The following is a 54,714-nucleotide window of genomic DNA, read 5'->3' as shown; positions in this document are numbered from 1 at the left end:
CGTTCGGCTTGAGGACGCCGGTGAGAATCATCGCGACCACGCCGCCGAGCGCCGAGACGACGATTGGGAGGACGTTGAACGCCGGGAGCGCGACGACCCCGGCGATGATGGCGACGGCGAACGGCGTCTTTTCGGTTCGGTAGTCGACGTCGTCGAACTCGTGGGCGACGATGAAGTCCTCGTTTTGGACGAGTCGCGTGAGGCTGTCGGGCGGGGCCTGCACGAGGAGCGTGTCGCCGACGCGGATGTCGATGTCCTCGAACCGGTCGCGGACGACCTTCCCGCGGGTCCGAAAGGCGAGGACGTTCGCGTCGTAGCGCTGCCGGAACGTCGAACTGGCGAGGCTCTCGCCGACGAGAAACGAGCCCGAGGGGATGACGACTTCGACCATGACCGGCTCTTCTTCGCCCGGGTGGAGTTCGCTCTCCGAGCGGGGGCCGCCGACGAACGTCAGCCCCTCCGAGCGCATGATTCGTTCGAGCGTCTCCCGGTTCGTACGGAGCCGGAGCGTGTCGTTCTCGTGAATCTCCTTGCGGGCCAGCGGTTCGAGAAACTGCTCACCGTAGCGGATGAGCTGTAACACGTCGATATCGAGGTCGTCGTCGCCGAGGGCCTCTTGGACGGTCTGGCCGATGAGCGACGAGTCCGCGGGGACGACCACGTCGGCGAGGTACTCCTGAAGCGCGTACTCCTCGACGAGGTCGTCCTCAGCGGGCACCCGCTTGGGGAGTAGGCGGACGCCGACCGTCATGAGGTAGACCGCACCGACCGCGAAGACGATGACGCCGAGCTTAGTGAACTCGAACATCCCGAAGGCGTGGAGACCGAGGCCGGGCGACTCCCGCCCGAGTTGGGCCACGATGTCGCTGGCGAGGATGTTCGTCGACGTACCGATGACTGTCAGGGTGCCGCCGAGCATCGAGGCGAACGAAAGCGGCATCAGGAGCTTCGACGGGGAGGTCTTGCCCTTGTGCGCGAGGTCGGCGACGACCGGGACGAGGATGGCCACGACCGGCGTGTTGTTGATGAATCCCGACACCGGTCCAGTAACACCAATCGTCGCGGCGAGTTGCTTCGGTCGGCTGGTTCCGGCGTAGTCGGCCATCTTCCGCCCGATGAGTTGGACGATACCGGTTCGGTTGACGCCCGTACTCAGGATGAGCATCGCCAGCACGGTGATGGTCGCCGGACTGGCGAACCCCGAAAGCCCCTCCTGCGGGGTGATTTGCGTCCACGGCTCCAACACCATCAGGAGGACCATCACGACGATGGCGGTTACGTCGATGGGGAGCCACTCGGTGGCGAACAAGACGAGAGAGAGGAAGATGAGCGCGAAGACGACGAGCATATCCACCGTGACGGCCGCCGGAACGAGTCCCTCGACTACCGACACGAGTGTGGAGAAGAACACGTCCGTTCGAGGGGACAGCGAAGGAAAAAGGCTGGTATCGCCGGCCGCTCAGAACAGCAGTCCGGTCGGAACCCCGCCGGGGCTCATTTCGGTGAGCTTGAACAGGAGGTACGCAAGCGAGAACAGCGTCGCGTTGTACGCGCCGTGGATGAGCGCCGGGACGGCGATGTTGTCGGTCAGTTCGTACGCCGAGCCGAAGACGACGCTCGGGAAGAACAGGATGCCGATGGTGACGAGTCGGCCGCCCGCGCCGCCGGTGAGCGCGACGTAGTGAATCGCGGCGAAGATGGCGCTGGCGAGGGCGATACCCGGAACCGGGCCGAACGACTCGCGGATGCGGTTCTGGACGACTCCGCGGAACAGCAGTTCCTCGCCGGGGCCGATGAGGAGGAACGACGCCGGGATGAGGAGCAACAGCACCTCGGGGTCCTGCGCGGCGATTTCGGTCACTTGGTTCGACCCCGCTTGGACGCCGAACGTCGAGACGAGAAATGCGCCGACGAACGCCGCGACGAGCGCCGTCACGTAGCCGAGGACGACCGCGACGATGTCGCGGAGCGACGGGACGGAGACGCCGAAGTACGAGCGGTCGAGGCCGCGGTATCGGGTGTAGACGAGGGCGACGCCACCGAAGGCGATGCCCTGCAGGAGGACGAGCGACATGACGACGAGCGCGAGGGGCGTCAGTTCGACGCCCGCGCTCAACGCCGCGAGCTGTGTGATGACGACGAGTATCGTCCCCACCGCGAGACCGCCGCCGCCGAGGGCGATAGCCGCGAGGAAGGACCGAACGGGGTCAGGGAGGCGCGTCGTAGTAGCCACAGGCGACCTCTTAGAGCGCCGGCATCAAAATCCTTCTCGCCTCGGAACGGGGTTCGAGGGGCGAACGCGGGGGGTGCGCGCGGAACCGACCGCGCTACTCGCCGGCGAGTTCGTAGTAGAGTACGCCGAGGACCGTCCGGGCGTCGCGCACCTCGCCCGCGAGGACGGCCCGCTTGAGGTCGTCGTACTCGACCGTCGTCGGGCGGATGCTCTCGTTGAAGTCGAGGTTCTGGTCGGCGCTCGGCTCGCACCCGCGCGCGACGAAGTAGTGGTGGACCGAGTTGGCGATGCCGTTAGCCGGCTCGACGGTCACGAGCGGTTCGACCGCCTCGGCCTCGTGGCCGGTCTCTTCCGCGAGTTCGCGCCGGGCGGCCGCGGCGTAGTCGCCGTCGTCCGGTTCGGTGCCGCCGGCGGGGAGTCCGCGGTTCGTCCGGCCGACGGCCTGTCGCCACTCGTCGATGACGACCACGTCGCCGTCGGGCGTGAAGGGAACGACGACGACCGCCGCCGGCTCGTCGACGTAGTGGAAGTCCGTCTCGGTCCCGTCGGGGAGCCGAACGTCGTCCATGCGGATGTCGAAGCCGGGACACGAGTAGTCGATGCGCGTGTCGGTGGTCTCCCACGCGAGGTCGTCGTCGGTCATGGCATCACGTGACGGCGGTGTTTCCAAAAGCGTCGCGATACCCGTTACCTAGCGTCGTCGAACGAGACGGTGGCGAGGTCGGCTTCGAGGTCGTCGACGTACTCGTTGTACGCCTCCACGAACTCGACGAAGTCGCCGGCGAGTTCGCGCACGTCGGGCGCGGCGGGCGGTTCGTACTGCGACAGCAGGTAGATGCCGCCCTCGCCACCGACGCGCAGGTACGACGCCCGCGGGCCGTCCCACTTCAATTCCCAGCGCGTGCCGCCGACCCGCTGGGTGAACGTTCCGTACTCGCCGTCGAAGCGGTTGAGTTCGCCCGCCATGGTGTCGGCCACCTCGCGGATGGTCGAGACGAGTTGGTCCCGCTGGGCGACGATTTCCTCGGTCGTCGTCACCGCGGGGAACTCCGCCGGCACGTCGTCGAGGACGCCGTCGAGCGACTCGACGTGGTCGTTGTACGCCTCCACGAACGCCGGGTAGTCTTGCATCGCCGTTCCGAGCGCCTTCGGCTCCGGCGGCTGTTTGGTCGAGACGACGTACGTCTCGCCGCCCGACTTCCCCTTGAACCGGAGGTACTGCAGCGCGCCCGCCTCGTACTTGAGCGTCCACGTCCCGCGGCGCGTCTTGAACGTCTCCTGGCCGTAGTCGCCGCCCTGGAGGATGGCGAGTTCGCGCGCGATGGTGCCCGCGTGGGCCTCGACCGCGGCGACGACCTCGTCGCGGTTGGCCGCGACGTCGTCGACGCTCGTGATATCGAACGAGAGGGCGTCAGTCATTGTCGGAGGGACGGCGCTGGAGGGGATAAGTGCGTCCGTCGCCGGTTTTATCATCGATAGTACACGTCTCAAAGGTGATGAGTCAACACAGGGCAACGATTGGTGGGACAATCGGGGGCATGGCACGACGGGCGAACCCGGCTTTTGCGGGCGGCATCGTCGCCGTCTCGGTGGTCGCACTCGCGTACGCGGTCACGGCCGGGTCGCTCCAGCAACACACGTTCGTCCACGTCATGGCGGGCCTGCTCTGGACGGGCACCGACCTGTTCATGGGGGCGATTCTCGGGCCGGTCATCGGCGGCCTGACGGACGAACAGAGCGCCGCGGTGTTCGAGCGCCTCACGCCGAAGACCGCGTTTTTCCTCCCGTCGATGGCGCTCGTCACCATCGCGGGCGGTATCACGCTCGCCCAGCGACTCGGGGTGTTTCCCCACGCCGAACCGTGGCTCGCGCTGTTCACCGCCGCGAACCTGATTCCGATTTGCCTCCTGCTCGGTCGCCGACTGAACGCGTGGCGCGACCGGCGCTGGCAGGTCGTCTTCGCCGTCGCCACGGTCGGGTCGCTCGCGTGGGTCGCGACCACTATCGGCGACTTTCAGATGACCACACCGGCCATCGTCGTCGCGCTCGTCGTCGTCACGATTCTCTCGGTGCAGGGCTTCGGCTTCCTGATGCCCGGCGAGATACGGATGTACTTCGAGATGACCTCCGAGGACCCGGACCCCGGCGTCATCTCCGCCATCGGAAAACAGAACGCCATGCTCGGCGGCGTGCAGGGGCTGTTCCAACTCGTCCTCATCGCCGACATGGTGTACCTCCGCTACGGCGGCTTCTGAGGTGAACGGGGGCGGCGGTCGCGCTTGCGACCTCAGTCGGTCCGACGGAACACGCGGAGGGTGTCGCGGTCGCCGTGCTCGCAGGCGACCTGTTCGAAGCCGAACGGCTCGAACACGGCCGCCCAATCGCGGTAGTACAGCGGGAAGTCGTACTCCTCGTCGTTGACGCCGCGGTCCTCGGGCGGGACCGACCGGTCGCCCTCGTTTTCGACGGTGACGACGTAGTCGCTCGCACTTCGAGCGACCGCCTCGAACACCCACGCGTCGTCGGGGTGGATGTGCTGGAGCGTCTCGATGGAGTAGACGGCGTCGAACTGGCCCGGGGAGAACTCCTCGACGACCTCCTCGATGGCGGCGGCGTGGAACGTCCCGCAGTCGGCGAGGTCTGGGTAGGCGTCGGCCATCACCTCGAAGCAGTCGGGGTTGATGTCGACGCCGTGGAGGTTCTCGAAGCCGTGTTCGCGGAGGTGCGAGAGGTGCCGACCGGGACCACAGCCGAGTTCGAGAATCGACGCGGAGGGGTCGAGCGAGCCCTCGAACACCCGTCGAATCGACTCGCTCGTCTCGTTCGGTCCGTAGTACGCGTAGTACTCCGGCGAGAACTCTCCCGACCGGTCTGCCCACTTCCGACGAACGTCGTTAGCATCCACGGTGTCGGAGACCGTCCGGCCACGCGTAAAGCCTCGTCGGCCGCGACCTGCCGAGCCCGGCGACCAGAACTGCCGATACCACAGATTACAGTAACATCACCGTCGAACCACTAGGCGAGCGCGACCAGAACCGACGTATCAGAACATTCGTCTACAAAGTTCGATGATACAGAAAAAGATTCAATAAAATAAGCCCATGACAGCATGACCCTCACAAGTCTTATCCGTAAAGGGCGTGTGTGTTCAAAAGCAATGGCGAAAGGAAACGTTGATTTCTTCAACGACACTGGCGGCTACGGTTTCATTTCGACGGACGATGCTGACGACGACGTGTTCTTCCACATGGAAGACATCGGCGGCCCGGACCTCGAAGAAGGCACGGATGTTGAGTTCGACATCGAGCAGGCCCCCAAGGGCCCCCGCGCGACGAACCTCACGCGCCTTTAAACTAATTTAGTACGCCGCGTTTCGCGGCAGAACGATAACTCACATTTTGCGTATATTCGACCGGCGAGCGACGCGTTCGCAGTCGGTCGGCTACGCGAACTATCTACGTACCACTCAGAGCGTGTCGGCCGCACGGGCCTGCTCGGAGCGACGGCGCGCCTGTTCGAGTCGCCGGTCGGTCGCCCGCGAGAGCGACCCCGGTAGCTCCCCGCGCGCCTCGGCTAACCGCTCAGCCACGCGTTCGAGCCGCGATGCGACGGTATCGAGGCTCTCGTCCGCTCGGCCGCGCTCGCCGGCCTCTGCACGCTCCGCGGCCCGGCGCGCGGCCTCCGCGACCGATTCGAGCGCCTGCGCCAGCCCGCGGACCGCGTTCGCCTGCCCGCCGCTGGTCGCCGTTCCCGTCGAGTCGTCCGGGGTACCCGTGCCCGCCGAGTCGTCCGAATCGTCCGAATCGTCCGAATCGTCGCTGTCGTCGTCGACCGCCGTGACCGCCGCGGCCGTCTCCGCGGAGATATCCGCGAGGAACGTCGCGAGCGACGCCTTCCCGGTTCGGGGTTCGTCGATGCGGACGCTCGGAATCGACGCGGGCGCGGACCCGGTGTCGGAGTCGGAGTCGGAGTCGGAGTCGGAATCGGCGTCGTCGTCCGCGGCGGTCGCGTTCGGGTCGGGGTTCACGCGGAACGCGCCGAGTTCGTCGTCGCTGTCGCGGACTTCGACCGTGTACGCGCCGCCGCGGTGGACGTAGACGGCGTCCGGCCCGGACAGCGGCGCGTCGTACAGTCGGCCGCCGAAATCGTCTTCGAGCGCGAGCGCCGTCAGGTCGCGGTCGGTCCCGTCGGCGTCAACTTCCACTTTCGTCGCCGACTCCCGCGCGACGAGCGGGATTTCGCCGTCCACCCCGGCCGTGGTGAGGGTACCGCCGTCGTCGCCGCCGGATGACGATTCGGTCTCCGTCGCGGACGCCGAACCGGACCCCGCGTCACCCACCTGAACCGTCTCGCTGTGTGGTGCCGACCCCGCGCCGTTGACCGTGAGTCGGTGCTCGCCCGCGGGCACGTCCTGCAGGACGCCGAGTCCGCCGAACGTCGGCGCGGCCTCGGGGTCGCTCTCCAAGAGAAGCACGGACTCGACGCCCGACTCGCGGGTCGTCACGCCCTCGCCGTCCGGCGCGTCCGCGTCGGTGACGGCCTCTGTCACCCGGACGAAAAGCGTGTTGAGGGCGGAGGGCTCGTCGACGACATCGTATCGCTCGGCGAGTTCGCTCCGGTGGGTCGGGTCGGTGATGTCGGCCGCGGGGTCGGCGTAGCGGGGCTGGCTCCACGGCGTGCTCGTCGTCGTGAGGTGGCTCGCAATCGCGTCTTCGGCGAACGTCGGGACCGCGAACTCGAAGCTCAGTTGCGGTCCGGTGAACTCGGAGATGTGTTCGACCTCGCCCGCGGGGACGAGCGCGTACTCGACGTCGGCGTCGGCTTCAGCGTCCGCGTCGCGGTCAGCGGCCGTCTCGGGGCCGAACACCAGTCCCGTCGACCGCGGCGGGAGGTCCGTCGGCGGCGACGACAGCGCGTCGAACGACCGCACCGTGAGCGCCTCGCTGACGAGGGCGTCGCGCGTGACCGACGGGAGCCGCTCGTCTTCGTACACCGGCGCGCCGTCGAGTTCCGGGACGACGTAGGGCAGCCGCGCGCCCTCGTCTCTCGGGAGGCCGTAGGCGATGGGTATCTCCGCGGCGTCCTCGATGCGGTCGAACGCCCGGTTCGTGATGTCCGCGAACGTCCCGCCCGTCGGGAGCCGCTGGAACCGGTCGGCGCGGTCGTTGAGCGAGAGCGCGCTGGAGTGCGACCCGAGTTCCGACAGCACCCGCGGCGGGCGGTCGGGGTCCGGGTCGAGGAACTCGTTGTTCGGCACCGACCGCGAGTGCGAACTCGCGACGTACAGTTGGGGGACCGGCTCGTCGTCCGCCGTGTCGACGAAGACGTGCAGGACCTCCCAGTCGTGCCAATGGAAGTTCGTCGTGAACTGGTCGAACACCGAGTAGAACCAGTACTGCACCGCCGTCAGCGACGAGTCCTCGTAGCCGACCACGTTGTAGAACACCGTCGGCTCCGGGGCTCGCTCGCCGGTCTCCCGCTGTGTCGCGTGGTAGCCGTCGAAGGCGTCGAAGCCGTCGACGACTGTCTCGCCGTCCCGGTCGCTCGCGTACGACCGCGGGTCCGTCGGGAACCACGTCTCGTCGGCGTCGAAGTAGAGCGTCGGCGCGAACCGGGCGGCGAGGTCGCGGGCGACGTCGTCGTCGACGCTCGTGGGCGGGGCGGCGGTGCTCGTGGTCTCGCTTGAGTCGCCGCCGAGGGCCGAACACCCGGCGAGCGACCCGAGACCGGCGCTCCCGAGCGCGGCGAGGAACGCCCGTCGGTCGAACGCGGGTCGGTCCGTCATCTGTCTATGTGGTGGAGTCGAGGACGGAACAAATCTCTTGTGCCGTCCGGTGACGACGGGTTCGGGGCCGGTCGCTGGCCGACGAAGCGGCGGAGACCGCCGCTCAGAAGTCGCCGTTGATGATGTCGGCGACGTGCTGGCGGTCGAACAACTGTTCTTCCTCCGGGATTTCGGGGTACGGACCGCCGTCCGAGGTCGGCCACTCGCCGAACTCCTCGGGGTAGAACTGCTTGGCGCTCATCTCCAGTTGGAACAGGTTGAGAATCGGGCCCTGATAGCGCGCGCCCTGCGGGTAGACGTGCCCGTTCTGGACCGCCGAAATCTCCGCGGCGACGGGGTCGTCTTCGAGCGTCGCCCGGAGGTCGTTCATGCTGACGTTCGGCTGCATCCCGCTCAGGAAGAGGATGACGTCGGGGTCGGCCTCCAACAGCGCCTCGAAGTCGACGTTCGACCCGGACTCGATGGACCCCTCGAACGCGTCGTGGGGTTCGAGCGGCCGGATGTGCGAGGACATGAAGCCGGGGTTCCCGACCGTGTACGCCCAAATCTGTTCCTCGATGTCGGCCGCGGTGAGAAGCACCACGCTCGGGCGCTCGTCTTCCGGCGGGAGCCCCTCCTCGATGGTGGCGAGCACGTCGTTGCGGACGGCCGTGAGCGCCTCGTAGCGCTCCTCTTCTTTGAGCACCTGCGCGACCTTCTCGAACTGCTCCCACAGCGTGTAGTACTCGTAGTCGCCGGTCCACTCGTCTGTCGGCGACGCGTGACGGCCGCTCAGCGAGTTCCCGAACCACGGCGAGATGTTGTCGGCGACCTCCTCGATGTCGTCCATGTCCCACTGTTCGAGCTGGACGACCCACGCGGGGTCGGCCAGGTGCACGTCGCTGTCGAGTTCGTAGAGCTTCTCCTTGCTCGTCTCCCACGACGGATACAGGTCAGCCCAATCGACCTCGACGCCCGGGAGTCGCGCCGTGAACTGCTTCCACGTCGCGTCGTAGTACTCCGGCCCGTTGACCGCGTTCACGTCGTCGCCGCGGCCGAGCGCGAACGCCATCCCAGCGTGGTGGGTCAGCCGCGTGAAGATGCTCTGCGGCGGCTCGTCGAACTCGACGGTGCCGACCGGCGACATCGTCACCGAGTACGACGTGTCCTCGGGCGTCTCGGTCTCCGTTTCGGTGGCCGTCTCGGTCGCGGTCTGCGTCGTCGATTCGGTCTCGGCGTCCGTAGACTCCGAACCGCTCCCCCCGGTACAGCCGGCGAGCAGGCCGCCGCCGACGGCCGCGCCGCCGTACTTCACGTAGTCGCGCCGCGTCAGTCCCTTCCGTGGCGTCTCGTCGTGCTCCATAGTTTTTTAGGTCCGCCTAAAATAGATAATTGCTTCGGTTCTCGGACGACAGCGGGGCCGTCACGAGCGCGAACAGCATCTCGTCGGTTCGGCCGCGCGTGTCCCCGACAGCAGACTAGCAGACTGCCGAAGACTAGCGTCGGGTCGCCGACTCGTGCGGTCACGACTGCCTGCGGCCGTCCGGCCGATTCCGCGCTCACCTTGGGTTCGTCGGCGACGGGACGGCGGCCGAGCCGTCGATACCGCTCGCCCTCGATTGATTTAGGTTGGCCTAAACTATTGAAGGTTTTCGGTTTGTCGGCGCGGGGAGTGACGCGTTCGACGTATTGATGAGCGGATTACGGACGATGGTGTAAATTCATCGATAGGTCTATGTCACCCAATAAGAGAGAACGTATGGCGTGGTGGCTCAGATTCGAACTTCCCTCGCTGTCGCTCGGGCGTTCGAATCTTCGGTCGCCCAGACAACCGTTTCGGGGGGACTCGCACACGCTACGCGGTGCTCGTTGGCGTTGAAAGGGGTAGAAATGGGCCGCTGTGACTCGCTGGCGCTCGTCACAAGCACCCGCTCACTTCGTTCGCGAGTACGGCTCAGATTCGAATCCAGCGAGACCTCGTCTCGCCTCTTCACGCTCGCTGTGCTCGCGTGAACCACGGTCACTCACTTCGTTCCCTGATTCGAATCTTCACCGGGTGAAATCTCCCACACCGTTCAGACCACTCGCTGTCGCTCGTGGGTCGTGAAAGGTGGGGAGAATATGGGCCGGCTCAGATTCGAACTGAGGTTACGGCCACCCGAAGGCCGAAGGATACCAAGCTACCCCACCGGCCCGCATTTTGAGGCAAGCCACCGTCGCGTTTAACAGTTGTGATTGTGGGTCACCGTCAGACCGCGTGACACACCGCCGACCTCGACTCAGTACCGCGAATAGCCCGCGGTGTCGAGGTAGTTGTGCGCGACCGTAATCGAGTGGTCAGCGTGGAGAATCTCGGGACCGAGGCGGACCCGCTCGTCGGCGGCGGCCGCCAGCAACTCGGCCTCCTCGTCGGTGAAGTCGTGGTGGTCCGAGAGGACGAAAAGCGGGTTCTCGGGCGGTTCGACCTGAACCACGGGGTCGCCGTCTTCGTGGAGTTCGACCACGGTCGCGTCGCGGGCGGCCTCCTCCAGCGTCGTCTCGAAGCCCATCCGGCGGATAGAAACCCCCGGCGACGACTCGGCGGGCATGTGGCCGATTGCCTCCTCGCGCTTCTCCAGCGCCTTGCGAATCAGGGCGGCGGTGGAGCGTTCGTCGGGGTTGAGTCGGCGGAGTTCGGACCCCTCGAAGCGGACGGTGTACTCGTCACCGAGGATGAGGTGAACCCGAACGTCCTCGCGGATGTCGTGCGAGAGGAAGAACGCGGAGTTCACACAGCGACAGAGCACGTCGAGGCGGCCGGCCCCGCCCGCGATGTCGTCGAGCGAGAAGTCGGGCGTCGTCGGCGCGTCGTGGCCGATGACGATGAATTGGCGCATGCGTCCGACTCGGCGCGTGGGGGCCTTATCGGTGTCCACTCGCGGGCGGCAGGGGGCGACGACGACACCGCGGGCCACCCGTAGCGACGACACGAATCTCCCTGACCGCGCACGTCATATCCGCCGGACGCTTACCTCGGGTAAGTGAGCCACCAAGCCGGGCGCGACCCGATGGTCCGCCTGTTCGCCGAATACGGGCGCGAGAACCTCGCGTGGTTCGTCGTCGGGCTACTGGCGAGCGTCCTCGGGCGACTCATCGCGGTCGTGCCGGCGCTCGTCCTCGGGGTCGCCATCGACGCGGTGTTCTTCCGGAACACGGCGTACGCCCTCCCGTTGGTCCCGTCGTCGTGGCTGCCGACGACCGTCTCCGGGCAGTTCTGGTTGAGTTTCTGGCTCGTCATCGGGGCGTTCGTCGGCGGAGTCGCGCTCTCGTGGGTGCAGGGACTCGGCCTCGCCGTCTACTCGAACCGCGTCCAACACGCCGTCCGCGTGGACACCTACGACGCGCTCCAACGCCTCGATATGGCCTTCTTCGACGACAAACAGACCGGGCAGGTGCTGTCGATTCTCGACGGCGACGTTCGAAATCTCCGGACGTTCCTCGACAGCACGCTCTCGGGCGGCCTCCAGTTGGTCGTCGCCGTCGTCGGCATCGCGGGCGTGCTGTTCTACCTGAACGCCCAACTCGCGGTCGTCACGCTCGTGGCCGTCCCGCTTCTGGCCGTCTTCACCATTTGGTTCATGCGGACGATTCGGCCGCTGTACCGCGCCCTCCGCGAGAGCGTCGGCGCGCTCAACACCCGCATCGAGAACAACGTCTCGGGGATGGAGGTCATCAAAGCCTCCGCGACCGAGGACTACGAGACCGACCGCGTCGCCGACGCCTCCATGGACTACTACCGGCGCGCCCTCGCGGTCGTCAGACTCGACTACCTCTACCAGCCGTCGATGGAACTCCTCGCGGGCGTCGCGTTCGCCGCCACGTTCGCCATCGGCGGCGTCTGGCTCATCTTCGGCCCGCCAGCGCCCTTCACGGGCGACCTGCTCGTCGGCGAGTTCGTCACGTTCCTGTTCATGACCCAGCGGTTCATCGACCCGCTGTCCGGTGCGGGCCGCATCGTCAACTCCTACGAGAACGCCCGCGCCTCGGGCGAGCGCATCTTCGGGCTGGCCGACCGCGAGGCCGTCGTCCGCGACGCGTCCGACGCCGAGTCCCTCGACGCAATCGACGGCCGAATCGAATTCGACGGGGTCTCCTTCGCCTACGCGACCGGCCGCGAGGTGCTCCGCGACGTCTCGTTCACGGCCGAACCGGGCGAAACCGTCGCGCTCGTCGGCCCAACGGGCGCGGGGAAATCCACCGTCGCGAAGCTCCTCCTCAGGCTCTACGAACCCACGAACGGGGCAGTCCGCGTGGACGGCCGCGACGTGCGCGGCGTCGAACTCAGGAGCCTCCGCGAGGCCATCGGCTACGTGAGTCAGGACGTGTACCTCTTCGACGGGACGGTCAGGGAGAACCTCCTGTACGGGGCGTTCGACGCGACCGAGGCGGAGATGGTCGCGGCCGCCGAGGCCGCCGAGGCACACGAGTTCGTCTCGCGACTCCCCGAGGGCTACGACACCCGCATCGGCGAGCGCGGCGTGAAGCTCTCGGGCGGCCAGCGCCAGCGGCTCTCCATCGCCCGCGCGATGCTCCAAGACCCGCGGATTCTCGTCCTCGACGAGGCGACCAGCGCCGTCGACACCGAGACGGAACTGCTCATCCAGCGCGCGCTCGACCGGCTCTCGGCGGGTCGGACGACGCTCGTCATCGCCCACCGGCTCTCGACGGTTCGCCGCGCCGACGCCATCGTCGTCCTCGACGAGGGCGAAGTCGTCGAGTCGGGCACCCACGACGAACTCGTCGAACTCGGGGGGCTGTACGCGACGCTCTGGGGGATTCAGGCAGGCGACGTGTCCGGCGTCTCGACGGATATCCTCGCGCGACTGGTCGAGCGAAGCCGCGCGGCCGACGAGGCCGACGCGGACCGCATCGCCGACGGGGTCACCGCCGACGGCGGCGAAGACGCCTGAGGAAGTCGCCAGCCGCAGCCGACGCTGAGCGAACGAGTGACGAAAGAAACGAGTTGGGGCAGCGAAGCCGGGGCCGGCTTCGGCCGCGTCGTTGATTGTTGATGGCTGGGTGTCGGCGTCGAGCGACCGGCCACCCGCGATGGCTGAGACGGGGAGCCCGGTCGCGTCGATACGCGTTGATGCGGTTCGGTTACGCCGGAGTCGGGGCAGTTCCCTGTCCGGGTGCCGAACCGGGCTCGCCGCCTGATTCGGGCGTGGCCGAAGCGGGCGCGCCGGCCTCCTTGTCGCCGGAGACGAGGAAGTCGGCGAGGTTGCCGACGAGCACCTCGTTGTCGGCCTCGTAGGCCGATTCGGGCGCGAGGAAGTCGGCGTCGCCGATGGCGACGACCGTCTCGCTCTGGGCGGCGACCGTGTACGGGCCGGTCTTTCGAATCGACTCGACGCGGGTCTCGCCGCCGGAGACGAGCGCCGGCGAGACGCTGTCGGCCGAGACCGAAAGCGGCGCGGCGTCGCGGAACACGACCTCGTCGACGCCCTCGGTCAGGGCGGTTTCGCCCTCGGGCGTGGCGTAGACGTTCTCGTAGTTGAGGTAGTAGTCGTGCATGTTGTACAGCGACGAGGAACCGAACGAGACCCCGTAGTCGGAGGTCAACCCGGCGTCGCCGCCGGTGGTCCCGGACGACACCGAGACGGTGATGAGACCGAGGACGCTCGTCGTGCCCGCGGACTGCGGGTCCCCGAGGAGGGCGACGCGGCCGCCGGCGTCCTCGAACGACCGCAGGCCGGCGAGCTGGTCGCCGGTGTACGGCTGTTCGGGGTTGACGACGACGAAGGCGTCGGCCCCGCGGAGCGAGCCGTTGAAGTCTCGCTGGGCGTCCTCGCGGGTGAGGTACTTCACCTGATGGCCGTTGGCGACGAGCGCGTCGACGAGCGGTTGCATGTCGGATTCGCTCACGTCGTTCTCGTGGCCTACGTCGATGAGGACGGTCTTCGGCTCCGCGTTCGAGTCCATCGTCACGTCGCCCGATTCGGGGCCGGGCGTGGCGACGAGTTCGTCCGCGTCGAACGCCTGTTTCGCGGCGTTCTCCGTGTCTGCCGGGGCGCTACCGCCGAGTTGGAAGGCGTAGGGTGCCACCGCGGCTCCGACCAAGATGAGGCCGAGCGCGACCGCGAAGACGACCGTCCCGCCGAGTAAGTTACGCTGAGACATTACCGATCACCTCATCTTCGTACTGCACTTGCCCGTACACCATCAGGAACTGCGGCGCGCGAACGCCGTCGTAGCCGATGGGACTCTCTTCGATGACGACCGTCGAGTTGCCGTTCTGCGAGCTGAGAAGGATGATTCCCGAGCGGGTCGGCGGTTCCTTCTCGACGACCTCGTAGTCTTCGAGGCCGGCCTCGGAGGCGGCGCGGTCGATGGCCGTCTGGAGCGTACCGATGTCGTCGGCGTAGCCGTTCTGCGTGGCGCGAGCGCCGGTGTAGACCTTCGCGTAGGCGACCTCCTCGCGCGACAGCGAGAGTTCGTCGCCGCGGTGGTCCATGACGCTACCGACGAAGGCGTGCTTCAGCGTCTCAATCTGCGCTTCGCGGTGGTCGAGGGTCATCGACGCCTTGTCGGGACCGGTGCGGATTTCGCTCGACGTGCCCCCGATGGGAGCCGAGCCGCGGACGCCGACGCTCCCGATGACCGACGAGGGCGTCACGTAGATGTTCTCCGAGGGAAGCATCGCGTAATATGCGCCCGACGCGCCCGTTCCTTGGACGCTCGAAACGACGGGCATCTCTTGGGCGGTCCGATTGACCGCCAAGTACATCCGCTCGGAGGCGGCGGCAGAGCCGCCGGGGCTGTCGACCTGCAGGACGACGGCCTTTATCGATTCGTTCTCTCGCGCTTCGTGGAGGTCCTCTTCCAGCTGGTCAGCTGTGTAGGAGGTGATGGTCCCGTCGACCGAGATGACCGCGACCCTGTCGGGGGTGGGCGCGGCCGCGTCGTAGACGACGGGGGCGAGGAATGCTCCAACCAGGACGGCCGCGACGAGGGCGAGGACCGAGACGGTCCGCGCCGACGCCGCGGAGGAGGGTTTTGATACCATACTGCGGACGTGACTTCTAGAGCGTCTGTCAAAACACTTGTCATTGGAAAAGACAGTCATTCAGACAAGAACGGGGGCGACGAGGCGAAATAAGCAGACTGCGGCGAGTCGCTGTCGCCTGAATGCCTCTCGATTGGCGTCAGTCAGTCAGGCCGTAGCCCCGCCGGAACAGTACAACGTTGAGGCCGACGACCCCGAGCGTGAGCGCCGTCAGCACGCCGAGAGAGAGGTTCGGGTCCACCTCGGTGACGCCGAGGAAGCCGTAGCGGACGCCGTTGACCATGTATATCATCGGGTTGAGGAGCGACGCCTGCTGGAAGGTCGCCGGAATCTCGTTGAGCGAGTAGAAGACGCCGCCGAAGAACACCAGCGGGCGCAGGATGAACTGGTTCATCATCGTCAGGTCGTCGAAGTCGTCGGCCCAGAGGCCGCCGACCACGCCGAGGCCCGCGAACAGCAGGGTGATGATGAGCATGAACGCGACGAGATAGAACGGTTGGGCGACGCCGACGGTGGTAAAGACCATCCCGATGAGGGCGACGAGCGCGCCGACGAGCACCCCGCGGGTCGCGCTGGAGAGGACGTACGCGCCGACCATCGAGGTGTACGACAGCGGCGAGGTGAGCGCCTCCTCGATGTAGCGGTTCCAGCGGCCGTGGAAGATAGAGAAGGAGGCGTTCTCGAAGGCGTTGGAGACGGCCCCGAGGACGATGAGGCCGGGGAGGATAAACAGGATGTACGGGACGCCCGCGATTTCGTTGATGCGCTCGCCGAGGATGACGCCGAACACGGAGAAGTACAGCACGTTCGTGATAAACGGCGGGACGAACGTGTTGCGCGGGCGGCGGACGAACCGGAGGACTTCGCGGCGGAGCAGGGCGTAAAAGCCGGTCACGTCGAGGCTCGTGAGACTCATTGTTCGACCTCCGCGGTGGCGCGGCCCTCACCCTGTCTCGTCATCTCGACGAACACCTCTTCGAGCGACGTGCGAGAGATTTCGAGGTCGACGATTTCGTGGCCCTGTCGGTCGAGCGCCTGCACCACGTCGGGGGCGACGAGACCGCCCTGCTGTGCCGTCACGACGAGGCGAGTACCGTCGAGTTCGACGGCCTCGACGCGGTCGTCGTCGGCCGCGAAGTCGGGCACCGCCGTCGGCGGGTCGCGGAGTTGGACGACGATGTCGTCGGTGCCGCGGTCCATCAGTTCCTCGGGGCTGGCGACCTCGATGACGGACCCGGAGTCGAGGATGGCGACCTCGTCGCAGAGGCGTTCTGCCTCCTCGATGTAGTGAGTCGTGAGCAGGATGGTCGTCCCGCTGTCGTTGAGGTCGACGATGGTCTCCCAGAGTTCGTGGCGCAGTTGCACGTCGACCCCGGCGGTCGGCTCGTCGAGGATGAGCAGGTCGGGGTCGGTGATGAGCGCCCGTGCGAGCATGAAGCGGCGTTTCATCCCGCCGGAGAGCCAGTCGAAGCGGGTGTCACGCTTGTCGTAGATGCCGACGCGCTTGAGCACCTCGTCGGCGCGCTCGCGGGCCTCGTCGTGCGGAATGCCGTGGTAGCCCGCCTTGTGTTCGAGCACCTCCCGGATGGGGAAAAAGCGGTCCACGTTGAACTCCTGGGGCGCAAGGCCGATGCGGTCGCGGGCCTCGCGGTAGTCGTCTTCCACGTCGTAGCCGAAGACGCTCGCCTCGCCGCCGGTCTTGCGGACGAGGCCGACGAGGATGTTGATGAACGTCGTCTTCCCCGCCCCGTTCGGCCCCAACAGCCCGAAGAACGACCCCTCCGGAACGTCGAGGTCGACGCCGTCGAGGGCGCGGACGTCGCCGTAGGACTTCGTCAAGTCGCGTATCTCAATCGCAGATGCCATTCGCTGGTGCGTCGTCGGGCGTGGACGCGATTAAGCGTAGTGTCCGAGGAACGCCCCGTCACGGCGTGGCACGCCCGGTTGCCGGGAAGAACCGACGCGGTCGCATCCGACCCGGGAGAGATTATGGTATGCTATGACGTATCAAATTAGGGCCTAATATCCATCTGTACAGAACTAAGTCATTAACTAATATTATCATTATCAATCATTAACTATTTGTACGACTCGGCAGTCGAACCGGGTGAGGAGACATCCGATGGTAGTATCCGCAGCACACCACGCATCCGACCGCTCGACGACCGCGACTCGAACCGACCGCTACCGACCGCCGACCCCACCGACGTAACCGATGACAAACCGCGACAACACGACCCGAACCGACACGACGACCCGCACGCCGACCACCACTCGCTCGACGACGACTCGTCCCCCCGCCGCGCGGCGCTACCCCAACAACGAGGAGAACATGGACGCGCCGCTCGTCCCCTTCATCCAACAGCCGGGTGCGGACGACGAGATGACGACGATTCGGCGCGAACTCGCCGCGCTCCGCGCCCAACTGAACCGTATCGAGCGAACGATGCAGCCCACCGACACCCAATGAACCCGACCGAACTCGACAGCGACGTCTTCGCACAGGATGTTGACAACCAGAAGGCCCGCGAACTGCGGGAGATGCTGAACACGCAGGACTTCGTGTTCGCCCCCGGCATGTACCACGCGCTCGACGCCCGCCTCGCCGAGATGACGGGCCACGACGCCGCCTACATGTCCGGCTACTCGACGGTCCTCGGGCAGTTCGGCTTCCCCGACCTGGAGATGGTCACGATGACCGAGATGGTCGAGAACGCAAAGCGCATGGTCGAGGCGACGAACCTGCCGGTCATCGCCGACTGCGACACGGGCTACGGCGGCATCCACAACGTCCGCCGCGCCGTCCGCGAGTACGAGAAGGCCGGCGTCGCCGCCGTCCACATCGAAGACCAGACGACGCCCAAGCGCTGCGGCCACATCGCGGGCAAGCAAATCGTCTCCCGCGAGAAGGCCAAGGCTCGCTTCGAGGCCGCCGTCGACGCCAAGCAGTCGGAGGACACGGTCGTCATCGCCCGCACCGACGCCTACGGCTCCTCGAACGGTGACTGGGACGAACACGTCGAGCGCGGCCGCATCTACGCCGACGCCGGCGTCGACATCGTCTGGCCCGAGATGCCGAACCCCTCGCGCGAGGACGCCGTCGCCTACGCCGAGGAGATTCACGAGACGCATCCGGACCTGAAGCTCGCGTTCAACTACTCGTCGTCGTTCGCGTGGTCCGAAGAGGAGGACCCGCTGACGTTCCAAGAGCTGGGCGACCTCGGCTACAAGTACATCTTCATCACGCTGTTCGGCCTCCACTCGGGCGCGCACGCCGTCTACGAGGACTTCAAGAAGCTCGCCGAACAGGACGAGGAAGGCCAGTTCGACCTCGAACAGCGCTACCTCGACCACCCGACCGAGAGCCACCACGAACTGTCGTTCGTCTCGCGGTATCAGGACATCGAGACGCAGTTCGACCCCGAGGCGCGCCGGCGCATCGAGGAGTCCGAAGGGTTCAGCGAGGAGCAGGCCGACCCCATCACGAGCAACGACGATGACTGAGCGCAGACACGACCGCGAGTTCGTGCGGACGTTCTTCACCTCGCCGACGGCCGTCGAGGGCGAAGACGACTCCGCGAAGATGCTCCGACGGGCGGCCGGCCTCCGCGGGATGCAAGCGCCCGACGTGTGGGTCCCCGACAACGAGGACGCCACCGCGCCGTCGATGCGCGACGAGGGAGCCGCGAACATCATCGAAGTCATCTCCGAACACGGCTCGGAGTTCCCCGGGGAGATTCACCCCCGGATGGTCTGGCACCGCGACAGCCCCGAGACCCGGTATCAGGGCTTCCAGCACATGCTCGAAATCACCGACCCCGAAAACGGCGCGGTCGAGCACATCGACGGCTTCGTCATCCCCGAGGTCGGCGGCATCGACGACTGGAAGAAGGCCGACGAGTGGTTCACCATCGTCGAGAACGAGCACGGGCTCGACGAGGGGAGCCTCGCCATGTCGGTCATCATCGAGAGCGGCGAGGCCGAACTCGCCATGGGCGACCTCCGCGACGAGATGGGCAAGCCGACGAACAACCTCGAACGGCTGTTCCTCCTCGTCGACGGCGAGGTCGACTACACGAAGGACATGCGCGCCATGACGCCGACCGGCGAACTCCCGGCGTGGCCGGAGCTTCGACACAACACCTCCCGCGGGGCCAGCGCCGCCGGCTGTATCGCCGTGGACGGCCCCTACGACGACATCCGCGACGTGGAGGGCTACCACGAGCGCATGACCGAGAACCAGGCGAAGGGGATGCTCGGCATCTGGTCGCTCACCCCCGGGCAGGTCGTCGAGGCCAACACCTCGCCGCTCCCGCCGAAGACCGGCAGTTGGCTCCTCGACGCGGACGGCGAGGAGGTCGAACTCGCGTCCGAGGACGGCGTCGAGGTGTACGACGGCGACCGCCTCTCGCTCGAAGCCACCGACGGCGGCTACGAACTCCGCGTCGGCGGCGACACGCGGGAACTCACCGCCGACGAACTCCGCGAGGAACTGCTCGGCCTGACCTCGTACGTCCCGAGCATGGACGACATCGTCGACTCCATGGAGGAGTTCGAGGCGGCCAAGGAGGCCGGCCGCGGCGCGATCGCCATGACCCAGTCGGCGACGCTCCGCATCGGCGGCACCGAAATCGACATCGCCAAGGACCGGATGTGGGACGAGGCGACCTATCAGGCCGCGATGACGCCCATCAGCCTGTTCCAAGACGTGTACGAACACCGCCCGGACCAACACGAGGAGTTGGAAGAACGCTACGGCGCGGGCGTCGTCGAGCGCGCGATGGAGGTGGGCCTCTAAGCTCGGCCACCAGTTCCATCTCGGGGGTTCCGCCGTCGGCCCCGGTTTCCGGCTTGGTCACACGACGGCGTCCGGTTTCGTAGCTCTGAGACGCGCTCGCCCGAACCGTGGGGGCGACGCGTCGCGTTCTTTTTTCGCGGCACGACGCGGTAGACTCCGACTCGGTTCGACCCCGAGCGACGCTATCCTCAAGTTCCGCCCGCGCGACTCGACGCGTGTGAACGATTCCTCGAACACCCCCACGACGCCCGCGGCGGCGAGCGCCGGCGACGGCGATGGCGACGAACCGCTGGAACCCGACGCAGTCGTCGATTTCGAGTCGGCGGGCGTCGCCGACGAGGAGACCCTCGCGCGACTCCGCGCCGTGAGCTTCTACCTCGACGAGGCGTTCGAGATTCCGGGGACGAACTACCGCATCGGCCTCGACCCGATACTGGGACTGGTGCCGGGTATCGGCGACGCGACGGCCTCGGCGCTCTCGGCGTACATCCTCGTCGAGGCCGCGATGCTCGGCGTTCCGCGGGCGACGCTCGCGCGGATGCTCGGCAACGTCGTCCTCGACGCGACCGTCGGGTCGCTCCCGCTCGTGGGCGACGTGTTCGACGCGGCGTGGAAGGCCAACGCCCGAAACGTCCGGCTGTTGGAAGCCCGATACGACGACGTCTCTCCCGAGGCCGCGGCGGCCGACCGGCGCTTCCTCTTGGCCGCGGTGGCCGCCATCACCCTCCTGCTCGTCACGCTCGGCGCGGCCACCGCGCTCGTCGCCCTCTGGGTGCTCGGACAGGTGGGACTATTGTAACTGTCTGAAAAACAAAATAACCAAACCGGGTGTGAGACTGGTTATCCAGCCCCAAACTGTAAACTACAAGACATATATACGAGCTTGCAAATCACCGTGTATGGAACGACGAACTTTCCTGAAGAGCGTCGCCGCGACGGGAGCCCTCCTCACCACCGCCGGTTGTATGGGCGGTGGCTCCGGGTCGCAGCCGACCGCGGGTAACGAGACGGGCAACGAGACCGGCGACGGTACGACGGGCGAGACGACGGCCGACGTCGAACCGGCCGAGGTTCCGGACCCCGAACTCACCTTCCGCACGAACAGCGGTGTCCTCCGCGTCGTTCACATGGGCGGCGAGAAGATCACCGACGAGGGAACAGACGAGGTCTACGTCACCGTCGACGACGAGCGCACCGCGACGTGGGTCGCCGACGGCGAGGAAGGACAGGACTACCCCGTCTCGGTCGGTAACTTCCTCGAAATCGAGTCCGCCGAGAGCGACTCGACGGTCGAGGTCGTCTGGGTCGGCCGCGCGGGTGCCGAAGAAGTCCTCGCAACCCGCGAGGCCGCCGCCGAGGAGACCACGACCACGACGACGAACGAGACGACGACGAACGAAACCGCGACGAACGAGACGGTCACCGAGACGACGGCCGCCAACGAGACGGTCACGACGACGAACGAGACGACCACGTCGTCGGACAACGAGACCAGCAACTGAGGACGACGACCGACGCCAACGGGGACGCCGGCGTCGGACGTGGCGAGCTTTTTTCTACTCGAAGACGGGTCGAGATTCGCGCCGTGACGCTGGAAGCGACGAGCCTCCGACAGACCTGCGACAGCCGCGGGGTCGCCGACGAGAGCGCGTTCAGTCGTCGGCCGGCAGACTGTCCGGGTCGGCCGCCGGTTCGGGCGCGACGAGGCCGACGCGGACGCCGAGACGGCGACCCAGCGGGCCGAGCGCGTCGCGCTTCATGAACGCGAAGCCGAGGAGGATGAGCGCGAAGCCGGAGACGGTGGCGGGGCCGATGTGCTCGCCGAGGAACGCCCAGCCGGTGACGGCGGCGACGACCGGCGTGACGTAGTTGACGAGGCTGATTTCGACCGCGCCGATGCGGTCGAGCAGGACGAAGTAGGCGATGAAGCCGACCGCGCTACACAGCACGGCCAAGAACAGGAGCGCGGCGACGACGACCGGCGTCCACGCCACGCTCGCGAGGCCGGGTTCGCCGAGGACGGGGCTCGTGACGTGGAGCATGCCCGCCCCGAGGAGCATCATCCACGACTGCATGGCGACGACGGGCGGGTTGCCGGGGAGGCGCTTGACGAGCACCGAGCCGAACGCCCACGCCGCGGCGGCGAGGAACAGCAGGACGACCCCGAGGAGTTGGCCGCCGACCGACCCGGACGCGAGGGCGATGACCACCGTTCCGGCCAGTCCCAGAAAGACGCCGAGGAAGCCGAACGCGTCGAGGCGTTCCTCGGGGAGCATCGGCCACGCGAAAAGCGGCGTGAGGACGGGCGCGAGGCTGATGACGATGGCCGAGACGCCGCTCGTCACGTACCGCTGGCCGGAGAACAGAAGCGAGAAGTGCGCGCCGATGAGCAGCGTGCCGCCGACGAAGACGACGACCCACTCGTCGCGGCCGCGGGGTCGCCAGTCCTCCGCCGCGAGCAGACCGTAGCCGAACAGCACGACGCCGGCCACGTCGTACCGGAGGGCGGCGAACAGCACGGGCGGGAGGGCGTCGAGGCCGACCTCGATAGCCATGAACGAGGTCCCCCAGAGGACCGCGATAGTCGCGAACAGTGCGAGCGTCCGATTCGTTTGCGTATTGATAGACACGAGATATCGACCGTAGACCCAGGTGTTGAAGCGGCTACCACGCCGCCGTACATCAAATTTCTCGGAGCCGAGATAGCACTCCACTCGGGTCGTGTTGACAAACGTCTCAGTTCGAGTGGAGGTCGGCGAGGGCGTCAGCGAAGCCGTTGAGAGACCGTTGAGAAAGCATCGCGGTGGCGGGTCACTCGGGAGCGACGCCACGGCTGCGACGACTGCGGCGACGACCGAGCGGTAACGACCGAGCGGCGACGCGCCGAACAAAGTAAGCTAGTTACGCGCGCCCCGATAGAGACCGAACATGAGCATCCTTGAGGACGCGCGAGCGCTCGCCGAGAGCGGGCCGGTCTGCGACGCCTGTCTGGGCCGGGCCTTCGCCGAGCGCAGTTTCGGGCTGACGAACGCCGAGCGGGGCAAGTCGCTCCGGGTCGCCGCCGCCCTCGACGACGACGAGCCCTACGAGGCCGTCGAGACCGAGGACTGCTGGGTCTGCGAGGGGGCCTGCGCCGAGTTCGACGAGTGGGCCGAACGCTGCGCCGAGGCCATCGAAGACGTGGAAGTCGAGACGTACCAGGTCGGCACCCGCGCGCCGCCGCTCGTTGAGGAAAACGAACTGCTCCTCCGCGAGGGCGCGGGACTCCCCGAGGACGCCGGCGAACTGTTCAAATCCGAGTTCAACCGCGAGGTCGGAAAGCGCGTGGGCCGGCTCACCGGCACCGAGGTGGACTTCACCCGCCCGGACGTGCAGTTCCTCCTCGACATCGAAGCCGACACCGTCGAAGCGCAACTCAACTCCGCGTTTGTCTACGGGCGCTACCGGAAACTCGCCCGCGACATCCCGCAGACCGAGTGGCCCTGCCGCGAGTGCGACGGGTCGGGCTACAAAGGCAAAGAGCCCTGCGACTACTGCGGCGGGTCGGGCTACCTCTACGAGGACAGCGTCGAGGGCTTCGTCGCCCCCGTCGTGACGGACGTGATGGACGGCGTCGACGCGAAGTTCCACGGCGCGGGCCGCGAGGACGTGGACGCGCTCATGCTCGGCACGGGCCGGCCGTTCGTGGTCGAAATCATGGAACCGCGTCGCCGGACCATCGACGTCGAACAGCTCGAAGGCGACATCAACGCGATGGCCGACGGCGAAATCGAGGTCGAGGGGCTCCGCCTCGCCACCTACGACATGGTCGAGCGCGTGAAGAAACTCGACGCGAGCAAGGAGTACCGCGCCGCCGTCGAGTTCGACGACGACGTGACCGACGAGGAACTGCAGGCCGCGCTTGACGAACTCACCGGCGCGACCATCGAGCAGTACACCCCCCACCGCGTCGACCACCGCCGCGCGAGCATCACCCGCACCCGCCACGTCTACGACGCCACCGGCGACCTCGAAGACGCGCGCCACGCGACCGTCGAAGTCCACGGCGAGGGCGGCCTCTACATCAAGGAACTCGTCTCCGGCGACGAAGGGCGAACGAACCCGAGTCTCGCCGGCATTCTCGACACGGGCGCGGTCGTCACCGCACTCGACGTGATTGCAGTCGAAGGCGAGGACGAACCGTTCGAGGACGACGAGTTCTTCAAGGACTGAACGGAAACCCGGGGGACCTCTGCGAGCGTCGTCGCGGACCGCAATCTCTAATTCTCGCCCGCGACACCCGACGAGGTATGCACATCGGCGTCGACGAAGCCGGAAAGGGACCCGTGTTGGGTCCGATGGTCGCCGCGGCGGTCCGAGGGGACCCCGACGCCCTCCCGGACGGAATCGCCGACTCGAAGCGACTCGCCCCCGAGCGGCGCGAGGAACTCGCCGCAGAGTTGCGAGAGCGCGACGACATCTCGGTCGGCGTCGCGTTCGTCGAACCCGAGACCATCGACGACCCCGAGACGGACATGAACCTGCTGACCGTCCGGGCGCAGGTCGAAGCGGCCGCCGAAGTCGCCGCCGACGCCGACGAACTCGTCTGCGACGCGGGCGACGTGAGCGAGTCCAGATTCGGCCGTCGCGTCCGCGAGGGACTGGCCGAGACGGGCGTCTCGGTCGAGGTCCACGCCCAGCACCGCGCGGACGACGAACACGCCATCGTCGGCGCGGCGAGCATCGTGGCGAAGGTCGAACGCGACCGCCGGGTCGAGGCCATCGCTGACGAGTACGGCGAGGTGGGGAGCGGCTACCCGAGCGACGGGACGACCCGCGAGTTCCTGCGGGAGTACGTCCGCGAACACGGTATTCTGCCGGACTGCGCGCGGAAGTCGTGGTCGACGTGTGCCGACCTCATGGCCGCACACGAACAGTCGTCGCTGGGAGATTTCTGAGGCGTCGCGGGACCGGCGCTCGAAAAAGGGGAGGGGCGGGGCGGTTCGAAGGCGAGTCGCGGAGACGGCTTACCGCATCTCGGCGAGCGAGACGTACGCGCCTTCCTGCGCGGAGAGCCACGTCGTCAGCAACTCGTCTTCGGAGAGTCCTGCGGGGAAGATGGTGCACTCGTCAGGTGCGTCGTCGTACGGGACGACGATTGCGACGAACTCCTCGTCGTCCGCGGAGGCGGACCGCCGCGTGGCGGCCGGTCGAGTCGTCGTCGCGTCCATGTCGTCGTGTCGAAGTGTCGTATCGTCCATGAGTGGAGTGCGTGCACCGTGATTACCGACGGGCGGCGGTTGCTTGGTTGCCGCTTCACTCAATATTTTATAGACAGTCTATATGATTCTATCGGCGAGTCCGCCCCGATGGGGACGACCGAAATCACCGCTGTCTGTTGATTCTGAAATAGAGAACGCCCGAGAGAGTCAGAGAACTATCAACTGCGAGAATCACGTGGGGAGCAGAAGGGCGAAGCGTAACGGGCGAACGAGAAGAAGCGCGTCGGCCGAAGGCGGCGTCGGCCTCAGCGGTCCTCGGTCAGGAGGATTCGGAGGATGTCACCGTACGCCGGGCGGGTGACGAGCACGCCGACGATGACGCCGAGGATGGTGAAGATGGCGAAGCCCTGGAGGTCGCCGAGCGAGAGCACGGCGAGCGGGCTCATGGCGATGATGGTCGTCGCGGCGGCCGCGCCGATGACCCAGAAGGCCCGACGGAACCGCGACTGGAAGACCTTCCGCGACTTCACGGTGCCCTCAGCCATCACCTCGTCGGCGATGATGATGAGGTCGTCCACCCCGGTCCCGATGACGGCGATGAAGCCGGCGATGACCGAGAGGTCGAGCGGGTAGCCGATGGCCGCGGCGAACCCGAGGAGGACGTACACCTCGGAGAGGCCGGTGACGATCATCGGCAGGGCGACCTGCGGTTTGCCGTAGCGGATGAAGACGACGCCGGCGACCGCGAGGACCGCGATGATACCCGTGATGAGCGAGTTGAACTTGAAGCTCTCACCCTGGCTCGGGGAGATGTACGACGAGGTGCCGCTGTCCTCGCCCGAGAGGTCGAGCTTGGCCGGGAGCGCACCGGCGCGGAGGTTGATGGCGATTTCCTGCGCCTCGGACGTGTTGCGCGTCTGGAGCTGGAAGCTCGGCGCGCCGGCCCATTCGCCGGCCCGCATGGTGTCGGCGAGTCCGTCGCTCATCCCGAAGGCGTTGACGACCTCGCCGTTGACGACGAGCAGGAGACAGCCCTCGGTCGTGTTCTGTCTGCCGTCTTCCATGTAGGTACATTGCGTCCCGCCGTTCTGTGCGAGACCGGTCTCGACGACGGCGGTCTGGAACTCCTGTGCGGGTTCGTCGCGGACGGAGACGGGGACGAACGCCCCGCTTCCGACCTGGGACTCCTGTGCGGTCCCGATGGAGGTGAAGTCGGCCTGCGTCAGGACGGCCTCGCGCGTCTCGTACACGCGGGTGCCGTTCTGCGAGGTCGGGTAGTAGATGTCGATCTGGACCGTCCCGCGCTCGCCGACGAGGTCGACGACGTCGGACTGGTCGCGGTTGGGGACCTCGACGAGGATGAAGTGCTCGCCCGTCGCCGTGGTCACCTGCTGGACCGTCCCGCCGGAGAGACCGGCCTCGTTGATTTTCGACTGGAGGACGCGGACCGTCTCGGCGCGAGTCGTCTCGGTGACGCCCTCTCTGACCTCGCCGTGGGCGTAGCCCGCGGCATCGAGCGCGGCGGCCAAGTCGTCGGTCGTGGCGTTCTCGATGGTCACTTCGACCGTGTTGGACTCGGGGCCGACGCGGGCGATGACGTCCGCGGCGTCGGCACCGTCCAACTGGGCGGCGACCTGTCGCTCGACGACGCGGTCGGAATCGCCCTCGAACTCGACGTCCTCGGCCGTGACGCCGACGAGCGGCGCGCGGATGCGCGTCCCGCCGTCGAGTTGGAGACCGAACTGGAGGTTCGTCGCGCTGTTGTCCTCGCCGATGGGGGTCTGCCCCCCGATTGTCGGCGAGAAGAGGGCGAACGTCGAAAGCAGGATGGCGACGACGAGGAAGATGACCCGCCAGTTGTCGCGGAGCGTGCTCATCGGGCCACCCCCTCGAACTTGTACCAGCGAAGGAGGGTCACGTTCAGCATGTAGGTGTTCATCAGGTCGGCGGTGAGGCCGAAGACGAGGACCGTCCCGATAGCGGCGAGCAGTTGGATTCCGAACAGCGTCGCCGTGATGGTCATGACGATCATCGCCGCGATGGACGTGAGCGTCATGGTCACACCGGTGCGCATGGCGCGCGCGGTGGACTCGTAGAAGTCACCGGACCGACGGAGGACGTGGTTGTTCAGGAGGATGTCCGAGTCAACGGAATACCCGATGAGCATCAGGAGGGCCGCGACGGTCCCCAGCGACAGTTCGATGCCGAGGAGATTCATCAGCGCCACCGGGATGACGATGTCGGAGAACGCCGAGACGACGACCGCGATGGAGGGGACGAACGAGCGGAACATGGCGAACACGAGGATACTCATGCCCGCGAAGGCGACCCCGAGGCCGCCGAGCGCGAGCAGTTGCGTATCGGAGCCGAAGTTAGCCGAGACGGCGTCGATAGATCTGACTTCGTAGCCGGCGTCTTCGGCCTGTGTCTGGAGTTCGGTCGACGTCGCGCTCCCGGACTGGAACGTCACGACGTAGGTTCCGTCGGCCGCGACGGAGCGAATCGATTCGGGCTGACTGTCGAAGGCCGCGGCGACCTCGCTTTGCGGGGCATCCGTTGCGATACGGAGTTCAGTACCGCCGGTGAAATCGACGCCCGGGTTCACCGGCGCACCAGTCGCGACGTACCACCCTCCGATGACCAAGAGGGCCACCGCGAGGACCGCGAGGGGGACGGCCACGAGTTGGCGATTCGTGTACCGGGTGTAGTCTACCTCCGGTACCGTAAACTCAACCATGGGTTGCGGTCCTGAGCGATGCCGAATAAGGTTTCTTATCCGCGGACGGCCTCGGCCGCAGAACGGTCTGACGGGCGCGTGACGAACCCGCGACAGGCCCATAGTCGTTGGCCGACAATCGTGAACTATGACGACCGAACCGACGGCGACCCGCGTGGTCGTCTCCTTCCCCGACGAACTCAGCGCGTGGGGCTACGACCAGTTGACCGCCGACCGCTTCGTGAACTACCTGCGGCGGGTCCACGAGGCCGCCGCGCCGGGCGACGAGTGGGAGGAGTTCCTCGACGTGGGCTGTTGCGGCGACTCGCTGACGCTGACGCTCCGCGTGGAGGAACTCGACCCCGAGGGAGCGACCCGCATCGGCGACGAGACGACGGTCGAGTTCGTCGAGCGCGAGGGGAGCGTCCACGGCGGGTGGTGCGTCCAGAGCGCGGACGGTCCCGTCTCCTCGACGGCGGAACAGCGATAGGAGAACGCGAGCGGACGAGTGAGTGAGTGGGTGAGTGGGCGAGTGAGTGAGTGGGTGAGTGGGCGAGTGAGTGGAGAGCGCGGCCGACCCGACTCAGGGCATGTAGCGGACCGCGACGACGCCCGGTTGCGAGCGGACTTCGACGCGGTTCACGTCGAGCCTGGCGGCCCGCGAGAGCAGGCCCTCGCGGTCCGAGAGGATGTCGTCGACGGCCTGTTCGGTCATGTCGTCGGGGACCGACAGGACGTGAATCTCGCCGGTCCCGGCGCGTTCCTCCCGGACGAGTTCGCCGTCGGGGTTGTCGGCGGCGATGTCGCGGGAGTTCGTCGTCGGCGACTCGGTGGAGCGCTCGACGGAGACGGTCCAGCGCGACTCGACCTCCACGAGCTGCCACGAGACGTTCATCGGCGGGTCGGGCGCGACGGTCCCGCGGACGGCTTCGTCCTCGGAGACGCCGGGGTTCGACGAGAGCGCGTGAACCTGCCCGGAGTGAACGTCCTTCAGGACGGCCGACTCCTCGTCGGCGGCGGTGACGAGAAAGGTTCCCGTTCGCTCGGACTCGGTCTCGGACTCGGACTCGGTCATCACCCGGTGTAAGCCACCGGGCCTTTTCCCCGTTTCGGGCGCTTTCGACCGCGTGTGCCACCTATACCCACGGCGACGGTGGGCTTTTCTCGCGGCGCGCCGACGCGACTGACGATGCCCGCGCTCTGGCGGTTGACCCGGACCGAGACGGCCCGACGCGTCTACGACGCGCTCAAGGCTCGCGGACTCACGGCGACGCAGATGGACGAGTACGTCGCGGACGCCGACGCGGCGGACACCGACCGCGACCCCCCGGCGGGAGTCGAGATTCGCGCGCTCGACCCCGCGGCGGCGACGCGGTTCGAGGCTCGCTACGACGCGTTCTCCGAACTTCGAGACGACGAGACGGCGGTGTGCGCGTTCGACACCGGGGGAGGCGAGAGGGACGGCGGGGGTGGTGAGAACGGTGAAGTCGCGGACTCCGACCCCGTCGGCTATCTCTTTCTCGGCGACCCCGGCCTGACGTACCACGTCCACCCGCTGGAGGCCGACGTGACCTTCCCCGGGGGCTACGTCCGCCGGGTGTTCGTCGCGCCCGAGGCGCGGAACCGCGGCATCGCCACCGCGCTCGTCTCGCGGGCCGTCGCCGTCGCCGGCGAGCGCGGGGCCGAGACGGTCCACGCGCTCGTCGCCCGCGACAACCGACCCTCGCAGTGGACCTTCGAGAGCGTCGGCTTCCGAGTCGCCCGGACCCGGGCGTACTACCGGGCCGGACCGTGGCGTCGCCGGCGCGTCAAACCGCGTTCATAGCGGTACAGAGCGCTCAGTTCCGTCCCGAGCGCTCCGTTCGGGAACGTTGATATATAGATATTTGATTTATATATACTATAGCGGTTAAATTTATACTCAATCGGTCGAGTGTGTCGGACAGACAGGCATGACGGACGAACTCAGGTCAGCACTTCGCGGGAGGCTGGACGCGGTCGACGCGCGGGCGAGCGAGGTCGTGCGCTCATCGACGGGGGAGAACATGATTTCGCGGCTCGGGGCCGCGGACTGGTTGAGTCTGGGCGCGCTCTTCTGGGCGTGGGTCGGCGCGATACTGTTCGTATCGGGCGAGCCGAACTGGGCCATCGTGGCCGTTCTCGCCGGCTTCGCCTTCGACAAGGCCGACGGCTACTACGCCCGCAAGACCGGGACCGCCTCGGCGTTCGGCCGACAGATAGACTCCTTCATCGACATCTTCGCGTACCTCGTGTCGGCGGCGCTCCTGTACCACGTCGCGCTCGCTCCCAACCCGGTCGTGAGCGCCGTCGTCGGCTTCGTCGTCCTCACCTTCGGCGGCCTGCGACTCATCCGCCACAACAGCGAGGGCTTCGGCGACGAGGGCGGCACCTCGTACTACCACGGGACGACGGTCGTCCACACGCACCTCGTCGTGCTGGCGAACTACTTCCTCCTCCAGTTCGTCCCGCTGTGGAACGGCTGGGTCGCGGGCGCGACCATCGTGGCGGTCTGCCCGCTCATGACCTCGGACTACAAAGCGTACAAAACCGACGCGGGGCACGTCCTCGTCGGCGTCGCCGGCGTCCTGACGGTCGCCGGCTGTCTCGCGCTCGAATTCGGCGTGATATGAGCGGTCCGGCGCAGGACTCGCGGGGGCCGCAGACGCTCGCGGTGGACCTCCACGTCCACACCGACGCCTCCTACGACTGCGAGATGTCGGTCGAAGCGGTGTTGGCCCGCGCGGCGGCGGTCGGCCTCGACGCGGTCGCCATCACCGACCACGACTCGGTCGGGGCGCTCTCGCGGGCGTTCGACATCGCTCACGAGTACGGCGTCCGGGTCGTCCCCGGCGTCGAAGTTTCGACGGGCGACGGCCACCTCCTCGCGCTCGGCGTCGACGACCCGCCGGCGACGGGGCGACCGCTCTCCGAGACGGCGCGGGCGGTCCGCGAGTCGGGTGGGCTCGCGGTCGTGCCGCACCCGTTTCAGACGTTTCGACACGGCGCGTCCCGGCGGGCGATTCGGGACGTTGACGCCGTCGAGGTGTACAACGCGCACACGCTCACCGGGTTCAGAAACGGGCAGGCGCGGCGCTACGCCCGCCGGCAGGGACTCCCGGGCACGGGCGGGAGCGACGCGCACCGGCCCGCGCTGGTCGGACAGGCGTACACGGCCGTCTCGGTCGAGGCGGACGGCGGCGTCACGACCGACGCCATCTTGGACGGGATTCGCGCCGGGCGAACCGTCGCCCGAGGGACGCGAACGACCGCCCGACAGTACCTGCGGAAGTACGCGCTGAACGCCCGACTCAAGACCGCCTCGTTCCTGTGACCGGTCGCCTGTTCGACTCGCCCGAGACGCGGAACGCGGCGCTCGTCAGAGTCGGGGCCATCGCAGTCGCCTTCGCGGCCGTCGCGGTCGGCGTCGCCGTGTTCGTCCCGCGCCTCGCCGACCCGGCGTGGGTCCGCGCGGCCGTCGAATCGACCGGCCCGTTCGCTCCGTTGGTGTTCGTCGGCATCCAGACGCTGCAGGTGATTCTCGCGCCGATTCCCGGGCAAGCCCTCGCCGCCGTCGGCGGCTACCTGTTCGGGACGGTCGCCGGGACGGCCTACAGCATGGTCGGCGTCGTCGCCGGAAGCGCCATCGTCTTCCTGCTCGCCCGGCGCTTCGGCCGGCCCGCGGTCGAGCGCCTCGTCGCCGACGACGCGCTCGCGCGGTTCGACGGCTTCGCCGACCGCCGGGGCGTCGCCGGCCTGTTCGTCCTGTTTCTCCTGCCGGCGTTCCCGGACGACGCGCTCTGTGCGCTCGCCGGGCTCTCGCCGCTTCGACTGCGGACGCTCGTCGTCCTCGTCGCCGTCGGTCGCCTGCCGACGTTCGCTCTCGCCGCGGCCGCCGGGCAGAGCGCGGGCGCGGCGAACTACGAGGCGGTGGCGCTGCTCGTGGGAGTCGGCGTCGTCGCCTCGGCGGTCGTCTACCGCTACCGCGACGAGTTGGCGGCGCGAGTCGGCTGAGGCTAGAGCGGGGAGAAAACGAGCCGGTAACGGTTATCGGAGCAGTCGGTGAAGCCCGTAGATTCCCGCCGCGCACGCGACCGGCGGGACGAGGCCGTAGATTGCGGGGAGGTCGTAGAGCAGTTGAACGACCGGAACGAGCGCAGAGACGGTCACGGGCCCCACGGTGAACGGCTCGGCGGGTGTCTGAAGCTCCGCGGGCACCGATGCGAGAAGCCCCACGTACACCGACAGCATGAACACGAAGCCCGCGAGCGCGAGGCTCAGGTCGTACCGCGGTTTCGACCCGGTGCGGCGGTGTCGTCGGGCGACGAACAGTATCGGGGCGACGAGCGGCGCGACCACGAACAGCCCCACGAGGACGTAGAACGACCGCGAGAGGGTGAGCGACCCACCGGGGACGCCGGCGGTCGCGCCGATGAGCACCACGAGTCCGAAGACGACGAACAACGAGACGACACCCGTCGCGAGGGCACCGACGAGTACGTAGCACTTGAACAGCCACGACTCGCTGTGCCGGAAGGCGTACGGGAACGCGCCGATGACGCCGCCGTAGTCGTCTGCCATCGGTCGCCCTTGGGAGCGGCCGCGATTAAAGCGACCGGTGTCGTTTTGACGCCGGGCGACGCGGCATCCTGTATGCAGGTAGACCTCGGGAACGTCCTCGACACGGCGTCGGCCCACGGCGTCTCGCGCGAGACGCTCGAACGACTCGACGGCCGCGTCGCGGCCGCCCACGACCGCATCGAACGGGGCCGAGAGGCTGGCGAACACGGCTACGAATCGCTGAACCTCCCGAACAGCACCGACCCCGCGGCGATTCGCGACGCGGTGAGCCGGTTCGACGACCCCTCGGCGGTCGTCACCGTCGGCATCGGCGGGAGCGCCCTCGGCGCGGCCACCCTCACCGACGCGCTCGAAAGCGACGTGGACGCCTACTACCTCGACAACGTCGACCCGGAGGCCGTCGAGCGCCTCCTCGACTCGTTGGACCTCGCGTCGACCGTCGTCAACGTCGTCTCGCGGTCCGGCACGACCGCCGAGACGCTGGCGAACTTCCTCGTCGTGCAGGAGGCCATGGCCGACGCGGGCGTCGACTGGGCCGACCGGACGTTCGTCACGACCGGCGAGGAGGGCAACCTCCGCGACCTCGCCGACCAGCACGACCTCCCGTCGCTCCCCGTCCCGGACGGCGTCCCCGGCCGCTTTTCCGTCCTCTCGACGGTCGGTCTCGCCGCCGCCGCCCTCTGCGGCCACGACATCGAGGCGGTACTGGAGGGCGCGGCCGCACAGGAGGCGCGCCTGTCGGACTCGCTTTTCGACTCGCCGGCGTACGCCTACGGCGCGGTCTCCTACGCCCTCGCCGAGCGCGGCCTGCGGCAGAACGCGATGATGCCCTACGCGGAATCGCTCGAAACGTTCTCCGAGTGGTTCGCCCAGCTGTGGGCCGAGTCGCTCGGAAAGGACGGTCTCGGCCAGACGCCCCTGCGGGCGCTCGGCGCGACCGACCAGCACTCCCAGCTTCAACTGTACCGCGCCGGCCCGCGCGACAAACTCGTGACGCTCGTCCGCGCCACGGAACGCGAGGACGTGGCCATCCCCGAGACCGACCTCGACGGCCTCGCGTACCTCGGCGGCTCGTCGCTCGGCGAACTGCTCGACGCCGAGTTCGAGGCGACCGAGGCGAGCCTCGCCGCGGCCGGCTGTCCGAACGTCCGCATCGAACTCGACCGCGTGGACGAGTACGGCCTCGGCGAACTGCTCTACGCGATGGAGGCCGCCTGCGTCCTCTACGGCGAACTCGCCAGCGTGGACACGTTCATCCAGCCGGCGGTCGAGTGGGGCAAGCGCGCCGCCCGCGGCCTGCTCGGCGGCGGCGACTTCGAGGAAGCGGACGCGGTCGAAGAGAAGTCGCGGCTGGTCGTCGAGTGAGGCGGTCGCCCCGCGACTAAGCGGGACGCGGGACGGGACCGACCACGCGCTCCGTCGCCGTCACCCCGTCGTCGCTGGGAAGTGACGCGTCGACGGCCTCGACGACGACGATGACGTCGAAGCCCTGTTCGTCTCTGATGACCGTCCGAACGTCTTCGGCCAAGCCGTTCGGCGGGACGCCGCCCGGCGAATCGACCAGAATCGTTACCTCGGGCTCCTCGCTGAACAGGAGCCCCTGCACCGGCGACACGTCGATGTGAACCTCGACGAGTCGCACGTTCCGGTACTCGTTGCGCGAGAGCACGTCGGCTATCTCGGCGTTTAGCTCCGTTCTGAACTCCGCGTCGGCGACCGACAGGAGGCTCACGAACGCGAGGATACTGCCCAGCGCGATGAGCGCGAAGGAGATGATTCCGAGCAGTTGGAGCGTCCGCTTCCGGGCGGAGTCAGTCCGGGCTTCCGAGACGGGTCGGTAGCCGCTCAGCCACAGCAGGCTGAGCGCGACGAGGTTCACCGCGAGGACGTTCACGAGCAGGAGCGTGCCGGCCTCCGCCACCGCGAGCGGGGCGTCCCACGCGATGCCGATACCGACGGTCGCGGCGGGCGGGACCAGCGCGACGGCAATCATGGCACCCACGAGGACCGACGAGACCCCGCGGGTGAGGCTGAGCACCGCGGCGACGCCGGCCCCGACCGCGAGCACGAGCGAGAGGACGTTCGGCGTCAGTCGCTCTTGGACCTGCGGGACCTCGATGGGGTTGAACCCCGGCGGGACTAACAGCGTCTCCTTGACGAGAAGCGAAAAAACGAGTCCGCTCGCGATGGCGAGCGCCACGCCGAGAACCTGCAGTCCGACCCCGCGGCGGAACAGTCTGGGCTCGTAGAGGACGCTCCCCACGGAGGCCGAAATCGCGGGCCCCATCACGGGCGCGATAATCATCGCGCCGATGATGACCGCCGCGGAGTTCGAAAGCAGACCCGTCGTCGCCACGACGGCGCTCACGATGGTCATCGCCACGAACGTCGAAAGCGGAGGGGCCATGTCCTCGGCGCGCGAGACGAGTTCCGCACGCGACAGCGAGAGGTCCGTGTAGTTCGCTTTGACCTGCTCGAACCGCTTGGAGACGACCGTCTCCGCCGAGACCACGATGGTGTAGCCGTCGTCCTCTAAGCCGACGGCTCGGAGGCGCGTCAGTATCGGGTCGACCGCGCTCGTCGGGACTGGAAACGAGACCTGCGCGTCGTACCCGCCCCTCCCGACCTCCGCGCTGACCGCGTAATCGATGCCCTCGCTGTCTAACTCGTCGAGAACTGCCTCTACGCTTCCGGTCGGGATGAGTACGTGAACGAGCCGCATCGTCGCGGTAGAATACGCCTCAATCGACTATAAATACATAAGTTAAATGTTCGTAACTATTCAATAATCGCGGGACGGAGACAGTAGGGAGGACGGGACAGTCCGCCGAAGCGGGAGACGCGCCGGTTCGTCGGGCGGTGGGGTACTCCGACCCGAATCGGTTATCCGACCCCGTTCCGAAAGGGAGGGCAATGGCACACGACACCGCCCGCGCGTCTGCGAGCCCCGCAGACCACCTCCAAGCGTACGGTGGCATCATCATCGTCGTCGCCCTCTCGCTCCTCGTCGGCGCGACGTTCGGCTCGGTCGCCGGCGGCCTCGCTCGCGGCGTGGTTCCGGGCGACACCGCGCTCATCGGCGCGATACAGAGCGCCGGACAGTTCATCGGCTTCGGCGTCGTCGGCGCGGGTTACCTCTCCATGCGCGACGACTGGGACCTGATTCGATTCGAGCGGCCGACCGCGCGCGACGCCCTGTGGATTGCCGGCGGGTTCGTCGCCGTGATGGGCGTCTACCTCGGCGCGTCGGCGCTGATGTCCGCGCTCGGCATCCAGAGCGGCGACAGCGTCATCGCCCAGCAGGGCCGCGAGAACCCGGTGTACTTCCTGTATCTCACCGTCGTCACCATCGTCCTCGTCGGCCCGGCGGAGGAGCTAATCTTCCGCGGCATCGCCTTCGGCGAACTCCGACGGCTGTGGGGTCCCGCGCCCGCGGTCGTCCTGTCGAGTCTGGTGTTCGCGTCGATTCACCTCTGGTCGTTCTCCGGCGAGGGGCTGTACGTCTCGCTCGGGATGGTGTTCGCCCTCGGGAGCGTCCTCGCGCTCGTCTACGAGAAGAGCGGAAGCCTGCTCGTCGCCGCGCTGGTCCACGGGCTGTACAACGCGGTCCAGTTCCTCGTGAGCTACGCGCAGGCGACCGGGATGGTCTGAAAAAAGAACGACGGACAGCCGAGTCGAGTCGAGCGGTCGGCCGGCTTACGCCGGGTTCTTCCGCGACAGCTCCATCCCGCAGATGGGACAGCGCTCTTTGTTCTCGTCGAACTCGCGGCCGCAACCCTGACATTGGAACTTCCAGTTCCGCTGTTCAGCGATGCCGTCTTGGGCGATGACTTCGACGCCGACGTTGAGCCGCTCGGCGACGTTCTGCATCGCGTAGTCGTCGGTGACGAGCGTCGCGTCGAGTTCGAAGGCGGCGGCGATGAGGCGCGTGTCGGTCTCCGAGAGCACGTCGCGGTCGCCAGTCTCGCCCGCGGCGCGAAGCACTTTGTCCACGGTTCCCTGCCCGGGGATGTGGACGTACATGCCCGCGCCTTCGAGAGCGTCGAAGCGGAAGGCGTGCTCGCCGGTGAGTTCTTCCTTGACGAGGGGAATCGAGGCCGTCTCGTCGTCGGTGTGGTACTCGTTGATGAACGCAGAAGCGTCGAGAATCCGCATTGAGAATCTCCTTGAACTACCGTTGGACGACGATGTAATCTTTGACCGCCTGCACGCGATTCACCGGGATTCGGAACCGACCGCGGTCGTCCTGGTCGAACGCCACGCGACTCGGGGCCACCTGCTCGTTCGGCTGGACGAGGAGATCGTGAAGTTCGCCCGATTTCAGATCCATCGTGATGTTGTACAGCATCCCGAGTTCCGTCCCGTCGGACCCCATGACGGCCTTTCCGGAGAGGTTCTCGGCGAGTATGTCGGCCATACACACCCCTTCCTCGTCGGTTCACATAAACGGCACGGGCACGTCTGACGGGCGGCCGACGGGCGGCCCGAATCCGCCTCCGGGCCGCGAGAACAGTCGACACGGCGAAATCGTGAGACACGTACGCACGGCCGTGACGATGGACTTAACTTGAGTCACCGACTCGATTTCGGTAAGAGCTTTCTCCGGGGCGATTCTTCATGTCCGACACTGATTCGACGTCACAATCCGATACGCTTCGCACACCCATCGTGGCCGTCCTCGGCCACGTGGACCACGGGAAGACGAGTCTTCTCGACAAGATTCGCGGCTCCGCCGTCAGCGAGGGTGAGGCCGGTGCCATCACCCAGCACATCGGCGCGACCGCGGTCCCCTTAGACACCGTCTCGCAGATGGCCGGCAGTCTGGTCAAACCCGAGGACTTCGACCTCCCGGGGCTGTTGTTCATCGACACCCCGGGTCACCACTCCTTTAGCACCCTCCGCTCCCGCGGCGGGGCGCTCGCCGACATCGCCATCCTCGTGGTCGACGTGAACGACAGCTTCCAGCCGCAGACCGAGGAAGCCATCGACATCCTCAAACGAACGGGGACGCCGTTCATCGTGGCCGCGAACAAGATAGACACGACGCCGGGCTGGAACCCCCAAGAGGGGGAACCCATCCAGAAAACGTACGAGGAACAGTCCCAGCGCGCCCGCTCGAAACTCGACGAGAAACTGTACGAGATTATCGGCGAACTCTCCGACCGCGGCTTCTCCTCGGACTTCTACTGGCGCGTCCAGAACTTCCAGTCCAACATCGGCGTCGTCCCCGTCTCCGCGCTCACGGGCGAGGGCATCCCGGACCTGCTGGGCGTCCTGATGGGCCTCTCCCAGCGCTACATGAAAGACGAGATGGCCATCGACGTGGCCGGTCCCGGCTCCGGGACGGTCCTCGAAGTCAAGGAGGAACGCGGCTTCGGCGCGACCCTCGACGTGGTCCTCTACGACGGGACGATTCGCGCGGGCGACACCGTCGTCGTCGGCGGCGCGAACGACCCCATCGTCACCGAGGTCCGCGCGCTCCTCCAGCCCCGACCGAACGCCGAGATTCGCACCGAAAAGCGGTTCGACAAGGTCGACGAGGTCCGCGCCGCGGCGGGTGTGAAAATCGCCGCGCCCGACCTCGAAGACGCGATGGCCGGCGCGCCGGTCCGCGTCGTCGGCGACCGCGACCTCGACGAGGTCATCCGCGAGGTCGAAGCCGAACTCGCCGACATCGAAGTCACGACCGAAGAGGAGGGCGTCGTCGTCAAGGCCGACACGCTCGGCAGCCTCGAAGCCATGGCGAACGCCTTACAGGAGGCCGAGGTCCCCATCCTCCGCGCCGAGGTCGGCGACGTGGCTCCGCGCGACGTGGCCGTCGCCTCGACCGCCCGCGAACCCGAACACAAGGTCATCCTCGGGTTCAACGTGGACGTGCTCTCGAACGCCGAGGCCGAACTCGACAAGAACGACGTGAAACTGTTCGAAGACGACGTTATCTATCAGCTCGTCGAGGAGTACGAAGACCACGTCAACGAGATGAAGCGCGCCCAACAGGAGACGATTCTCGACAAAATCGTCCGCCCGTGTCGCTTCCGCATCCTTCAGGACCACGTCTTCCGGCAGAACAACCCCGCCGTCGTCGGCGTCGAAGTCATGTCCGGGACCATCAAGAACAACATGAACGTCGTGAAGTGGGAAGACGGCGAGGCCAACCGCGTCGGCCAGCTCTCGGGCATCCAAGAGAACGGCGAGGACGTGTCGAGCGCCCGCGCGGGGTCGCGCGTCAGCGTCGCCATCGACGGCCCGACGGTCGGCCGGCAGATAGACGAGGGCGACGAGCTCTGGATCGAACTCCCCGAAAAGCACGCGAAGATTCTCGAACAGGAACTCCGCGACGACATCCCCACCGACGAACTGGAAGCGCTGTCGGGCTACCTCGAAAAGCACCGCCGGCGCGACCCCTTCTGGGGGAAGTAGGCGACCCGCGGGGCCGTCACGTCCGGCGAAATAACTAATATTTAGACGTTCATACTCGTCTGTGAGTGGTATCATGCGCACACGAACACCCCATAGCGACAGCATCGTCTCGGAAGCGACGCGGTACGACGCCATCCTCGCGACATTGCCGCTCCCACTTCTCGTCGGGACGGCGGTCGGCACGTTCTCGCCGCTCCCGCTCTCGCTCGTCGTGGGAACGAGCGGCCTCGTCTCCGCGGCCGTGCTCGCCTACGGGTTGTTCGTTGCGACGCCGCGGTCGGTGCCCGGTCCGGCCGGTGGGTCGGGGACGACCGCCGAGACCGACGTCCCACTCGACGGCGTTACGTCTCGCGTCCGCGACGACGACAGTCGAAACCGCCGTCGCGGGAGCGTCTAAGCCGGAGTCACTCGCTCGCTCGGGTCCGCTCAGGGACGGTTCCACTCCCAGAACCAGTACGCCGCGCCGAACAGCATCAGTCCCGCGCCGAGAGCCGAAGTCGCCGGTTCGGGGAAGACAAACAGCAGGAAGCCGACGATGATGAGCGTCGTCGGACCAATCTCGTCCGCGTAGTCGAAAATCGAAACCATACTTCCCTTTCGACCGCCTCCGTGAAGTGTATTGTTCTCGTTCTGAAGTGACGAGAGAACTCGGCGACGAAACACAGGACACGAGGAACGACGGAGAGAAATCGGCCGGCAGGTCGCAACCGCGCGTCAGTCGCCACTCGGACCCCGGCGGCGACGGGGGTCGGTCGGGGTTACCGCGCGGCGGGCGTGAGGTCGTCGCCGACGGCGCTCATCACCTGAAACGCCGCGCTGGCGGCGAGCCCGCGGGCGACCTCGTTGCGGTCCTCGTCGGTGAGTCCGGCGTCGAGGTCGTCGGCGTCCGGCGAGAAACCGGCGCTGACGGGGTGGCCGACCGGCGGGTGGACGGCCACGGTCGCCAGCGGTCCGTTCGCCCCGGTCGAGAGCTCCGAGCCGACGGCGAACCCCTCGGGGAGGTACGACTCCGTCCGCGAGACGATGCCGGCGACGGCCCGCCGGAGTGCGTCCATCTGGTCGACGGTCAGTTCTCGGTCGGCCGACGGCTGGCCGGCCCCAGCCACGCCGGGAGCGCCCGCATATGGGTTGTTCCCGTTCATCAGTCGTCTGCGATACGGGAAGGACGTGTAAAAAGCCGTCGTCGGTCGGCAAGGCGGTGAGGGAACCGAAACCGACTGGCCGCGCCGTGACGCCGCCGTCAGGCCGGTCGCGGGAGCGAGACGGTGACGACGGTGCCGTGGGCCTTCGGCTTCGAGATGTCCAGCGACCCGCCGGAGGCGTCGACGATGGCGCGGACGAGCCAGAGGCCGACGCCGCTGGTGTGCGAAAGCGGCGTCTCCGTCCCAGACAGGAGGGCGTCGCGTTCGGCGTCCGGGATGCCGGGACCGTTGTCGGAGACGGTCACGCCGACGACCTCGCCGAGTTGCCAGACGCCGACGTGAACCTCCGGTTCGTCGCAGTCGGCGTGGACGACGGCGTTGTCGAGCAGTTCGGCGATGCTCCGCGGGAGCGCCGGATGCGCCCGCACGACGAGCGTCTCCGGCGAGGCGACCGAGACCTGCACCGCCGGGTACTCCATTTCGAGGTCCTCGACGGCGTCTGTGACCGCACAGGAGAGGTCGACATCGACTTCGTTCCCCTCCGCGAGTTCGACGGTCCGGAGGAGTGCGACCTCGTCGCTCACCTCGACCAGCCGGTTCGCCCGCTCTCGAATCGCCTCGACGGGCTCGGTGTTCGACGCCGCGTCGTCCTTCGGTTCGACGAGTTCGGCGTAGCCGAGGATGGCGGTGCAGGCGTTCCTGATGTCGTGTCTCAGGATTCGGTGGAGAACGCTCGTGTGCGCGAGCGTCGACTCCAGTTGCTCGGAGGTCCGGTTCAGTTTGGACTGACTCCGGTTGACGAGGGCGTACACCAACAGCGCCGAGAGGCCGACGAACAGCCATCCCTTCGCCGTCTGGATGAGCTCGTGGTTAGGGAGTCCCTCTACGAGACTGTCGCTCGTCGCGACCCACAGAAAGCCGAAGCCGGCGTAGATGAGCGCCACTCGCCTCGGGGACAGGTCGAACGGCGCGTCTCCACTCATGGCGGAGAGATACTCACAACAGCTGATGAGTCCGTCGGTCAGCGCAGGGGCCGTCAGAAGATAGATTCGCTCTGCCCGTAGGCCGCGACCGTGACGGCGGTGGTGTAGCCGTCTCCCTCGTGGGTGCCGGTCGTGAGCGCGACCTCCTCGTCGTCGAAGGACCACTCGCGGAGGTTCCGGCCCGCTTCGAGTCCGTCGAGGACGGCCGCGCGGACGCTCGCTTCGTCGGTGCCGGAGGCCTCGTAGAACAGGCCGGGACCGGAGCCGGTCGCCCAGCCGAGGCCGGCGACGGCCGTCTCGCCGGGCGTCGAGGTGGTCTCGCGGGCCTGCACCACGGTCAGTCGGTTACCGGCGGGACCGAGGTCTGGAGCCACGTCGACCGCCTCGACGGTCGCGTCGGCGGGGACCACCGAGGAGACGGCGACGAGGTTGTAGTTGTGGACGTTTGCGGCGGCGAGCGCGGCGTCGTACGACGCCATCTCGGTTGGGGCGGTGCCGACCCCGCGGACGACGCGAATCGTGTTCATGTCCGAACTCTCGCGGCGGCGGAAAAGGGGGTTACGAATAGCGGCGCTCGAAAGCCGGGGAGTGAGAGCGACGACGGCCACCGCCGACGCGGTCCCGGGCAACCGACCTCAGTACTGGTAGTCCGTGAAGCCCGAGATGGGACCGGTGCCGGACTCTTCGACGTTCGAGAGCTTCTCGTGGGCGGCGTCGAAGTCCGCGCCCGTCACCTCGGTCCGGCCGTCGCGGATGGCGAACATCCCGGCCTCGGTGGTGAGCGACGCGATGTCCGCGCCGGAGTAGTCGTCGAGTTCCTCGGCGAGCGAGTCGAGGTCCACGTCGTCGGCGACGTTCATGTCGCGGGTGTGGATGTCGAGGATGCGGCGGCGGCCCTCGACGGCGGGCTTGGGGACCTCGATGAGGCGGTCGAACCGGCCCGGGCGAAGGATGGCCTCGTCGAGCATGTCGAAGCGGTTCGTCGCCGCGATGATGCGGATGTCGCCGCGGTCGTCGAAGCCGTCCATCTCCGAGAGGAGCTGCATCATCGTGCGCTGGACCTCGGCGTCGCCGGAGGTCTTCGAGTCCGTGCGCTTCGAGGCGACGGCGTCGATTTCGTCGATGAAGATGACCACCGGTTCGCGCTCGGCGGCGAGCTTGAACAGGTCGCGGACGAGTCGCGCGCCCTCGCCGATGAACTTCTGGACGAGTTCGGAGCCGGCCATCTTGATGAACGAGGCGTTGGTCTCGTTGGCGACGGCCTTGGCGAGCATCGTCTTCCCCGTGCCCGGCGGGCCGTACAGGAGCACGCCCGCGGGCGGGTCGATGCCGACTTCCTCGAACATCTCGGGGTTCTCGAGGGGCTGTTCGACCGCCTCGCGGACCTCGCGGACCTGCTCGTCGATGCCGCCGATGTCGTCGTAGGTGACCGTCGGCGACTCGACGACCTCCATCGCCTGCGCCCGCGCGTCCGTCTCGTCGTCGAGGACGGTCTGGACGGCGAACGAGTCGTTGATGGCGACGCGGTCGCCGGGCTCGATGTCGTCGATGTTCAGGGTCGGTGCGAACTCGGTCAGGACCTCTTGGTTGTTGCCGTGCTGCTTGATGATGACGCCGTCGTCGGTCAGCTCCTCGACCGTGGCGATGTAGTACGAGGCCGTCTTCAGGGCCTCGTTGCGCGCTTTCATCTGGTCGACTTCGTCGACTAACTCGGCGTGGCGGTCATCGGCGTTCTGGAGCCGCTGGTCGAGTTCGCGGTTGACGTCGACCATGCGTTCGAAGTGCTGGCGGAGTGCAGAGAGGCGCTCTGCATCCGACATCTCGGGGTCCAGATCGAGATGAGGACGTTCCGGGAGAGATGGACTCCGTGACATCAGTGATTGGCCACACTTAGGCATGCGCGTAAATGTGCCTTTGGGTCAGAGAACCCGAGTGCAGTACTCGAAGCGACTTTAGGTGACGGCGGCCCCGCGAGCCCGTGTTTCGGCGGCGAATCAGGTGCCGGCAGAGCGACGCCGGTGCTCGCTGGAAGCGTGCAGGGCGCAGGAAACGCGTGAAGCAACGGAGACGAAGATGTGGAAGGAGGAAGTTGCGGAGGTTCGGTGTGTACAGGTCGCCCCTCGTTTCGGCCCGACGTGCCCTCCGCGATAACAGATACGACGCCCACCGACTTGAAAGGAATTCGTCATCGCCGAGAACGTCCCGTAAATCGGCATGTCGGTATTCATCCGGTATTATCAGGCGGGCGACCGTCCGCGGGACCGACAGACCGACGGCCGTCAGCGGGTCCGCTCACCCTGATAGCTCCCGTCGTACGTCTCGTCGTGGGTCGCGTCCGCGAGGACGATTTGGGCGACGCGCGCGCCGCGTTCGAGTTCGACGGGGTGGTGGACCTGTAGGAGTCCCTCGCCTTTCCCCTCGTAGCCGGCGTCCCAGACCGCCGTGTTCAGCATACAGGAGTTCCGCATGAGCGACGACCGCGGGTAGATGAAGCCGACGTGGTCTTCCGGGATGTGGACCGTCTCGGCGTACTGGAGGACGTACCCGCCGGGGTCGAGTCGGTACGTCTCGGTGTCCGGGTCGGCGAAATCGAGGGCGCGGCGCTCGCCGACGGTCTTTCCCTCGCGGCCGAGGCGACCCGGTTCGACCTGTTCGAGGACCGCTTCGAGCGTCAGGTCGACGCCGTTGGGTTGGACCTGTTCGGCCGTGACCGGCGAGATGTGCTGTGCGACGAACGAGCCAGCGCGGTGCATATCCGAACCCTGTTTAGCGGGCGCAAAACTGTGCCGGACCTCGGCCGGCGTCACCCCCACACATCCCCCCGCGTTCGGGGCCGCGACGGAGTCGAAATCACTCTCCGTTTGGGGCGGTGACGCCCCCCGCGGTGACAAGTCACATGGGAGAACCAACAAGGAGTTTAATGGCCCTTAGACGCTACAAACCCCGAGACAGCGCTATCTTTCACGTTCGAAGATAGGGAAGTACGCGGGATTTATATCCGAGGACCATCGAGGTTCGGGTGTTATGGGACAGACGCTCACGGAAAAGATTCTCTCGGACCACCTCGTCGAGGGTGACCTCACCCCCGGAGAGGAGATTGGAATCGAAATCGACCAAGTTCTGATGCAGGACACGACCGGGACGATGGTCTGGCTCCAGTTCGAGGCACTCGACCTCGACGAGGCCCAGACCGAACTCGCGGCCCAGTACTGCGACCACCAGACCTACCAGTTCGACTTCAAGAACACGGACGACCACCGCTTCCTCCGTTCCGCGGCCGGGACATATGGTGCCCACTTCTCCCGCCCCGGTAACGGTATCTGCCACAACGTCCACAAGGAGAACTTCGCCGCGCCCGGCAAGACGCTCCTCGGCTCGGACTCTCACACGCCGACCCCCGGCGGCCTCGGCCAGCTCGCCATCGGTGCCGGTGGCCTCGACATCGCTGTCGCCATGGGCGGCGGCGCGTACTACGTCGAGATGCCGGAAGTCGTGAACGTCCGCCTCGAAGGCGAACTCCCCGAGTGGTCCTCCGCGAAGGACGTCATCCTCGAGATGCTCCGCCGCGAGACCGTCAAGGGCGGCGTCGGCAAGGTGTTCGAGTACACCGGCCCCGGTGCTGAATCGCTCACCGTGCCCGAGCGAACCACCATCACCAACATGGGGACCGAGCTCGGTGCCACCTCGTCGCTCTTCGAGACCGACGAGAAGACCAAGGACTACCTCGAGCGCCAGGGCCGCGGCGACGAGTACGTCGAGCTGACGGCCGACGACGACGCCGAGTACGCCGACGAAATCGTCATCGACCTCAGCGAGCTCGAACCGCTCATCGCCTGCCCGTCGATGCCCGACAACGTGGTGCCGGTCCGCGAAGTCGCCGGCGAGAAGGTCGAGCAGGTCCTCGTCGGTTCCTGTACCAACGGCGGCTACGAGGACGTCCTCCCGGCCGCGAAGATGGTCAAGGACCAGGAAGTCGCAAAGCACCTCGAGATGATCGTCGCGCCCGGTTCGAAGCAGGCCGGCGAGATGCTCGCCCGCGAGGGCTGGACGGCTGAGATGATGGCGGCCGGCGTCAACGTCTCCGAGGCGACCTGTGGCCCGTGTATCGGTATCGGCCACGTCCCCGCCTCCGACTCCGTCTCGCTGCGCACCTTCAACCGCAACTTCGAGGGCCGCTCGGGCATCGAAGACGACAACGTCTACCTCTGCTCGCCGCAGGTCGCCGCCGCCGCGGCGCTCAAGGGCGAAATCGTCGACCCGCGCGACCTCGCCGACGAACTCGGCCTCGACGCCCCCGGCGTCGAACTCCCCGACAAGTACGACGGCTCGAAGACGGACCTCATCTACGCCGAAGACGCCATCGACGACGAGCTCATCAAGGGCCCGAACATCGGCGAGGTTCCCCTGCAGGACCCCCTCGGCTCCGATATCTCGGGTGAGACCCTCCTGAAGATGGAGGACAACATCACGACCGACCACATCATCCCGGCGACGTCCGACATCCTCAAGTTCCGCTCGAACATCGAGCGCCTCTCGGACTTCACGCTCTCGCGCGTCGACGAGACGTTCGCCCAGCGCGCCAAAGACGCCGGCACCGGCGTCCTCGTCGCGGGCGAGAACTACGGTCAGGGTTCCTCCCGCGAACACGCCGCGATGTGTCCGATGTACCTCGGCATCGAGGCGGTCCTCGCGCAGTCGTTCGCTCGCATCCACAAGGCGAACCTGTTCAACTTCGGTATCGTCCCCCTCGCCATCGACGAGGAGACGTACGAGAAGATCGAGCAGGGCGACGACGTCGAAATCGTCGACGACGTTGCCGAAGCCGTCGAATCCGGCCAGGAAGAGTTCACCATCCGCGTGAACGACGACTGGGAAGCGACGGCGAACCTGCACGCCTCCGAGCGCGAGCGTCGTATCCTCACCGCCGGCGGCAAGCTCCCCCTCACGAAGCAGCAGGCCGAGGGCGGCGCTGCCCCCGCGGACGACTGAACGCGACCAACCACTTCTCACTTTTTCGCCCGGCGAGCGACGGCCATCGCGCGACCGACGGGTCGCATCGACCGCGACCGTGAGCGTCCGCCCCAACCACCGCCGCGCGCCCGTGCCGTCGGGCTTTTGCGTGCCAACCACGTAGCGCCGAGCGTGACGTCGTTCGACGACGCGCTCGCCGACGACCTGGTCGTCCGGCGGGTCGACCGCGCGGACCTCCTCGACGTGCTCCGCATCGAGCGGACCTGTTTCTCCGAGCCGTGGCCGTACTCCGCGTTCGAGATGTTCGTCGACGAGCCGGCGTTTCTCGTCGCCGCCCGCGGGGACGAGGTGCTCGGCTACGTCGTCGCCGACGTGATGCCGAACCACGGCAACGACATCGGCCACGTGAAGGACCTCGCGGTCCGCCCGGCGGCCCGCGGAAACGGCCTCGGCCGGCGGTTGCTCGTGCAGTCGCTGACGGCGATGGCCATCGCGGGCGCGACGGTCGTGAAACTCGAAGTCCGCGTCTCGAACGACCCCGCCATCGGCCTCTACCGGAGTCTCGGCTTCGAACCCGCCCGCCGGGTGCCGGGCTACTACGGCGACGGCGAGGACGCGTACATCATGGTCCTCGACGTGGCCGAGTGGCAGAGCGGCTGACAGGACCGCACGCGGTCGGACGAGGGCTTATCACGACGAGCCACGTACACGAGTTGTGTTACCGCCCCCCACCGTACTCTGTGTGAGTGACGACGACGAGTTCGTGGCGGCTCTCGAATCGTCGCTGTCGTCGCTCGACGAAGCGACCGCCGTCCGCCACGTCCGCACTCCCGCCGCGGCGCGCGCGGAACTCGTCGCCGCCGCCGCGGCCGTCTCCTGTATCGTTTTCACCGCACCCACGGCGGCCGGTGACGAGGGGGCGTTCGTCCGCGACATCTACGCGCAGGGTATCGACATCCCGGTCGTGGTCGCGGCCGCCGACCGCGAGGTCGCGGCGCACGCGGTCGAAGCCGGCGCGACGGACTACGTCGTCCGCGACGACGACGACCCGGAGACGATGTCGTGGCTGGCCTTCCGCGTCGAGCGGGCGCTCGGCGAGTGTACCCTCGCGCGGAACCACCGCGACCGAATCGAACAACAGCGCGTCGTCTCCGAGGTCGGCACGCGGGCACAGACCGCCACCGACCTCGACTCGACGCTCGACCACGCCGCGCGTCGCGTCCGCGACGTGCTCGACGCGGACTCCGTCACCATCTTCGAGGGCCTCGACGACGGCGCGTTTCGCGTCGCCGCCGCCGCGGGATGGTCGGCGAGCAGGAGTCACGGGCCCGCCGCGGCCGGGGGGACGCAGGCCGCAGAGACGTACCGGACCGGTCGTTCGACGCTCGTCGACGACTTCGACACCGACGAGCGCTTCGAGCGCGCCGCCGACGCGGCTCCGTCGGGACCGAAAAGCGGCATCAGCGCGGCCATCGGCGGCGACGAGACGTGGTGGGGGGTCATCAACGTCCACGGCGTCGCCCGCGGGCAGTTCACCGACGACGACGTGCTGTTCTTGGAGAACATCGCGGCCGTCGTCGGCGCGGCGACCGAGCGACACGAACTCAAGAGCGCGCTCTCCGAGGTCTTAGAGCGGATGGACGAGGCGGTGATGGGATTCGATGCGGACTGGCGCGTCACGTACGTCAACTCCACGGCCGAACACGGACTCGGGATGTCCGCCGCGTCGGTGCTGGGGACGCGCATCTGGGACTCGGTTCCCGAGGCGAACGTCTTCCGCGAGGAGTTCGAGCGCGCGATGGAGCGACAGGAGCCCGCGACGTTCGAGACCTACTACGACCGCCTCGAAACGTGGTACGCGGTCCGGGCGTACCCCTCCGAAACGGGGCTCTCGGTCTACTTCACGGACATCACGGAGCAGTTGGAACACGAGGTCGAAGCCGAGCAGTACGGGCGGATGCTGGCGGCCGTCGCCGACGCGGTGTACGCGCTGGACGACGAGGGGCGGTTCGCGGCCGTCAACCCGGCGTTCGAGCGGCTGACGGGGCTCGACCGCGACCGCGTCATCGGGTCGTCGACGGACCTGCTCGCCGAGAACGCGACCGCGACCGACGAGAGCGACGAGGCGTTCGCGGCTTCGTCGCGGGGCATCGTCGAATTCGAACTCCAGACTCCCGACAACGAGGTCGTCCGGGTCGAGAACCACCGGACGCCGCTGGTCGTCGGCGGCGAGGAGGTCGGCTCGGTCGGCGTCCTCCGCGACGTGACGAAGCGGCACCGCTACGAGCGCCTGCTGGCGACGCTCCACGACCGGACCCGCGAGATGATGGGCGCGACCGACAGACAGACCGTCCTCCGGGCGGCCGCCGACGCCTGCGACGAGGTGCTCGGCGACGCCCGGACCGAGCTGTTCGTCTTCGACGAGTCGGACACGAGTCTCGTCCGCGTGGGCGCGGCGGGGACCGGCCTCGGCGACACGCCGCTCGACGGCGGCCTCGACCGCGGCGGCGTCTGGGACGCGTTCGTCTCCGGCGAGGTCCGCGTGGTCGAACTCGCGCCCGACGGGGGCGTCGTCGACGGCGTCGAGCGCGTCATCGCCGCGCCGCTCGGTCGCCACGGCGTGCTCGTCACCGGCCATCCCGGCACCGTCGCGCCGAACGAGGTCGACGTGGAACTCGTGAACCTGCTTTCGGCGACCGTCGAGGAGCTGCTCGAACGCGTCGACGCCGAGGCGGAGCTACGCGAGCGCGACCGCCGGCTCGAAGCCCAGAACGAGGCGCTCACTCGGCTCGACCGAATCAACGAGACCATCCGAAACATCAACCAGTCGCTCATCCGCGCGCCGACCCGCGGCGAGGCGCTGTCGGCCGTCGCCAAACACCTCGTCGATGCCGACGACTACGCCGTCGTCTGGCACGCCGAGGCCAGCGACGTGGACGAGACGTATCGCCCGACGAGCGACGCGGTCCACGGCGCGGACACCGCCTACGCGGACCGGCTCGGAGAAGTGGCGAGCGCGGAGCCGCTGTTTTCGCTCCTCGAAGCCGCCATGGAGAGCCGAGAGATACAGGTAGTCGCTGACGTGCTCGACGACCCCGCGTGGGCCGACCACCGCGGCGACGCCCTCAGCTACGGGTTCCGCGCCATCGCGGTTATCCCCGCGGTCGCCGACGACCGGGTCGAGGCGCTGTTCGTCGTCCACGCGACCGACCCGGACTCCTTCACCGACGACGACGGCCTGCTCAGCGGGCTGGGCGAGACGGTCGGCTACGCGCTCACGGCCACGGGGCGCGCCGACGCCATGCTGACCGAGCGCCAGACCGACGTGCAGGTACAACTCGGCGGCGACCGGCTGTCGCTGTCGCGGCTCGCCCGGCGGGTCGGTCACGCGGTGAGCCTCGGGGGCGTCATCCCACAGTCCGACGGCTCCGTCATCGCGTTCGTCACCAGCGACGCGGAACCGGAGGACGTTGTCGACGCCGGACGAGACATCGCGACGCGCGTGCGCCACGTCTCCACCGACGACTCGGGGTCGCTGTTCGAACTCCGACTCCCGCGCGAATCGCTGTTCGAGACGCTGTACGCCTCGGAGGCGACGCTCCGCGCGCTCGACGCGACGCCCACCCAGACCACGCTCACCGCCGAAGTGCCGGAGCGAATCCGGGTCCGGTCGTTCGTGGACGCGCTCGACTCGAACTACCCCGGAACGAGCCTGCTGTCTCGGCGGACCGCCGCCGACGGGGCCGAGTCGCCGCAGACGTTCGCCGCCGAGATGCGCGCGGCGTGGACGAGCCGCCAGCACGAGTCGATTCGGGCGGCCCACCTCGCCGGCTTCTACGAGTGGCCGCGCCGCAGCACCGCCGAGACGCTCGCGGAGACGTTCGACATCAGCGCGCCGACCTACCAGTACCACCTGCGCGCGGCCGAGCGAAAGTTGGTCGAACGCGTCTTCGAGTGAGGACGTACCACGTGCTGACCACGTTACCAACTGCTGTTCAGGTTCGGTTCTAGGTACCTAGAGGTGGCGCACGCGCCACCACTAGTTGGATAGCAGCGACCGATATATCCCCGAGCGTCGTCGGCACGGGTGTCGGCGAGGCGCCGACGCGAACCGAATCATGGATGAAACTCGCGCGTTACCGGGCAACGATGTGGGATGGAATACGGGTTCGACCGACGAGGTCGTCGCCCAACACGACTGGAGCGGACGAGACACCCTCGCGGTGACAGTCGTCACCGCGACCGCTCAACTGAACGGCGTGGACGCCATCGAACTCCCACCGTTGTCCGAGACTATCGACCCCGACGCGCTTTGTCAACTGTTCGCCCCGCTGGCGCGGGCACCGGCGACGGACGGCGGCACCCGCGGGTCGATAGCGCCGTCGCGCGGCCGAATCGGGTTCCGGTACGCTGCCTGCGACGTGACCGTCTGGGCCGACGGAACGGTCATCGTCAAGTCCGCCTGACGCATCGACACACGAACGAATCGGTATCACCACCACCACCACCACCACACGACGCGGCACCCCGGACGGTGCCGCGAAAGCCGACCGTCGCCCGCGACCCACCACCATCACCACGCGGGCGACGCGGCCACATTTCCTTTGGCGACCGACGACGCTGACGCGATGCGATGTGATGCGATTCGACGCGACGCGACGCAACGCGACACGGGGCGACGCGAGAGTGCGACGGGTTTTGGTACACAGAGCCGCTACCGGAGGGCATGGGATACGCCTGTCCGGTCTGCGACGCGCCGCAACGCGACGAGACGCACCTCGCGAACCACCTCGCGTTACAGGCCATCGTCCACGGCGACGACCACGAGACGTGGCTGGACGAACACGCCCCCGAGTGGGCCGACCTGAACGCCGACTCGCTCGGCCCGCTCGTCTCCGACCTCGCCGAGGAACGCGAGTTCGACGAGGTGTTCGAGGACACGGTCGACCGCACGGGCGGCCGCGGCCACAATCACGCGCACGGACAGGAACACGACCACGACATCCCCGACCGGCAGGCCCAACCGTTCGGCGGCTCCGGCGGGTCGCAGTCGCTGTCGGGGGACGCGGCGCGCATCTTCGAGCAGGCGCAGTCGCTCACCCGCGAGATGTACGAGGAGGGAGAAGACGGCGAGGACGAGCAGGCGCGCGACGGCGACGACGAGGACGCCGGCCGCGATGAGGGGACCGACGAGAAGACCAACGAGAAGACCGACGACGACGCGGACAGGAAAGAGTCGTAAGTCCGGGCCCCGAACCGACTGGCGATGGAAACCCACGGGACGATTGCTCCGGCGTCGCTCGACGAGGCCGAGGCCGCCTTCGACCGCGTCGGACCGACCGCACAGGTGGTCGTCCGCGAGACGGCCAAGGCGATGGAGTTCGACCGCGAGGAGTACCGCGAACGCGTGACCGGCGACGTAATCGAGACGGTCCGGAACGCGCTGTTCGCCGAATCGCTTTCGGTCACGGTCGGCACGCGCGACGAGTTCGACGACTGGCGCGCGGCCCACGAGGGCTACGAGGTCGTCGAACTCGGCAACCCCGACGTGGACCGCGTCGCGTGGCACGCGGTCCCCTTCGCCGAGACGGTGCTGGCGACGACGTTCCAAAACGAGGAGGACGCCGCCGTCAGCACCCTCCGCCGGAACGCCTTCGGCCGCGTCTACCGCGACGCGCTCCTCGGGGAGGAAGCCGAGCGCGACGAGGCAGCCGCGGCTGACGACGGTCCCGCCGAGACCGAGTCCGACGCGACCGGAGCGGACCGATGACCGACGACGGCCGCCGACACGAGCGCCTGCCCGACCCCGAGTGGCGCGTGCTGGAGTCCGAAATCGAGTACGACACCGGCTGGTTCACCGGCGGCTACGACCTCGTCGAACAGCCCAACGGGACCACGAAGCGCTACTACTGGGCCGAACTGGCGACCGCGGTCGTCGTCGTCGCCGTCGCGGACGACCACGTCGTCTTCGTCGAGCAGTACCGGCCGAACATCCGCCAGACGCAGCTCGAACTCCCTGCGGGCGTCGTCGAGAAAGGCGAGTCCTTCACCGACGCCGGGGTGCGCGAACTCCGCGAGGAGACGGGGTTCGCCGCCGACTCGGCGTCGGTCATCGGCGACGTGTGGTGTTCGACGGGCGTCCTTCGCCACCGCCGCGGCTTCGTCTTCGCCGAGGGTCTCACGCCGGTCGAGCGCGACCTCGACGACAACGAGTTCCTCTCGGTCCGCGCCGTGCCGGTCGAGGAGGCCATCGAGCGGGCGACCGAACCGCCGACGAACGACGCGACCGTCGAGGGCGTCCTCCTCGCCCGCGACGAGGGCCTGCTGTAGGATGGTCGAGGAACTTTCCCCCGCAGAAGTCGAGGAACTCCTCGACGGCGAGGACCCGCCGCTGGTCGTTGACGTGAGCACCGAGGCGGAGTTCGCACTCGGGCACCTACCGGGGAGCATCAACGTCCCGCTCGCGAACCTCGTCTCGCACCTCGACCGCGTCGCGGGCGCGGAGCGCATCGTCACCGTCTGCCCGCGGGGCGAGGCGAGCGTGCAGGCCGTCCGCCTGCTGTCGGCCTACGAGGGGACGGAAGACGCCCGCATCGAGAGTATGGCCGGCGGACTCGACGCGTGGGACGGACCGCTCGAAGAAGGCATCGACGAGGACGCGGAAGACGACGAGCGGCGCTGAACGGCGGCGTCGCTGACGCGTTGACACGCCCGCGGACACGAGCGGTCGGGCGACTAACGGACTAACGGCTCGTGTGCGCTGATTTACTCCGAAAAATCTCGACGGCGGGCTAACTCAGAGGTCGGTCACGCGACGTTGAACCCCTTTTCGCGGAGGAAGTCCTCCACGCGGCCGCGGTGGTTGCCTTGGAGTTCGATGGAATCGTCTTCGACGGTTCCACCGCAAGCGAACTTCGACTTTAGGTCCGACGACAGGCTGTCCATGTCGACGTCCTTCGGGTCGAATCCCTCGATGACTGTAACCTCTTTTCCGTAGCGGCGCTCGTCGATGCGGATGACTATCTCCTGAGACTCTTTCGCCACGTCCTCGCAGACGCAGAGCTCTTCAGGGAGCCCGCACGTCGAGCAGACTTCCGACATTACAGTGTGGACCTACAGGATGGGGATATTAAACAGTATCGGGAGGCGGGGTCGCCGTCCCCGGCTTCAAGCGCCCGAGTCGTCCGTGGACGACGTTTCCGATTCGTCGTCTGTCGTCGCGTCGTCAGTCGTGGTCGTACCGTCGTCGGACTGCTCGTCGTCGGTGGTCACCACGAGGTCGCTCCCGTCGGCGTCCGTCGCCCGTTTGTCGTTGCCGGGCGGCGTCTCCGGGGCGTTGCCGCGGTCACCGTCGCCGGACGCGTCCTCGGACGCGTCGCCGGTCACGTCTGTCGCGTTTCCGTCGGTCGCGTTCTCGGCGTCGGCGCGAACGTCATCGGCGCGGTCGCTCGCCTCAGAACGCGAATTTCCCGGGGCGTCACCTTGCCCCGCGTCGTCAGGTCGCCCGCCGTTGTCGGCTTCCGACTCGTTTCCGGCGCGCTCGCGGCCGATACCCTTGCCGGGGTTGCCCGCGAGTTCGCGGGCGATTTCGGCCACTTCGGGGCCGGTGAGTTCGCTCGCGTTCGTGCGGAGCCTGTCGAGTTCGGCCGTGTCGACGCCGCGGGCCGAGAGGTCCCCGGCGGGGACCGTCGAGGCGGCGTCAGCCGTCTGGTTCAGCATGCTCCGGGTGCGTTCGATGTCGGCGACCGTCTGGGTCAGTCGCGCGCGGTACTGGCCCTCCGAGAGGGTGCCGTTTTCGCGCTGGGCTTCGAGGCGGTCTCTGCGCTGTTCGAGTTCCGTGAGGCGCTCGCGGACCGTCTCGACCTGCGTGGCCACGACCGCGGCCTTCGAGGCGTTCGAGTTCGCCTTGGCGAAGCGCGCCTCGAAGGTGCGGCGTTCGAGTTCTCCGTCGGTCTCGGAGCCCTGCACGCCGATGACGGCGGACAGGCGCTGACCGGGGAGCGTCTCCGACGACGCGGCGCTGTCGTTGCCCGCCGTGTCGTTGGTCGCGCTGTCGTTCGCGGTCGTCTGTGCGACGGGTGCGGCAGCCGAGGCATCGGTGGCCGCGGCCGTCGTTCCCATCGGTCCGGCCGGGGCGGCGAGAGCGAGCGGTGCGCCAACCGTCGCCAGCAACACGGCGGCGACGACGGCGAGCGCAGCGGTTCGTCGACTCATCACTCTCGTTTTGGAACCCCGTTCCGATATAAACGTGCGGTCGTGCCCGCGAATCAACCCCAGTCAACGGCAGTTTGAGCGCCGCGTTCGGGTCGGTGCCGTCTCCCGATTAGGGACCGACCACCGACCGAAACGGTCGTAAGAAATTTATACTCCTTTCGAGTCGCCGTCGTCGCCGTCCTCGTCGTCTTCCGGCAGTCGCAGGACGTTCTCGCGGCCGAGGCGGAAGCCCTCGATGGTCCCCTCGTCGCGCATCCCGCGGACGACCTTGCTCGTCTTCGCGTCGGTCCAGTCGAGCGCGCCGGCGACCTCCTGTTGCTTGATGCGGCCGCCGCGGGACTCGATGAGCCGGAGGACGCGCTCTTCGTTGCTGAGGAGTTCCGGCGGCGGGCTCGGCTCGTCGCCGTCGTCGTCGCCCGCGTCGGCATCGTCGGCGGCCGCGTCCGCACCGGCTCCGGCGCTCGCCGCGGTAGCGGCATCGTCGGCCGCCGACGCCGAAGCCGCATCCTCGGTGGCCGCGGTGGTCGAGTCGGCGGACGCTCCGGCGTCTGTCTCGCCGGCCGCACCGGCCGCGTCTGCGCCGCCGTCGCCGCCGCCGAGCGCGCCCCGCGAGCGGAGATAGAGCGCG

57 protein-coding genes and 1 tRNA gene (1 of these 58 cut by a window edge) are annotated in these 54,714 nt (G+C 67.6%); 27 read left to right on the top strand and 31 right to left on the bottom strand.

The features are described 5' to 3' along the window. From AUR65_RS08455 to AUR65_RS08440, 4 genes are all read right to left on the bottom strand, one after another. Window positions 1–1,411, bottom strand: partial view of an SLC13 family permease gene (locus AUR65_RS08455; RefSeq protein WP_146047391.1) — the 5' portion only. The gene continues 461 nt to the left of window position 1, outside the view; only the first 1,411 of its 1,872 coding nucleotides appear in the window; it begins with the start codon at window positions 1,409–1,411; the stop codon falls past the left edge of the window. Between the two features lie 48 nt (window positions 1,412–1,459). Further along, window positions 1,460–2,233: a CPBP family intramembrane glutamic endopeptidase gene (locus tag AUR65_RS08450; protein ID WP_058566422.1), complete on the bottom strand. Its 774-nt coding sequence runs from the start codon at window positions 2,231–2,233 to the stop codon at window positions 1,460–1,462. A 94-nt stretch (window positions 2,234–2,327) separates the two neighbouring features. Continuing rightward, complete coding sequence (locus tag AUR65_RS08445) at window positions 2,328–2,876, bottom strand: NUDIX domain-containing protein (RefSeq protein ID WP_058566421.1); 549 nt, start codon at window positions 2,874–2,876, stop codon at window positions 2,328–2,330. Window positions 2,877–2,920: 44 nt separating this feature from the next. Beyond that, a complete protein-coding gene (locus tag AUR65_RS08440) occupies window positions 2,921–3,652 on the bottom strand; it encodes a hypothetical protein (RefSeq protein ID WP_058566420.1) in 732 nt (243 codons plus the stop codon). A gap of 119 nt (window positions 3,653–3,771) precedes the next feature. Here AUR65_RS08440 and AUR65_RS08435 point away from each other — a divergent pair, with 119 nt between their 5' ends. Continuing rightward, window positions 3,772–4,488, top strand: coding sequence for a hypothetical protein (locus tag AUR65_RS08435; RefSeq protein ID WP_058566419.1), 717 nt, complete (start codon window positions 3,772–3,774; stop codon window positions 4,486–4,488). Between the two features lie 32 nt (window positions 4,489–4,520). Here AUR65_RS08435 and AUR65_RS08430 read toward each other — a convergent pair whose 3' ends face one another. Beyond that, on the bottom strand, window positions 4,521–5,138 hold the full coding sequence (locus tag AUR65_RS08430; protein WP_058566418.1) for a class I SAM-dependent methyltransferase: 618 nt from the start codon (window positions 5,136–5,138) through the stop codon (window positions 4,521–4,523). A gap of 252 nt (window positions 5,139–5,390) precedes the next feature. Between AUR65_RS08430 and AUR65_RS08425 the strand changes: the two genes are divergently transcribed. Beyond that, window positions 5,391–5,585, top strand: a complete 195-nt coding sequence (locus AUR65_RS08425; protein WP_004041873.1) for a cold-shock protein — start codon at window positions 5,391–5,393, stop codon at window positions 5,583–5,585. 114 nt (window positions 5,586–5,699) lie between these two features. Here AUR65_RS08425 and AUR65_RS08420 read toward each other — a convergent pair whose 3' ends face one another. From AUR65_RS08420 to trmY, 4 genes are all read right to left on the bottom strand, one after another. Further along, on the bottom strand, window positions 5,700–8,018 hold the full coding sequence (locus AUR65_RS08420) for a hypothetical protein (protein ID WP_058566417.1): 2,319 nt from the start codon (window positions 8,016–8,018) through the stop codon (window positions 5,700–5,702). A 103-nt stretch (window positions 8,019–8,121) separates the two neighbouring features. Further along, a complete protein-coding gene (locus AUR65_RS08415) occupies window positions 8,122–9,360 on the bottom strand; it encodes an ABC transporter substrate-binding protein (protein WP_058566416.1) in 1,239 nt (412 codons plus the stop codon). A gap of 759 nt (window positions 9,361–10,119) precedes the next feature. Further along, window positions 10,120–10,192: transfer RNA gene (locus AUR65_RS08410), tRNA-Pro, on the bottom strand. Between the two features lie 84 nt (window positions 10,193–10,276). Next, on the bottom strand, window positions 10,277–10,873 hold the full coding sequence (gene trmY, locus AUR65_RS08405; protein ID WP_058566415.1) for a tRNA (pseudouridine(54)-N(1))-methyltransferase TrmY: 597 nt from the start codon (window positions 10,871–10,873) through the stop codon (window positions 10,277–10,279). Between the two features lie 171 nt (window positions 10,874–11,044). Here trmY and AUR65_RS08400 point away from each other — a divergent pair, with 171 nt between their 5' ends. After that, the gene (locus AUR65_RS08400; protein WP_058566623.1) at window positions 11,045–12,946 is read left to right on the top strand and encodes an ABC transporter ATP-binding protein; all 1,902 of its coding nucleotides are present in this window, start codon (window positions 11,045–11,047) and stop codon (window positions 12,944–12,946) included. A 190-nt stretch (window positions 12,947–13,136) separates the two neighbouring features. On the opposite strand, the gene AUR65_RS08395 is transcribed toward AUR65_RS08400, so the two are convergent. From AUR65_RS08395 to AUR65_RS08380, 4 genes are all read right to left on the bottom strand, one after another. Then, entirely contained in the window at window positions 13,137–14,156 is a 1,020-nt protein-coding gene (locus tag AUR65_RS08395; protein WP_058566414.1) for a hypothetical protein, read from the bottom strand. Next, window positions 14,143–15,042 (bottom strand): S49 family peptidase, encoded by a 900-nt coding sequence (locus tag AUR65_RS08390; RefSeq protein WP_058566413.1) that lies wholly within the window; start codon window positions 15,040–15,042, stop codon window positions 14,143–14,145. Before AUR65_RS08390 ends, AUR65_RS08395 begins: the two co-directional genes overlap by 14 nt. A 139-nt stretch (window positions 15,043–15,181) precedes the next feature. Next, window positions 15,182–15,958, bottom strand: a complete 777-nt coding sequence (locus tag AUR65_RS08385; protein ID WP_058566412.1) for an ABC transporter permease — start codon at window positions 15,956–15,958, stop codon at window positions 15,182–15,184. Next, entirely contained in the window at window positions 15,955–16,908 is a 954-nt protein-coding gene (locus tag AUR65_RS08380) for an ABC transporter ATP-binding protein (protein WP_058566411.1), read from the bottom strand. Before AUR65_RS08380 ends, AUR65_RS08385 begins: the two co-directional genes overlap by 4 nt. 349 nt (window positions 16,909–17,257) lie before the next feature. Between AUR65_RS08380 and AUR65_RS08375 the strand changes: the two genes are divergently transcribed. The 5 genes from AUR65_RS08375 to AUR65_RS08355 all read left to right on the top strand — a co-directional run bounded on the left by AUR65_RS08375 (window position 17,258) and on the right by AUR65_RS08355 (window position 21,342). Then, window positions 17,258–17,512 carry a hypothetical protein gene (locus AUR65_RS08375; protein WP_058566410.1) on the top strand — a complete coding sequence of 85 codons (255 nt, stop codon included), beginning with the start codon at window positions 17,258–17,260 and terminating at the stop codon, window positions 17,510–17,512. Next, on the top strand, window positions 17,509–18,546 hold the full coding sequence (aceA, locus tag AUR65_RS08370) for an isocitrate lyase (RefSeq protein WP_058566409.1): 1,038 nt from the start codon (window positions 17,509–17,511) through the stop codon (window positions 18,544–18,546). The genes AUR65_RS08375 and aceA overlap by 4 nt, the downstream gene beginning before the upstream one ends. After that, on the top strand, window positions 18,539–19,840 hold the full coding sequence (gene aceB / locus AUR65_RS08365; RefSeq protein WP_058566408.1) for a malate synthase AceB: 1,302 nt from the start codon (window positions 18,539–18,541) through the stop codon (window positions 19,838–19,840). Before aceA ends, aceB begins: the two co-directional genes overlap by 8 nt. A 217-nt stretch (window positions 19,841–20,057) precedes the next feature. After that, complete coding sequence (locus tag AUR65_RS08360; protein ID WP_058566407.1) at window positions 20,058–20,639, top strand: DUF4112 domain-containing protein; 582 nt, start codon at window positions 20,058–20,060, stop codon at window positions 20,637–20,639. Window positions 20,640–20,739: 100 nt separating this feature from the next. Further along, window positions 20,740–21,342: a twin-arginine translocation signal domain-containing protein gene (locus AUR65_RS08355; protein ID WP_058566406.1), complete on the top strand. Its 603-nt coding sequence runs from the start codon at window positions 20,740–20,742 to the stop codon at window positions 21,340–21,342. A gap of 150 nt (window positions 21,343–21,492) precedes the next feature. Here the strand turns inward: AUR65_RS08355 and AUR65_RS08350 are convergent, their stop codons facing one another. Further along, a complete protein-coding gene (locus tag AUR65_RS08350; protein ID WP_058566405.1) occupies window positions 21,493–22,470 on the bottom strand; it encodes a DMT family transporter in 978 nt (325 codons plus the stop codon). Between the two features lie 298 nt (window positions 22,471–22,768). Here AUR65_RS08350 and AUR65_RS08345 point away from each other — a divergent pair, with 298 nt between their 5' ends. After that, window positions 22,769–24,052 (top strand): tRNA pseudouridine(54/55) synthase Pus10, encoded by a 1,284-nt coding sequence (locus tag AUR65_RS08345; protein ID WP_058566404.1) that lies wholly within the window; start codon window positions 22,769–22,771, stop codon window positions 24,050–24,052. A 77-nt stretch (window positions 24,053–24,129) separates the two neighbouring features. Next, on the top strand, window positions 24,130–24,777 hold the full coding sequence (rnhB, locus tag AUR65_RS08340; protein ID WP_058566403.1) for a ribonuclease HII: 648 nt from the start codon (window positions 24,130–24,132) through the stop codon (window positions 24,775–24,777). Between the two features lie 69 nt (window positions 24,778–24,846). Here the strand turns inward: rnhB and AUR65_RS08335 are convergent, their stop codons facing one another. The 3 genes from AUR65_RS08335 to secF all read right to left on the bottom strand — a co-directional run bounded on the left by AUR65_RS08335 (window position 24,847) and on the right by secF (window position 27,778). Continuing rightward, on the bottom strand, window positions 24,847–25,080 hold the full coding sequence (locus tag AUR65_RS08335; RefSeq protein ID WP_058566402.1) for a DUF7511 domain-containing protein: 234 nt from the start codon (window positions 25,078–25,080) through the stop codon (window positions 24,847–24,849). A gap of 266 nt (window positions 25,081–25,346) precedes the next feature. Further along, window positions 25,347–26,918, bottom strand: coding sequence for a preprotein translocase subunit SecD (gene secD, locus AUR65_RS08330; protein WP_058566401.1), 1,572 nt, complete (start codon window positions 26,916–26,918; stop codon window positions 25,347–25,349). Continuing rightward, window positions 26,915–27,778 carry a protein translocase subunit SecF gene (gene secF, locus AUR65_RS08325; RefSeq protein WP_058566400.1) on the bottom strand — a complete coding sequence of 288 codons (864 nt, stop codon included), beginning with the start codon at window positions 27,776–27,778 and terminating at the stop codon, window positions 26,915–26,917. The genes secD and secF overlap by 4 nt, the downstream gene beginning before the upstream one ends. 127 nt (window positions 27,779–27,905) lie before the next feature. Between secF and AUR65_RS08320 the strand changes: the two genes are divergently transcribed. Beyond that, window positions 27,906–28,247, top strand: a complete 342-nt coding sequence (locus AUR65_RS08320; RefSeq protein WP_058566399.1) for a hypothetical protein — start codon at window positions 27,906–27,908, stop codon at window positions 28,245–28,247. Between the two features lie 93 nt (window positions 28,248–28,340). Here the strand turns inward: AUR65_RS08320 and AUR65_RS08315 are convergent, their stop codons facing one another. Continuing rightward, the gene (locus AUR65_RS08315) at window positions 28,341–28,832 is read right to left on the bottom strand and encodes a DUF5812 family protein (RefSeq protein WP_058566398.1); all 492 of its coding nucleotides are present in this window, start codon (window positions 28,830–28,832) and stop codon (window positions 28,341–28,343) included. 114 nt (window positions 28,833–28,946) lie between these two features. Between AUR65_RS08315 and AUR65_RS08310 the strand changes: the two genes are divergently transcribed. From AUR65_RS08310 to AUR65_RS08295, 4 genes are all read left to right on the top strand, one after another. Then, window positions 28,947–29,582, top strand: coding sequence for a GNAT family N-acetyltransferase (locus AUR65_RS08310; protein ID WP_058566397.1), 636 nt, complete (start codon window positions 28,947–28,949; stop codon window positions 29,580–29,582). Window positions 29,583–29,709: 127 nt separating this feature from the next. Next, on the top strand, window positions 29,710–30,408 hold the full coding sequence (locus tag AUR65_RS08305) for a CDP-alcohol phosphatidyltransferase family protein (RefSeq protein ID WP_058566396.1): 699 nt from the start codon (window positions 29,710–29,712) through the stop codon (window positions 30,406–30,408). After that, window positions 30,405–31,109, top strand: coding sequence for a CehA/McbA family metallohydrolase (locus tag AUR65_RS08300; protein WP_058566395.1), 705 nt, complete (start codon window positions 30,405–30,407; stop codon window positions 31,107–31,109). Before AUR65_RS08305 ends, AUR65_RS08300 begins: the two co-directional genes overlap by 4 nt. Next, a complete protein-coding gene (locus tag AUR65_RS08295; RefSeq protein WP_058566394.1) occupies window positions 31,106–31,789 on the top strand; it encodes a TVP38/TMEM64 family protein in 684 nt (227 codons plus the stop codon). The genes AUR65_RS08300 and AUR65_RS08295 overlap by 4 nt, the downstream gene beginning before the upstream one ends. 33 nt (window positions 31,790–31,822) lie before the next feature. Here the strand turns inward: AUR65_RS08295 and AUR65_RS08290 are convergent, their stop codons facing one another. Beyond that, window positions 31,823–32,356, bottom strand: coding sequence for a hypothetical protein (locus tag AUR65_RS08290; RefSeq protein WP_058566393.1), 534 nt, complete (start codon window positions 32,354–32,356; stop codon window positions 31,823–31,825). Between the two features lie 72 nt (window positions 32,357–32,428). Between AUR65_RS08290 and AUR65_RS08285 the strand changes: the two genes are divergently transcribed. After that, window positions 32,429–33,721 carry a hypothetical protein gene (locus AUR65_RS08285; RefSeq protein WP_058566392.1) on the top strand — a complete coding sequence of 431 codons (1,293 nt, stop codon included), beginning with the start codon at window positions 32,429–32,431 and terminating at the stop codon, window positions 33,719–33,721. A 16-nt stretch (window positions 33,722–33,737) separates the two neighbouring features. On the opposite strand, the gene AUR65_RS08280 is transcribed toward AUR65_RS08285, so the two are convergent. Further along, window positions 33,738–35,078 carry a TIGR00341 family protein gene (locus AUR65_RS08280; protein WP_058566391.1) on the bottom strand — a complete coding sequence of 447 codons (1,341 nt, stop codon included), beginning with the start codon at window positions 35,076–35,078 and terminating at the stop codon, window positions 33,738–33,740. Window positions 35,079–35,269: 191 nt separating this feature from the next. On the opposite strand from AUR65_RS08280, the gene AUR65_RS08275 reads away from it, so the two are divergent. Then, complete coding sequence (locus AUR65_RS08275; RefSeq protein ID WP_058566390.1) at window positions 35,270–36,007, top strand: CPBP family intramembrane glutamic endopeptidase; 738 nt, start codon at window positions 35,270–35,272, stop codon at window positions 36,005–36,007. Between the two features lie 45 nt (window positions 36,008–36,052). Here the strand turns inward: AUR65_RS08275 and AUR65_RS08270 are convergent, their stop codons facing one another. Together AUR65_RS08270 and AUR65_RS08265 are read right to left on the bottom strand one after the other, a co-directional pair. Next, window positions 36,053–36,511, bottom strand: coding sequence for an NOB1 family endonuclease (locus AUR65_RS08270; RefSeq protein WP_058566389.1), 459 nt, complete (start codon window positions 36,509–36,511; stop codon window positions 36,053–36,055). A 16-nt stretch (window positions 36,512–36,527) separates the two neighbouring features. Beyond that, window positions 36,528–36,773 (bottom strand): PRC-barrel domain-containing protein, encoded by a 246-nt coding sequence (locus AUR65_RS08265; protein WP_008096388.1) that lies wholly within the window; start codon window positions 36,771–36,773, stop codon window positions 36,528–36,530. Between the two features lie 200 nt (window positions 36,774–36,973). Between AUR65_RS08265 and infB the strand changes: the two genes are divergently transcribed. Together infB and AUR65_RS08255 are read left to right on the top strand one after the other, a co-directional pair. Further along, window positions 36,974–38,776 (top strand): translation initiation factor IF-2, encoded by a 1,803-nt coding sequence (gene infB, locus AUR65_RS08260; protein ID WP_058566388.1) that lies wholly within the window; start codon window positions 36,974–36,976, stop codon window positions 38,774–38,776. A 73-nt stretch (window positions 38,777–38,849) separates the two neighbouring features. Further along, window positions 38,850–39,173 (top strand): hypothetical protein, encoded by a 324-nt coding sequence (locus AUR65_RS08255; protein WP_058566387.1) that lies wholly within the window; start codon window positions 38,850–38,852, stop codon window positions 39,171–39,173. 29 nt (window positions 39,174–39,202) lie between these two features. Here the strand turns inward: AUR65_RS08255 and AUR65_RS19930 are convergent, their stop codons facing one another. The 6 genes from AUR65_RS19930 to AUR65_RS08230 all read right to left on the bottom strand — a co-directional run bounded on the left by AUR65_RS19930 (window position 39,203) and on the right by AUR65_RS08230 (window position 43,654). Then, window positions 39,203–39,364 (bottom strand): hypothetical protein, encoded by a 162-nt coding sequence (locus tag AUR65_RS19930; protein WP_006601142.1) that lies wholly within the window; start codon window positions 39,362–39,364, stop codon window positions 39,203–39,205. Between the two features lie 170 nt (window positions 39,365–39,534). Beyond that, window positions 39,535–39,918 carry a DUF5811 family protein gene (locus AUR65_RS08250; RefSeq protein ID WP_058566386.1) on the bottom strand — a complete coding sequence of 128 codons (384 nt, stop codon included), beginning with the start codon at window positions 39,916–39,918 and terminating at the stop codon, window positions 39,535–39,537. A gap of 98 nt (window positions 39,919–40,016) precedes the next feature. Next, complete coding sequence (locus AUR65_RS08245; RefSeq protein ID WP_084816417.1) at window positions 40,017–40,862, bottom strand: sensor histidine kinase; 846 nt, start codon at window positions 40,860–40,862, stop codon at window positions 40,017–40,019. A gap of 92 nt (window positions 40,863–40,954) precedes the next feature. Next, window positions 40,955–41,428 (bottom strand): pyruvoyl-dependent arginine decarboxylase, encoded by a 474-nt coding sequence (locus AUR65_RS08240; RefSeq protein WP_058566384.1) that lies wholly within the window; start codon window positions 41,426–41,428, stop codon window positions 40,955–40,957. A 108-nt stretch (window positions 41,429–41,536) separates the two neighbouring features. Beyond that, window positions 41,537–42,775, bottom strand: a complete 1,239-nt coding sequence (pan2, locus tag AUR65_RS08235; protein ID WP_058566383.1) for a proteasome-activating nucleotidase Pan2 — start codon at window positions 42,773–42,775, stop codon at window positions 41,537–41,539. Window positions 42,776–43,180: 405 nt separating this feature from the next. Then, window positions 43,181–43,654, bottom strand: coding sequence for a deoxyuridine 5'-triphosphate nucleotidohydrolase (locus tag AUR65_RS08230; RefSeq protein WP_042661735.1), 474 nt, complete (start codon window positions 43,652–43,654; stop codon window positions 43,181–43,183). A 271-nt stretch (window positions 43,655–43,925) separates the two neighbouring features. Between AUR65_RS08230 and AUR65_RS08225 the strand changes: the two genes are divergently transcribed. From AUR65_RS08225 to AUR65_RS08190, 8 genes are all read left to right on the top strand, one after another. Beyond that, the gene (locus AUR65_RS08225; protein WP_058566382.1) at window positions 43,926–45,890 is read left to right on the top strand and encodes an aconitate hydratase; all 1,965 of its coding nucleotides are present in this window, start codon (window positions 43,926–43,928) and stop codon (window positions 45,888–45,890) included. Between the two features lie 153 nt (window positions 45,891–46,043). Then, window positions 46,044–46,532 carry a ribosomal protein S18-alanine N-acetyltransferase gene (rimI, locus tag AUR65_RS08220; RefSeq protein WP_058566381.1) on the top strand — a complete coding sequence of 163 codons (489 nt, stop codon included), beginning with the start codon at window positions 46,044–46,046 and terminating at the stop codon, window positions 46,530–46,532. Between the two features lie 82 nt (window positions 46,533–46,614). Then, window positions 46,615–49,830, top strand: a complete 3,216-nt coding sequence (locus tag AUR65_RS08215; protein WP_058566380.1) for a bacterio-opsin activator domain-containing protein — start codon at window positions 46,615–46,617, stop codon at window positions 49,828–49,830. Between the two features lie 160 nt (window positions 49,831–49,990). Then, the gene (locus tag AUR65_RS08210) at window positions 49,991–50,338 is read left to right on the top strand and encodes a HalOD1 output domain-containing protein (RefSeq protein ID WP_058566379.1); all 348 of its coding nucleotides are present in this window, start codon (window positions 49,991–49,993) and stop codon (window positions 50,336–50,338) included. 260 nt (window positions 50,339–50,598) lie between these two features. After that, entirely contained in the window at window positions 50,599–51,114 is a 516-nt protein-coding gene (locus tag AUR65_RS08205) for a DUF5810 domain-containing protein (protein WP_058566378.1), read from the top strand. 24 nt (window positions 51,115–51,138) lie between these two features. Then, window positions 51,139–51,642: a DUF5809 family protein gene (locus AUR65_RS08200; RefSeq protein WP_058566377.1), complete on the top strand. Its 504-nt coding sequence runs from the start codon at window positions 51,139–51,141 to the stop codon at window positions 51,640–51,642. Continuing rightward, window positions 51,639–52,202 (top strand): NUDIX hydrolase, encoded by a 564-nt coding sequence (locus tag AUR65_RS08195; protein ID WP_058566376.1) that lies wholly within the window; start codon window positions 51,639–51,641, stop codon window positions 52,200–52,202. Before AUR65_RS08200 ends, AUR65_RS08195 begins: the two co-directional genes overlap by 4 nt. 1 nt (window position 52,203) lies before the next feature. Beyond that, a complete protein-coding gene (locus tag AUR65_RS08190; RefSeq protein WP_058566375.1) occupies window positions 52,204–52,554 on the top strand; it encodes a rhodanese-like domain-containing protein in 351 nt (116 codons plus the stop codon). 125 nt (window positions 52,555–52,679) lie between these two features. Here the strand turns inward: AUR65_RS08190 and yciH are convergent, their stop codons facing one another. The 3 genes from yciH to AUR65_RS08175 form a co-directional block, all read right to left on the bottom strand. After that, window positions 52,680–52,973, bottom strand: coding sequence for a stress response translation initiation inhibitor YciH (gene yciH / locus AUR65_RS08185; protein WP_004976316.1), 294 nt, complete (start codon window positions 52,971–52,973; stop codon window positions 52,680–52,682). A 66-nt stretch (window positions 52,974–53,039) separates the two neighbouring features. Next, entirely contained in the window at window positions 53,040–54,086 is a 1,047-nt protein-coding gene (locus AUR65_RS08180) for a DUF7096 domain-containing protein (RefSeq protein ID WP_058566374.1), read from the bottom strand. A 147-nt stretch (window positions 54,087–54,233) separates the two neighbouring features. Further along, window positions 54,234–54,714: helix-turn-helix transcriptional regulator (locus AUR65_RS08175; RefSeq protein ID WP_394337340.1), on the bottom strand; the 481-nt coding region annotated here is incomplete at its 5' end.

It is taken from the genome of Haloferax marisrubri, assembly GCF_001469875.2.
GTDB lineage: Archaea > Halobacteriota > Halobacteria > Halobacteriales > Haloferacaceae > Haloferax > Haloferax marisrubri.
This window is presented reverse-complemented; position numbering and strand designations above follow the sequence as displayed.

Excerpts from the sequence above, each read along its gene's own strand:
- AUR65_RS08445 (WP_058566421.1), bottom strand. The coding sequence starts at position 2,876 with ATGACCGACGACGACCTCGCGTGGGAGACCACCGACACGCGCATCGAC.
- AUR65_RS08440 (WP_058566420.1), bottom strand. The coding sequence starts at position 3,652 with ATGACTGACGCCCTCTCGTTCGATATCACGAGCGTCGACGACGTCGCG.
- AUR65_RS08435 (WP_058566419.1), top strand. The coding sequence starts at position 3,772 with ATGGCACGACGGGCGAACCCGGCTTTTGCGGGCGGCATCGTCGCCGTC.
- AUR65_RS08425 (WP_004041873.1), top strand. The coding sequence starts at position 5,391 with ATGGCGAAAGGAAACGTTGATTTCTTCAACGACACTGGCGGCTACGGT.
- AUR65_RS08420 (WP_058566417.1), bottom strand. The coding sequence starts at position 8,018 with ATGACGGACCGACCCGCGTTCGACCGACGGGCGTTCCTCGCCGCGCTC.
- AUR65_RS08415 (WP_058566416.1), bottom strand. The coding sequence starts at position 9,360 with ATGGAGCACGACGAGACGCCACGGAAGGGACTGACGCGGCGCGACTAC.
- trmY (WP_058566415.1), bottom strand. The coding sequence starts at position 10,873 with ATGCGCCAATTCATCGTCATCGGCCACGACGCGCCGACGACGCCCGAC.
- AUR65_RS08400 (WP_058566623.1), top strand. The coding sequence starts at position 11,045 with ATGGTCCGCCTGTTCGCCGAATACGGGCGCGAGAACCTCGCGTGGTTC.
- AUR65_RS08395 (WP_058566414.1), bottom strand. The coding sequence starts at position 14,156 with ATGTCTCAGCGTAACTTACTCGGCGGGACGGTCGTCTTCGCGGTCGCG.
- AUR65_RS08390 (WP_058566413.1), bottom strand. The coding sequence starts at position 15,042 with ATGGTATCAAAACCCTCCTCCGCGGCGTCGGCGCGGACCGTCTCGGTC.
- AUR65_RS08385 (WP_058566412.1), bottom strand. The coding sequence starts at position 15,958 with ATGAGTCTCACGAGCCTCGACGTGACCGGCTTTTACGCCCTGCTCCGC.
- AUR65_RS08380 (WP_058566411.1), bottom strand. The coding sequence starts at position 16,908 with ATGGCATCTGCGATTGAGATACGCGACTTGACGAAGTCCTACGGCGAC.
- AUR65_RS08375 (WP_058566410.1), top strand. The coding sequence starts at position 17,258 with ATGACAAACCGCGACAACACGACCCGAACCGACACGACGACCCGCACG.
- aceA (WP_058566409.1), top strand. The coding sequence starts at position 17,509 with ATGAACCCGACCGAACTCGACAGCGACGTCTTCGCACAGGATGTTGAC.
- aceB (WP_058566408.1), top strand. The coding sequence starts at position 18,539 with ATGACTGAGCGCAGACACGACCGCGAGTTCGTGCGGACGTTCTTCACC.
- AUR65_RS08355 (WP_058566406.1), top strand. The coding sequence starts at position 20,740 with ATGGAACGACGAACTTTCCTGAAGAGCGTCGCCGCGACGGGAGCCCTC.
- AUR65_RS08345 (WP_058566404.1), top strand. The coding sequence starts at position 22,769 with ATGAGCATCCTTGAGGACGCGCGAGCGCTCGCCGAGAGCGGGCCGGTC.
- rnhB (WP_058566403.1), top strand. The coding sequence starts at position 24,130 with ATGCACATCGGCGTCGACGAAGCCGGAAAGGGACCCGTGTTGGGTCCG.
- AUR65_RS08335 (WP_058566402.1), bottom strand. The coding sequence starts at position 25,080 with ATGGACGATACGACACTTCGACACGACGACATGGACGCGACGACGACT.
- secD (WP_058566401.1), bottom strand. The coding sequence starts at position 26,918 with ATGAGCACGCTCCGCGACAACTGGCGGGTCATCTTCCTCGTCGTCGCC.
- secF (WP_058566400.1), bottom strand. The coding sequence starts at position 27,778 with ATGGTTGAGTTTACGGTACCGGAGGTAGACTACACCCGGTACACGAAT.
- AUR65_RS08320 (WP_058566399.1), top strand. The coding sequence starts at position 27,906 with ATGACGACCGAACCGACGGCGACCCGCGTGGTCGTCTCCTTCCCCGAC.
- AUR65_RS08315 (WP_058566398.1), bottom strand. The coding sequence starts at position 28,832 with ATGACCGAGTCCGAGTCCGAGACCGAGTCCGAGCGAACGGGAACCTTT.
- AUR65_RS08310 (WP_058566397.1), top strand. The coding sequence starts at position 28,947 with ATGCCCGCGCTCTGGCGGTTGACCCGGACCGAGACGGCCCGACGCGTC.
- AUR65_RS08305 (WP_058566396.1), top strand. The coding sequence starts at position 29,710 with ATGACGGACGAACTCAGGTCAGCACTTCGCGGGAGGCTGGACGCGGTC.
- AUR65_RS08300 (WP_058566395.1), top strand. The coding sequence starts at position 30,405 with ATGAGCGGTCCGGCGCAGGACTCGCGGGGGCCGCAGACGCTCGCGGTG.
- AUR65_RS08290 (WP_058566393.1), bottom strand. The coding sequence starts at position 32,356 with ATGGCAGACGACTACGGCGGCGTCATCGGCGCGTTCCCGTACGCCTTC.
- AUR65_RS08285 (WP_058566392.1), top strand. The coding sequence starts at position 32,429 with ATGCAGGTAGACCTCGGGAACGTCCTCGACACGGCGTCGGCCCACGGC.
- AUR65_RS08280 (WP_058566391.1), bottom strand. The coding sequence starts at position 35,078 with ATGCGGCTCGTTCACGTACTCATCCCGACCGGAAGCGTAGAGGCAGTT.
- AUR65_RS08275 (WP_058566390.1), top strand. The coding sequence starts at position 35,270 with ATGGCACACGACACCGCCCGCGCGTCTGCGAGCCCCGCAGACCACCTC.
- AUR65_RS08270 (WP_058566389.1), bottom strand. The coding sequence starts at position 36,511 with ATGCGGATTCTCGACGCTTCTGCGTTCATCAACGAGTACCACACCGAC.
- AUR65_RS08265 (WP_008096388.1), bottom strand. The coding sequence starts at position 36,773 with ATGGCCGACATACTCGCCGAGAACCTCTCCGGAAAGGCCGTCATGGGG.
- infB (WP_058566388.1), top strand. The coding sequence starts at position 36,974 with ATGTCCGACACTGATTCGACGTCACAATCCGATACGCTTCGCACACCC.
- AUR65_RS08255 (WP_058566387.1), top strand. The coding sequence starts at position 38,850 with ATGCGCACACGAACACCCCATAGCGACAGCATCGTCTCGGAAGCGACG.
- AUR65_RS19930 (WP_006601142.1), bottom strand. The coding sequence starts at position 39,364 with ATGGTTTCGATTTTCGACTACGCGGACGAGATTGGTCCGACGACGCTC.
- AUR65_RS08250 (WP_058566386.1), bottom strand. The coding sequence starts at position 39,918 with ATGAACGGGAACAACCCATATGCGGGCGCTCCCGGCGTGGCTGGGGCC.
- AUR65_RS08240 (WP_058566384.1), bottom strand. The coding sequence starts at position 41,428 with ATGAACACGATTCGCGTCGTCCGCGGGGTCGGCACCGCCCCAACCGAG.
- pan2 (WP_058566383.1), bottom strand. The coding sequence starts at position 42,775 with ATGTCACGGAGTCCATCTCTCCCGGAACGTCCTCATCTCGATCTGGAC.
- AUR65_RS08230 (WP_042661735.1), bottom strand. The coding sequence starts at position 43,654 with ATGCACCGCGCTGGCTCGTTCGTCGCACAGCACATCTCGCCGGTCACG.
- AUR65_RS08225 (WP_058566382.1), top strand. The coding sequence starts at position 43,926 with ATGGGACAGACGCTCACGGAAAAGATTCTCTCGGACCACCTCGTCGAG.
- AUR65_RS08210 (WP_058566379.1), top strand. The coding sequence starts at position 49,991 with ATGGATGAAACTCGCGCGTTACCGGGCAACGATGTGGGATGGAATACG.
- AUR65_RS08205 (WP_058566378.1), top strand. The coding sequence starts at position 50,599 with ATGGGATACGCCTGTCCGGTCTGCGACGCGCCGCAACGCGACGAGACG.
- AUR65_RS08200 (WP_058566377.1), top strand. The coding sequence starts at position 51,139 with ATGGAAACCCACGGGACGATTGCTCCGGCGTCGCTCGACGAGGCCGAG.
- AUR65_RS08195 (WP_058566376.1), top strand. The coding sequence starts at position 51,639 with ATGACCGACGACGGCCGCCGACACGAGCGCCTGCCCGACCCCGAGTGG.
- AUR65_RS08190 (WP_058566375.1), top strand. The coding sequence starts at position 52,204 with ATGGTCGAGGAACTTTCCCCCGCAGAAGTCGAGGAACTCCTCGACGGC.
- yciH (WP_004976316.1), bottom strand. The coding sequence starts at position 52,973 with ATGTCGGAAGTCTGCTCGACGTGCGGGCTCCCTGAAGAGCTCTGCGTC.
- AUR65_RS08180 (WP_058566374.1), bottom strand. The coding sequence starts at position 54,086 with ATGAGTCGACGAACCGCTGCGCTCGCCGTCGTCGCCGCCGTGTTGCTG.